45 protein-coding genes (1 of these 45 running past the window's edge) are annotated in these 57,671 nt (G+C 45.3%); 20 read left to right on the top strand and 25 right to left on the bottom strand.

What is annotated here, in order from left to right:
* On the top strand, nt 1-830 hold the 3' portion of the coding sequence (locus tag QVA83_RS02585; protein WP_039226763.1) for a hydroxymethylglutaryl-CoA reductase. 715 nt of this gene lie to the left of the window's left edge; the window shows 830 of its 1,545 coding nt (coding positions 716-1,545); its start codon lies beyond the left edge, outside the window; its stop codon occupies nt 828-830.
* A gap of 38 nt (nt 831-868) precedes the next feature.
* Here the strand turns inward: QVA83_RS02585 and QVA83_RS02580 are convergent, their stop codons facing one another.
* The 8 genes from QVA83_RS02580 to QVA83_RS02545 form a co-directional block, all read right to left on the bottom strand.
* Nucleotides 869-1,819: a VWA domain-containing protein gene (locus tag QVA83_RS02580; RefSeq protein ID WP_014950959.1), complete on the bottom strand. Its 951-nt coding sequence runs from the start codon at nt 1,817-1,819 to the stop codon at nt 869-871.
* On the bottom strand, nt 1,819-2,877 hold the full coding sequence (locus QVA83_RS02575; RefSeq protein WP_069945065.1) for a VWA domain-containing protein: 1,059 nt from the start codon (nt 2,875-2,877) through the stop codon (nt 1,819-1,821). The genes QVA83_RS02580 and QVA83_RS02575 overlap by 1 nt, the downstream gene beginning before the upstream one ends.
* A 15-nt stretch (nt 2,878-2,892) precedes the next feature.
* A complete protein-coding gene (locus QVA83_RS02570; protein WP_014950957.1) occupies nt 2,893-3,663 on the bottom strand; it encodes a MotA/TolQ/ExbB proton channel family protein in 771 nt (256 codons plus the stop codon).
* Nucleotides 3,664-3,788: 125 nt separating this feature from the next.
* The gene (locus QVA83_RS02565; RefSeq protein ID WP_014950956.1) at nt 3,789-5,771 is read right to left on the bottom strand and encodes an SUMF1/EgtB/PvdO family nonheme iron enzyme; all 1,983 of its coding nucleotides are present in this window, start codon (nt 5,769-5,771) and stop codon (nt 3,789-3,791) included.
* Nucleotides 5,772-5,782: 11 nt separating this feature from the next.
* A complete protein-coding gene (locus tag QVA83_RS02560; protein WP_287498111.1) occupies nt 5,783-7,231 on the bottom strand; it encodes a tetratricopeptide repeat protein in 1,449 nt (482 codons plus the stop codon).
* Between the two features lie 77 nt (nt 7,232-7,308).
* Nucleotides 7,309-8,565: a hypothetical protein gene (locus QVA83_RS02555; protein ID WP_156078913.1), complete on the bottom strand. Its 1,257-nt coding sequence runs from the start codon at nt 8,563-8,565 to the stop codon at nt 7,309-7,311.
* A gap of 22 nt (nt 8,566-8,587) precedes the next feature.
* The gene (locus tag QVA83_RS02550) at nt 8,588-9,133 is read right to left on the bottom strand and encodes a hypothetical protein (RefSeq protein ID WP_014950953.1); all 546 of its coding nucleotides are present in this window, start codon (nt 9,131-9,133) and stop codon (nt 8,588-8,590) included.
* Between the two features lie 237 nt (nt 9,134-9,370).
* The gene (locus QVA83_RS02545; protein WP_287498110.1) at nt 9,371-12,706 is read right to left on the bottom strand and encodes an amidohydrolase family protein; all 3,336 of its coding nucleotides are present in this window, start codon (nt 12,704-12,706) and stop codon (nt 9,371-9,373) included.
* Nucleotides 12,707-12,876: 170 nt separating this feature from the next.
* Between QVA83_RS02545 and QVA83_RS02540 the strand changes: the two genes are divergently transcribed.
* The 3 genes from QVA83_RS02540 (at nt 12,877) to QVA83_RS02530 (ending at nt 18,606) form a co-directional block, all read left to right on the top strand.
* A complete protein-coding gene (locus tag QVA83_RS02540; protein ID WP_287498109.1) occupies nt 12,877-14,007 on the top strand; it encodes a PepSY-associated TM helix domain-containing protein in 1,131 nt (376 codons plus the stop codon).
* A gap of 89 nt (nt 14,008-14,096) precedes the next feature.
* Nucleotides 14,097-16,214: a TonB-dependent receptor gene (locus QVA83_RS02535; RefSeq protein WP_287498108.1), complete on the top strand. Its 2,118-nt coding sequence runs from the start codon at nt 14,097-14,099 to the stop codon at nt 16,212-16,214.
* A 130-nt stretch (nt 16,215-16,344) separates the two neighbouring features.
* Nucleotides 16,345-18,606 (top strand): molybdopterin oxidoreductase family protein, encoded by a 2,262-nt coding sequence (locus QVA83_RS02530; RefSeq protein WP_287498107.1) that lies wholly within the window; start codon nt 16,345-16,347, stop codon nt 18,604-18,606.
* 76 nt (nt 18,607-18,682) lie between these two features.
* Here QVA83_RS02530 and gorA read toward each other — a convergent pair whose 3' ends face one another.
* The 5 genes from gorA to QVA83_RS02505 form a co-directional block, all read right to left on the bottom strand.
* Nucleotides 18,683-20,032 (bottom strand): glutathione-disulfide reductase, encoded by a 1,350-nt coding sequence (gene gorA / locus QVA83_RS02525; protein ID WP_039226736.1) that lies wholly within the window; start codon nt 20,030-20,032, stop codon nt 18,683-18,685.
* A gap of 244 nt (nt 20,033-20,276) precedes the next feature.
* Nucleotides 20,277-21,584 (bottom strand): response regulator c-di-GMP phosphodiesterase, NosR family, encoded by a 1,308-nt coding sequence (nosR, locus tag QVA83_RS02520; RefSeq protein ID WP_014977555.1) that lies wholly within the window; start codon nt 21,582-21,584, stop codon nt 20,277-20,279.
* Between the two features lie 70 nt (nt 21,585-21,654).
* A complete protein-coding gene (locus tag QVA83_RS02515; protein ID WP_287498106.1) occupies nt 21,655-23,322 on the bottom strand; it encodes a HAMP domain-containing sensor histidine kinase in 1,668 nt (555 codons plus the stop codon).
* Between the two features lie 10 nt (nt 23,323-23,332).
* Nucleotides 23,333-24,157, bottom strand: a complete 825-nt coding sequence (locus QVA83_RS02510; RefSeq protein ID WP_039226733.1) for a phosphate/phosphite/phosphonate ABC transporter substrate-binding protein — start codon at nt 24,155-24,157, stop codon at nt 23,333-23,335.
* Between the two features lie 23 nt (nt 24,158-24,180).
* On the bottom strand, nt 24,181-24,741 hold the full coding sequence (locus QVA83_RS02505) for a response regulator (protein WP_014977552.1): 561 nt from the start codon (nt 24,739-24,741) through the stop codon (nt 24,181-24,183).
* A gap of 316 nt (nt 24,742-25,057) precedes the next feature.
* Between QVA83_RS02505 and prlC the strand changes: the two genes are divergently transcribed.
* The 9 genes from prlC (at nt 25,058) to QVA83_RS02460 (ending at nt 35,004) form a co-directional block, all read left to right on the top strand.
* Nucleotides 25,058-27,094 (top strand): oligopeptidase A, encoded by a 2,037-nt coding sequence (prlC, locus tag QVA83_RS02500; protein ID WP_287498105.1) that lies wholly within the window; start codon nt 25,058-25,060, stop codon nt 27,092-27,094.
* A gap of 6 nt (nt 27,095-27,100) precedes the next feature.
* Nucleotides 27,101-27,802, top strand: coding sequence for a DNA-3-methyladenine glycosylase I (locus tag QVA83_RS02495; RefSeq protein WP_287498104.1), 702 nt, complete (start codon nt 27,101-27,103; stop codon nt 27,800-27,802).
* A 172-nt stretch (nt 27,803-27,974) separates the two neighbouring features.
* The gene (ubiE, locus tag QVA83_RS02490; protein ID WP_014950941.1) at nt 27,975-28,772 is read left to right on the top strand and encodes a bifunctional demethylmenaquinone methyltransferase/2-methoxy-6-polyprenyl-1,4-benzoquinol methylase UbiE; all 798 of its coding nucleotides are present in this window, start codon (nt 27,975-27,977) and stop codon (nt 28,770-28,772) included.
* On the top strand, nt 28,772-29,407 hold the full coding sequence (locus tag QVA83_RS02485; RefSeq protein WP_131137904.1) for a ubiquinone biosynthesis accessory factor UbiJ: 636 nt from the start codon (nt 28,772-28,774) through the stop codon (nt 29,405-29,407). The genes ubiE and QVA83_RS02485 overlap by 1 nt, the downstream gene beginning before the upstream one ends.
* Nucleotides 29,408-29,430: 23 nt before the next feature.
* Entirely contained in the window at nt 29,431-31,059 is a 1,629-nt protein-coding gene (ubiB, locus tag QVA83_RS02480; RefSeq protein ID WP_014950939.1) for a ubiquinone biosynthesis regulatory protein kinase UbiB, read from the top strand.
* 293 nt (nt 31,060-31,352) lie between these two features.
* The gene (cspE, locus tag QVA83_RS02475; RefSeq protein WP_012519905.1) at nt 31,353-31,562 is read left to right on the top strand and encodes a transcription antiterminator/RNA stability regulator CspE; all 210 of its coding nucleotides are present in this window, start codon (nt 31,353-31,355) and stop codon (nt 31,560-31,562) included.
* A gap of 402 nt (nt 31,563-31,964) precedes the next feature.
* Nucleotides 31,965-32,603 carry a hypothetical protein gene (locus tag QVA83_RS02470; protein WP_287498103.1) on the top strand — a complete coding sequence of 213 codons (639 nt, stop codon included), beginning with the start codon at nt 31,965-31,967 and terminating at the stop codon, nt 32,601-32,603.
* 79 nt (nt 32,604-32,682) lie between these two features.
* Complete coding sequence (locus QVA83_RS02465) at nt 32,683-33,165, top strand: Lrp/AsnC family transcriptional regulator (RefSeq protein WP_081106118.1); 483 nt, start codon at nt 32,683-32,685, stop codon at nt 33,163-33,165.
* Nucleotides 33,166-33,408: 243 nt separating this feature from the next.
* Nucleotides 33,409-35,004, top strand: a complete 1,596-nt coding sequence (locus QVA83_RS02460; RefSeq protein WP_014950936.1) for a methyl-accepting chemotaxis protein — start codon at nt 33,409-33,411, stop codon at nt 35,002-35,004.
* Nucleotides 35,005-35,038: 34 nt separating this feature from the next.
* On the opposite strand, the gene QVA83_RS02455 is transcribed toward QVA83_RS02460, so the two are convergent.
* From QVA83_RS02455 to QVA83_RS02440, 4 genes are all read right to left on the bottom strand, one after another.
* A complete protein-coding gene (locus tag QVA83_RS02455) occupies nt 35,039-35,203 on the bottom strand; it encodes a hypothetical protein (protein WP_014950935.1) in 165 nt (54 codons plus the stop codon).
* Nucleotides 35,204-35,595: 392 nt separating this feature from the next.
* Nucleotides 35,596-36,603, bottom strand: a complete 1,008-nt coding sequence (locus tag QVA83_RS02450; RefSeq protein ID WP_014950934.1) for a cytochrome d ubiquinol oxidase subunit II — start codon at nt 36,601-36,603, stop codon at nt 35,596-35,598.
* A gap of 11 nt (nt 36,604-36,614) precedes the next feature.
* A complete protein-coding gene (locus QVA83_RS02445; protein WP_069945052.1) occupies nt 36,615-37,988 on the bottom strand; it encodes a cytochrome ubiquinol oxidase subunit I in 1,374 nt (457 codons plus the stop codon).
* 11 nt (nt 37,989-37,999) lie between these two features.
* Nucleotides 38,000-38,557: a GbsR/MarR family transcriptional regulator gene (locus QVA83_RS02440; RefSeq protein ID WP_014999724.1), complete on the bottom strand. Its 558-nt coding sequence runs from the start codon at nt 38,555-38,557 to the stop codon at nt 38,000-38,002.
* Between the two features lie 225 nt (nt 38,558-38,782).
* Here QVA83_RS02440 and QVA83_RS02435 point away from each other — a divergent pair, with 225 nt between their 5' ends.
* A complete protein-coding gene (locus tag QVA83_RS02435) occupies nt 38,783-41,506 on the top strand; it encodes an ATP-binding protein (protein WP_069945051.1) in 2,724 nt (907 codons plus the stop codon).
* A gap of 224 nt (nt 41,507-41,730) precedes the next feature.
* Here the strand turns inward: QVA83_RS02435 and QVA83_RS02430 are convergent, their stop codons facing one another.
* From QVA83_RS02430 to ubiD, 5 genes are all read right to left on the bottom strand, one after another.
* Nucleotides 41,731-42,756: a substrate-binding periplasmic protein gene (locus tag QVA83_RS02430; protein WP_069945050.1), complete on the bottom strand. Its 1,026-nt coding sequence runs from the start codon at nt 42,754-42,756 to the stop codon at nt 41,731-41,733.
* A gap of 285 nt (nt 42,757-43,041) precedes the next feature.
* Complete coding sequence (locus tag QVA83_RS02425) at nt 43,042-44,436, bottom strand: M28 family metallopeptidase (RefSeq protein ID WP_069945049.1); 1,395 nt, start codon at nt 44,434-44,436, stop codon at nt 43,042-43,044.
* 153 nt (nt 44,437-44,589) lie between these two features.
* Nucleotides 44,590-45,936: a hypothetical protein gene (locus QVA83_RS02420; RefSeq protein ID WP_069945048.1), complete on the bottom strand. Its 1,347-nt coding sequence runs from the start codon at nt 45,934-45,936 to the stop codon at nt 44,590-44,592.
* Between the two features lie 318 nt (nt 45,937-46,254).
* The gene (gene fre, locus QVA83_RS02415) at nt 46,255-46,950 is read right to left on the bottom strand and encodes an NAD(P)H-flavin reductase (protein WP_069945047.1); all 696 of its coding nucleotides are present in this window, start codon (nt 46,948-46,950) and stop codon (nt 46,255-46,257) included.
* A gap of 98 nt (nt 46,951-47,048) precedes the next feature.
* Nucleotides 47,049-48,515 (bottom strand): 4-hydroxy-3-polyprenylbenzoate decarboxylase, encoded by a 1,467-nt coding sequence (gene ubiD / locus QVA83_RS02410; protein WP_014950926.1) that lies wholly within the window; start codon nt 48,513-48,515, stop codon nt 47,049-47,051.
* Nucleotides 48,516-48,866: 351 nt separating this feature from the next.
* Here ubiD and QVA83_RS02405 point away from each other — a divergent pair, with 351 nt between their 5' ends.
* Both QVA83_RS02405 and QVA83_RS02400 read left to right on the top strand, forming a co-directional pair.
* Nucleotides 48,867-49,118, top strand: coding sequence for a TIGR02647 family protein (locus QVA83_RS02405; RefSeq protein ID WP_014999717.1), 252 nt, complete (start codon nt 48,867-48,869; stop codon nt 49,116-49,118).
* 177 nt (nt 49,119-49,295) lie between these two features.
* Complete coding sequence (locus QVA83_RS02400) at nt 49,296-49,940, top strand: tetratricopeptide repeat protein (protein WP_287498102.1); 645 nt, start codon at nt 49,296-49,298, stop codon at nt 49,938-49,940.
* Between the two features lie 137 nt (nt 49,941-50,077).
* Here the strand turns inward: QVA83_RS02400 and QVA83_RS02395 are convergent, their stop codons facing one another.
* Both QVA83_RS02395 and QVA83_RS02390 read right to left on the bottom strand, forming a co-directional pair.
* Nucleotides 50,078-50,641, bottom strand: a complete 564-nt coding sequence (locus QVA83_RS02395; RefSeq protein ID WP_014980447.1) for a cytochrome b/b6 domain-containing protein — start codon at nt 50,639-50,641, stop codon at nt 50,078-50,080.
* A 101-nt stretch (nt 50,642-50,742) separates the two neighbouring features.
* Nucleotides 50,743-51,024 carry a PepSY domain-containing protein gene (locus tag QVA83_RS02390; protein WP_014950922.1) on the bottom strand — a complete coding sequence of 94 codons (282 nt, stop codon included), beginning with the start codon at nt 51,022-51,024 and terminating at the stop codon, nt 50,743-50,745.
* Between the two features lie 318 nt (nt 51,025-51,342).
* Between QVA83_RS02390 and QVA83_RS02385 the strand changes: the two genes are divergently transcribed.
* From QVA83_RS02385 to QVA83_RS02375, 3 genes are all read left to right on the top strand, one after another.
* Complete coding sequence (locus QVA83_RS02385; RefSeq protein ID WP_287498101.1) at nt 51,343-53,706, top strand: TonB-dependent receptor; 2,364 nt, start codon at nt 51,343-51,345, stop codon at nt 53,704-53,706.
* A gap of 232 nt (nt 53,707-53,938) precedes the next feature.
* Nucleotides 53,939-54,187, top strand: a complete 249-nt coding sequence (locus tag QVA83_RS02380) for a CopG family ribbon-helix-helix protein (protein WP_014950920.1) — start codon at nt 53,939-53,941, stop codon at nt 54,185-54,187.
* Nucleotides 54,168-54,464, top strand: coding sequence for a type II toxin-antitoxin system RelE/ParE family toxin (locus tag QVA83_RS02375; RefSeq protein WP_014950919.1), 297 nt, complete (start codon nt 54,168-54,170; stop codon nt 54,462-54,464). The genes QVA83_RS02380 and QVA83_RS02375 overlap by 20 nt, the downstream gene beginning before the upstream one ends.
* A gap of 125 nt (nt 54,465-54,589) precedes the next feature.
* Here QVA83_RS02375 and QVA83_RS02370 read toward each other — a convergent pair whose 3' ends face one another.
* On the bottom strand, nt 54,590-56,308 hold the full coding sequence (locus QVA83_RS02370) for an alkaline phosphatase D family protein (RefSeq protein ID WP_287498100.1): 1,719 nt from the start codon (nt 56,306-56,308) through the stop codon (nt 54,590-54,592).
* A gap of 307 nt (nt 56,309-56,615) precedes the next feature.
* Here QVA83_RS02370 and QVA83_RS02365 point away from each other — a divergent pair.
* Nucleotides 56,616-57,671 (top strand): ribonuclease R family protein (locus tag QVA83_RS02365; protein ID WP_287498099.1); only part of this gene is annotated, 1,056 nt, incomplete at its 3' end.

Genomic DNA, 57,671 nt, shown 5'->3' with positions numbered 1-57,671 from the left:
ATGCTATGCAGCGAGCCCCTGTATTTATTTTTGAAAATGCACGGGGTGCTAGAGATTTCGTTAAATGGATTAAAGCAAACTTTGAAAAGATTAAGGAAGAAGCAGAAGCGACCTCAAGTATTGCTAAGCTGACGTATATCGACCATTTCCTATCGAATAAATTTGCGTTTTTGCGTTTTAACTTTAAGACCGGTGACGCAGCGGGTCAAAACATGGTTGGCCGTGCTACCTTCGCAGCATGTGGGTGGATACTTGATCATTATGAGGGGATAGAGAATTTCTACCTTGAGTCTAACTTTGCTACAGACAAAAAGGCCTCTCAAATAAACATTATGCGTACCCGTGGTAAACGGGTGACAGCTGAAGCCACTATTAAACGCGAACATTTATTAGAAGTAATGCGCGTAGACCCCAAACAGATAGATTATCACGGCCGTGTAGCTGGCGTAGGATCTTTCTTGTCTGGTGTGAATAACACGGGTCTGCATTCACCAAACGGTATTACTGCTATGTTTATCGCCACAGGGCAGGATGTTGCAAACGTATCTGAATCGTCGGCGGCAATGATGTATTCAGAATTAACAGACGACGGTGACCTGTACGTGTCTATTACCATTCCATCGCTCATCGTAGCGACGTATGGCGGTGGTACAGGAATAGGTACACAGCGCGAGTGCTTAGAGTTGCTGGATTGCTACGGGCGAGATCGCGTGTATAAATTTGCAGAAATTGTGGCGTCTGTGGTGTTGGCTGGAGAGATATCACTAGCATCAGCCATTAGTTCGTCAGACTGGGTGTCGTCACACGAACAGTATGGCCGAAACAGATAAAACCTTGGCCAACGAGGCGATTCATCGGCCAATAGAGACTAAAAATATTGGCCGATGAAAGCGCCTCGGTTTCGCTTCGCCACCGCCTGCATAAATGCACTAAAGCGCTGTGCGTTTCCATTACTTCGGCTAAAGCCTACGCCGTGTATACGAATAACAGGCTGTCCATTGGCACCTTGGTTAGCTTGGGTAATCTGACTTACAATCTGATCTAAATTCGGCCTTTGATAATCATCACCAAACACATAAAGACTCACGCGCCCTTTGGTGTTTTTATACAGCTTGATGGCTTTAAGGATCCCCGCTTCAGGCTGACTCGCCCCTCCTTTAAAGCTCTTCATTTGGCTCATCGCGGTGTCTCTCATTGTTTGTCTGTCATCTAGCCATTGCCCAGCTCTACTGGAAAACATAAAGCTTCCGTCAGCAGACATAATCTGAAAACCTTTCATTTTAGGATGGTTTTTTAAAATGTCGTTTACGACGGTGATCACGCGATTCCAACCACTGCCAGAGGACATGGAACCCGAGTTATCGATAGCGAAAATAACGTACTCAGCATCGGTGGGAATTCCACCAACATCGTCGTCAGGCGTATCTGTCGGATTCGGCGTATTTAACATAGCGGTTGCTTGGCGTATTTCGTTACGCAGCGACGAAGCTTTGTCCTTCAGTTGATTAATGGTTTGTTGTGCGCGTGGTATCGATGAGTCTAAATTGTCTTTCTGTTCCGTGACGGAAGCGGTTTTGCTTTGTGCTGCTTTCAGTTCTTGTAGCTTATCTGACAGTGCGCCTTTGAGCGTTTCCACATCAACTTGAGCCTGTAATACCTGGTCAATAAGAACACTTACGTTACTAGGGCCGCGCTCGGTGTCTTCAGTGCCGTTTTTCGCCAGAAGCACCAGCATGACTACGGCGCCGAAAGCACAGGAAATTATGTCGAGAAAGGCAATGTTAAATACCTCAACGGGGGCTCGTTGAATTTTTCGCATTAAGGCCACTCCGGAGCAGGTGATAGGAAAGTGCCGCTTGTTGCGCGGGTCCATTCCCAGTACATAGGTGAAGCAAAAGGATCGCCCTCAATGGGCAGCAAAATCACACTGTAATGCACGCCTTTCTTAGCGCGCTTAACGGTTTCAACAAATAAGGTCTTACGGCAATCTGATGAAATTGACTTTTTACTACTAATGAAGCTTTTGCAGCTCATGGGTAGTCCGTCACCCAAGGTAGGAAGGCCATCGGTGACAATATACACATCGGTGATGTTTGGGTTAGCCTTAAATAAAATGCTTAAGCCTTCTTGAAGGTTTGTTCCTCCATTGGGGACGACAGCACCGAGGTCTTTAACTATGGCATTCATCGAGCCGCTGACTTTGGCACTATTTACATCACGAAGGCCTAGTGTGGTAGCGGTGTCTGAAAAAGTCACTACGGTGACTCTTGATTCTAAAGGGACACGCGCGAGCATCCATTGAGCTACCCGTTTCGTGCGTATCCACTTTGGCGTAGAGACCTTCTGGCTATCACTTAACGCTAACTTGCCTAAAATATCCACCAAGTTGTCGCCCATCATTGACGCACTTTTGTCAATTAGCAGACCTATTTCCGGGCCTTCTATTTTCATGCCAGTGATGTAGTTCTGTTCGCCGGTACCTTGCATTTGAATGTTGGCTGACTTTTCTACTTCTTTAGACAATGCGGCTAGCTGGTTTTCAAGATCAGCCACTACTGCCATTTCAGTAGACATATCTTGCAGTAGTTTTGACTGGTCTTGCGTTGTATCTGCTTGCGCTTGCTGAGCATCGTCTTGCTTCGCTGACTCAAGGGCAATTTTATCGTTTAACTCGTCAATCGACTTTTTGAGTTTTTGTTGTTCTTGCTCTGCGGCGGCGAGTTCCTGCTCTAATTTTTCTTTCTCTTCAGTTGGTGTAGGTGTAAACGCTTTAAAGTCGACCAGAATGAAAATAAGAATAACCGCGCCAAGGCCACAGGCCATAACGTCTAAAAACGCCAGGTTAAATCCGTCTTCGGCTTTACGCACTTTAGGCATTACTGTCTCGCCTAATTAGTTGTGAAGGTGTGACAGAAGGTGGTGTTCACAAGACTCTTGTGTGCGAATTACCATAGTGTCTTGGCGACCATTTAACAGGTGCATTAACAACATTAGAATAAGCGATATAAAAAGCGCGACGAGCGTAGAGTTGAACGCAACGCCTAGCGAAGCCGTCATTCCCGCGATATCACCATCTAGGGCTGCGTCTGCTTGCGCAAGGGCTGCGCCAATACCGCGAACAGTGCCAACGAAACCAATCGAAGGAATAGCCCAAATAATGTAGCGAATCACGTTATTACCACTTTCAAGCTGGGCAGCAATATTTTCTACCGAAGCGTGGATTGCATCGGCAGCATGCTGCACGTTCTGTGTGTTTTTAAAGCGTCTAATGCAGTTTATCCACGTGCTGTATGCGGGGGTGTCGCTATAAGATGAAGACGAAAGCTCATCTAACGCTTTATCTACATTTAGTGGCGTATCTTTGTTGTGCTCAGGCAGTAAGTCTCGTGAGTAAATCTCTTCTTCATCCAGCAGCTTCCAAAGTTTGTAAACCATTAGGAAAATGCAAAACAGCATCAGCGAGATACAAACCTGTTGCTCGATATCTTTAAGAATAACCCAGAAAGAGGATAGGGACGCTGTGCCAGCTGTTGCCATGACTTTTTCGGCTGCGGGGCGAATAAAACCGGCAAATAGAAAATGTACCAAGGCAAATATAAATAGAAAGACCCCGCCACTTACAAGAAAGCTGGGGTTCATTGACAACGTATTCTCTTTATTCATCATCATTCCTTGATAGTTAAATGTTAGTTGGAAAGTCTTGCGGCGAATCTAACGATACAAAGTACGCACTTGCGGTGCCCGCAATGGCCAACAATACTGCAGCAATGATCAGTTTCTTTTTCATATTAATTCTCGTATCTCGCTATGCGAAAGCCTATATCGTCAGCAGGTTCAGTCTCACCGCTGCGCACGCTTGCGCGAATATTTTTAAGCCGACCCGTTTGAAACGACGCGCCTTTTACTACGTGTTTACCTTGTCCAACAGGGCCTAGGTAGTCGGCAAAAGTACCAGACTGGTTTGATGGTGAATTCTGGTAAACATCGTGGACCCACTCACGCACATTGCCATCTAAATCGTAGAATCCACCGCGTTCAGCTTTGAACGAACCAACAGGAGCTTTGTCGGCAAATCCGTCATCGTAGTCTTTTAAAATAAAGGTCTGTTTCCCACTTAGCGACGCATCAGCGAAGTTGCCTTGCTTATCGCGAAGCCTAAACTGATTACCCCAAACAAAGATTGTTGGTGATGCTCGGCGATTCATTTTTGCAACGAATTCCCACTCGGCTTCCGTAGGTAAACGATAGCCTTTCGAGGTTTTATCAATACCGGTTACTCTGCCATTTTGAACAACATAAAACGGTGTTAAACCTTCCTTCTCGCTTAGCCAATTTGTAAACGCAACCGCATCACTCCACGAAACATTCGTGATCGGTAGCTTGCTGCTAGGCCCTTTCCCTGCGAACGCGGCGAACTGCGCCTGAGTAACCTCGTGATTAGACATCCAGAATTTACGCGAAAAAGATACGTCTCTTTGCGTTTCATTGCGCTGGCGATCCTTTTCGTTTGCAGGAGAGCCCATAGTGAAGGCTTTGGGTGTAACAAGCGAAAGTTGAATACCCAGTGTATTTGCAAAAAGCGGCTTACCTTCACGCCGTCTTGCTTCAAACTCTGTAAGCATATCAGCGTGTACTTTCACCGGCTTGTTTGCACTAGGTGTAATAGTCTTGGTAACACTGCGATATCCTTCACGTTCGAATGTTACTGTGTGCGGTAAAGCTTGAAGCGTTAAATTAAGCGGCGTTTGACCTTTAGGTGAACCGTCGATGAAAACTTTTGCACTTAACGACGCGCTTATATTCACTTGTCCTCGCTCTTCTTGAAGGTTGAAGGTAAGCGCTTTGTTCTCGCCGGGAGCTAGCGTGATCCGCTGGCTTTGTGAAATGAATCCGGTTTTTTCATACTTGACGATATGTGGCGTATTCGCATCCACACGAGATCTTGTATCAGTCGGTTTATTATTTACTGTAAGTACGCCGCCTTGAGGGTCTGTCGAAACTGTTATCTGTGCTTGAAGGGGTTGAAGGTTATAGTTTCTTGTCGGGTTAGGGCGTTGGCTAGTGACTTCAATGGTGTCTTCCAATGGCTCTAGCCCTGACTTCGTCACGACAATTTCGTACTTACCGCCATTCATATTAATAGAAAGTGGCGTGACACCCATATCTTTACCGTCAAGGGAGACATTGGCACCAGAAGGGCTTGAGTTTATGCTAATTGCGCCCTTAACTGGAGAAAGTGAAATAACTTGTTCAATTTCCTGCGCGATATCTGCATCAAATTGGATCTCACCCGTTTCATAATGCGGATGACTGGCGCTCGCTCTGTAGCTGCCCTTTTTTAATTCCGTTACGTAGGTTCTCGATACCGCTACTTTCTCAGCGTTTAAATGCCAGGTTATTTCACTCAATGAAGGGGAGGTTGATAGGGTGACTTTTGCCGGTAAAGGAACGAGCGTAACATTAATAGTGCTTGGCGAATTGTCGTTAATAACAACCGTGGCATCTTGATATTTTGGGGCCGAAACCTGGACTTCAGCATGGCTACCAAACACGTAAAGCTTGTCACTAATGAACATCGCACTACCACTTAAAACAGCAAATTGCGGATTTTGTGCTGCACGTTCTGGAGAAACTGCAAAGGCATAACCTTTGGTAAGAAACAGCCAGCCAAAATAAACAACGAGAACGGCGGCCAGTCCTATTAATGAAGCTATAGCAACGCCCTTTCTTCGCTTCTTTCCTTTGGCAATGGCGTCATCAATACTGCTCACTGGATAGGTCCTTATACTTTTTCAGTACATACAATATGTACTGATAGGTTGGTGTCTGACGGTGAAACTACAATCTCTTGAATGGTTGAGCGATAACCCTCGCGGCTCCCTTCAATGCGATATGTACCAGGTTTCAGCTGAATGGTTTTTGTTTTTACTTCCCCCACGAGGCCTACTCCAAGTACCTTAATATAGGTATCGTTATCCGACGTTATTGTTACGGATCGGGGCTGATTGATATTGTCGATCACTTGCTCAAGCGAAGATATTTGGGCACGCAGTTTTGCGCTTTTTTCTGCATGTGAACCTGCTCGCGCAATGTCTTTAAGGGCTAGATTTCTGACGTTGTTATCCGATAAACGTTCTGGCCGCCTTTGGTAAGCGCTCAAGCTTTTTTCTGCATCGAGTATGGCTTCGGCATTTTGCTTTGCCTCAAGTAAAGCAGGGCTGACTGGAAAGCTAGCGAGGCCTTTATTTGCTAGCAGCTTTACGGTTTGCCATTCATCTGCGCTGACAAACAAGGCGACTTGATTTTCAATTTTCTGCTGCTCTTGTGAAGCAACTAAAGACGCGAGCTTTTTACTAATGGTGGCAAGCTCATTGCTTGAAGCTTTTAGACTTTTGGCGTCATTGAGGAATTCTGCGGCAGCAGGGTAGTCACCTTGCTCGATAGCTCGATTTGCCTGAGCTAGCAGCGTATCAAATCGGCTGTCTTGCAATTGCCGGTTAATAGCATCAAGTGCTTGCTGTGCGTCCTTACGGGCAGGATCTAACTGTACTATTTTTGCGTACGCTTCGCGCTGTTTGCTGATGTTGTTTTCGACCTTACCAATGCGTGCCTGCTCGTAGGCGTCTTGCACCTCATCAAATACATCAATGCGTTGCTGCAAAATGTTAGCTTTTTCGAAATCAGGGTTTATCGTTAACGACGTTTTATTTAGGTTAAACGCGCTTGAAACATTCCCATTATTGAAGGCAAGGAGGGCGTCTTCATAAGGTTGAGTGTAGGCGTTTTCGTAGTCAGTATTTATTGTGTCAACTGAGCTCTTTATATCATCCAGTGCATTTATAACTGCGCCGTAGTTGGATGCGCCATACTCATTAAACGCAGTATTCAACTTGCGCTCAACTTCACTCGCTTTTTCTAGGAACATCTGGGAGTGTGAAACGCGACTAACCAAGTCGTTTACACTTTGTTTTGACTCGCTAAGCGCCATTTGAAGGGCTTTTCGTTCTTCTTCATTAACTTCCACAACGGGTGTGGATTTTGCGGTTTGGGGTACTGCTGTTGTGTCATCCGTGGCGTCCGTAACGTTCGATGTGACAGTAGGCATATATGAGATAAGGAGTACGCCTGCAACGCCTATCAACATGACCAGTGAAAAACCGAGCAGTGACTTTTTTATGAGTGCCTTTTTCTTTGCTCTGCTTTGCTCTATTTGTTGCTCAACGCTTGGCATGCGTAACCCTTTACTCTCTAACTTAACAATAGAATAGATATCTTATTTAATGGTTTTGATAACACCAACGACTGGGCTTATAGCGCAGTCATTGGTGTGGATTCCATGTCATAGATATCTTTAAGGCGAGCGCGAAGCTGGTAGTATTGTTCGCTTGCTGTGCCTTGAAGCTCAATTCGTTGATTGTCTATTTCAACAATTTGATCGGCTACCTGAATATCAAGGTTTTGCCCCATTTCATCGAATAGATCCCGTTGGGCGTGAAGCTCTTTGTTAGTTTTGATTGCTTCACTCAGTGTGCCAATTGCGGCAATACCAGCACCTGCCGCGGCTACTTGACCAGCCGTTGAGCTAGAGTTAGAGCCTAAAAGCACTGAGGCGACTGCGAATAACCCTGCCGTGACTTGTTGTGTGGTGCGTTCTGCTTCAAGTTCTCTGATTTTCTTGGCTTCAGGAAGTGTCTCTTTCTGGTACTTACGGTATGGCTCTTCAGTGGTTACCCAAAAAGAATCATAGGTTTCTTGAAGGCTATCTATAAATTGTTCATCTTTCGCCTGTATGGCGCGCACGCGACGAAGCATTGGATCGCTATCTGAAGGCGCACTTACTAGCTTAATCTCACCTCTTCTGCCTTGAGTAAGGTATTGGCTAAACGACTCAGGGCTATACATTTGTGCGTAGCGCAGGTCTGACACCATTTGCACTTCTTGCTTGTAGGCATCGGATTTCTTTATAAGCAAATCATAAACGAATTTTGCAATTTGCTCGAAAACTGGGCCGTTAGGGTTTTCGCCGCGAGACATGGCATCGCGATACCAGCCTTCACTTACGCGGTATTCAAATTCTTCTTCACCCCATACTGTGTTTTTAGCGTCCATCACTTTCACGCCAATTTCTACAGTTTCAGTATCTGAGTAATTAATTTTGCCCAGCACGTAAACATCGGCAAGTGCAGAAGCATCTGGCGTTACGTTAATGCTGCCGAAAGATTTGGTTTCACCTAGGGCTTCTTTGGTTGCGATTGCAAAGCGGTTAGCTTCTAAGCGACGCACTTGAGGCCAAATCCCTTCCTCTTCTATTTCATCGTAATCGATAGTGCCATCACGTTCTGTTGGAAAGCCCGGGTCAAATACAGGTATAGCAACATCCATATAAATTTCGGAGTTGTAGTTGTAGGTATTTTTTTGCGCGCCTAACGCCTGACCGCCCCCTGGGCCTACCATAGATGGTCCTACACTGGTGACATTAGTCTGCGTTGAGCCACATCCGCTCAAGAGTATAAACGATGCTGTTGCGACCACGGTAAACAGGGCCTTGGGTTTAAATGAAGACATATCCTTTCCTTCCTCTGATTTTTTATTTACAACCGTATTGCTCTTTTAATGCTTGGAAATGCGCCTTTTCAGACTCAGTTGTTGCTCCTTGCAAGCCGGCAATTACGGCGTCACATACCGCTGAACTTCCACCTTTCGCTTGCCCTCCAATAGACTGTTTTGAAGGATCTGAACTTGAAGTGGTTGTTTGTGTATTCGTCGATGATTCTTGAGACTCAGTGCTGCTTTGTGAGCTAGACTGCCCAGCGCCTGCCCCCGAAGATGATGTGCTCGAGGTATTACCCGCACCAGCGCCTTGCCCGGCACCTTGACCCGCCGCGCTAGCTACGCTTTGTGCGCTCGATTGCGCCGCTGCGTTCATGCATTCTTCGCTTTGGTTTAGCGCGCCAAATAAGGAGTCGTCTAACGCTTGTATTTTCTCCGCTTCTGTCATCGTAGATAGATCTTGTTCGCCAAAATCGAGAACGGCGCAATCTTGATAATAGGTAGGGGCTTCGCTCGTTTGAGCGCCAGCTGAAGCAAAAATGAGTGCATTAAGCAGTAATGCTAGTGGCAAATAATACTGCATGGCGAATAAGTCCTTTTAATCTGATTTGAGGTGGTTCATATATTACCCTCCATCCTTACAGCAGTTATACCACTCTTTTACTTAAGACTAAACTCAGTTTTAAACATGCACAGGTAAGTTTTCATATTCAGAAAATAAAAAGCCGACGAAACAGGAAGCTTTCGTCGGCTTTAGCGTTGGGTTAATTAAGGCCTACTAGTTTATGTTATTTATTACTACAGGCCTTTGGACGCAGAATTAATGCTCCCAATGATAGTGGTGCGCTTTCGCTTCTACATCATCTGCCGTTTGTTGCGGCATAAAGGTGGCATTGTCTTGCTCAAAGAAAAACGGTTTACGTTTTTTCTTACTGCCCACTTCGTTCATGGTGGCCGACTCATATACGCGTCCATTTAGTACAGTGTATTCTACGAATTCACTCTTTCTAATGTCGCTTAATACGTCGCCATCAATCACCACTAGGTCAGCAAGTTTACCTTTTTCGATACTGCCAAGATCTTTGCCCATACCTAGGTGTTTCGCGCCATCAATAGTACCGCCGCGTAGCGCTTCCCAAGGCGTGAAGCCGCCTTGTTCCATGATCCACAGCTCCCAGTGAGCAGCTAAGCCTTCACGCTGTCCGTGAGCGCCAATATGTACACTGACCCCATTATCTCGGAGCTCTTTGGCGTAGCTTGCTACGTTTTGGTGGTTGTACTGATTTTCTGGCGCAGTAGGTCTGCGGATCGCACGGCTATCTAGAATAGTCGACGGCGTATAACGAAGAAGACGCGGGTTCTTCCACACTTCAGTTTTGTCGTACCAGTACTCTTCACCCATCATGCCGCCGTACGACACAACAAAGGTCGGGGTGTAGCCAAACTCTGTGGCTTTCCATAGTTGAGTGACGTCGCTGTAGCCTTTTTCCACAGGAATGCTGTGCTCAAGACCGGTATGGCCATCTACCAACATAGTCAGATTCTGCTGAAGCTTACCGCCCCCTTCAGGCACAACCATCATCTCTTGATTTTTTGCTGCCCACAGCACTTGCTGACGCTGGTCACGACGTGGCTGGTTGTAGCTTTTCACTGAAATAGCACCGGCTTCTTTCAAGCGCTCTACGTGGAAATAGGCATCTTCATAATTGTTGATAATCGCTTTGTAACCTAGCCCTTCTGCACCGTATAAAATCGTGCCAGTGGAGTAGATACGCGGCGCAACAATATCGCCTTTACGCTGTAATTCTGCCGCAGCAAAAATTTCTGTCGTGTCGTTTGAAGGATCATGAATGGTCGTAACACCGAACGATACATTCGAGTACTGACTCCAGTTTTGCTGAGGAATAATCTCATTGCGGCCCTGCGAGCCGTGAGCGTGCGCATCAACAAGCCCTGGAATAATGGTTTTCCCCGTGGTGTCTATTTGCATTGCATCATCAGGAATGGTCACATCACCACGTTTACCCACTGCTTCAATGCGGTTGTCTTTAATCAGCACAACGCCATCTTCAATCACCTCTTGGGTATTGTCGGCATCGCGCATGGTTACCACTTTACCGCCAACCAAGGCTTTGTAGCCAGAAGGCTTGTCAGCTTTAGTGGTAAACGACAAGTTCATACCTTCAGCTACCGGCTCAGGCAAGGTTTCCTCAGCGCCATCAACAAAGGCAAAGGCTTCATCAAGTGAACGGCTAAATAGCGTAGGACCGTTAAACCAGCTAAGGGTTTTGTTGTCAGGCGACCACGTTAAGTATTCACCTGCACGGCTTGAAAGCTGCGTTACCGGCAGTGAGGTCATGTTCGGGCCTATAGTGATGCGCTTGCCATTTTCGACAAACGGCGCCACGTACGTTTTGAACTGGTAAACAAACGCAACCCATTTCTTATCGTGTGAAAGTTTGTACTCACTTACCTTATCTGCACCGTAAAGGTGAGTTCGCTTGTCGTTACCCTTAAGGTTAACGCTTGAAAGCTGGGTTTCGTAGTAAGCTTCGCCGCCCGCTGATTCGGTGAAATACACTCGGTCGTCGTTACCCGCGAAATGCGCGTTGTAGCCGCCCTCAGAGACTTTTTCTACGGTGTCTTCTTCAAGATCTGCTACGTAAATTCCTGGCTCAACCGAGTATTTGGGGTCTAATAAGTAGCCGCCCGTAAACTTGCGGAAGACGACTTTCTCGCCATCGGCAGAGAACGACGGCTCAATGTAGTGACCTGGCTGCTGGGTAATAACCTTTCCTTTCCCGCCACGAGCAGAAACCACGCGAACGGTGCCTAGGTCTTGGTCATTCCATGTCGTATAAACAATCGACTTTCCGTCGTTAGAGAAGCGCGGATAGTATTCGTCATGGTCGTTTTGTTTCGTTAAACGCTTAATTTTGCCAGATTTAACGTCGCGCACATAAAGTTTACCTAACGCTTGGAAGAGTACGGATTTACCGTTGGGCGACATTTGAGACCAGCGGATCATGCGAACGTCAAATTCATCAGGTGCGACATCTACGTCAAAACGTAACGCATCGGCAAATTTCACCGTGCCTTCAACGGTCACGTCCATGGTGCTGGTGGTTTTATCTTTCACGTTGATAATGTGGAACTTACCGCCTGTCCAATATACGATTTCGCTGCTGTCTGGCATCCAGTCGAAGTAGGCAAAGTAACCTTCCGAACCAAAGCCTTCCTGCATATCTCGCTCTAGTTCTAACGTCAGTGGTGTTTCTACACCTGTCTTGATGTCTTTAATGAAAAGCGCGGTTCTATCTTTAACACGACGCACAAAAGCGATGTATTTACCGTCAGGTGAAGGCGTAGGAACCACAGCGCCGCCCGTACCGCTAATATAGCGGCTCTCTTCGCCGGTTTCGCGGTCGTAACGAGTGATAGCAAAAATGCCTTCTAACGGGTCGCGGTTATATTCAAAGCGGGCGCCCGGAACCGTATTTTCGGTAAAGTAAATATACTTGCCGTCATGAGAGAATACAGGGTCAGCAATGTTTTGTTGGTCGCGCTTTCCGCTGTTACGAGCTTTAATTTGTAGGCCGTCACCACCTGATTTGTGGTACATCCAAATCTCGCCCGCAGGAATACTACGGCTAGACATGATGCCTTTGGTTACCACTAGGTATTCGCCGTCTGGGCTCCATTTAGGAGAGTGGATAAGATTGCTTTTCTCTTTGGTTACCTGACGAAGATTACTGCCGTCAATGTCCATAACCCATACGTTACTTAACCCATCTTTATCCGAGATAAATGCGATCTGTTTACCGTCTGGAGAAATTGAAGGGTGAATATTCCATGCGAAGTCTTGGGTCAGCGGGGTCGCATCGCCACCACTCATGCTCACTTTGTACAAGTCGCCCAGCATGTCAAAAACCATAAACTCGCCGTTTGGTGCAACATCTAAGCTAGACCACGTGGTTTCGTTTGTTTTGATAGTGACTTCGTTTAACGCATAAGGTGGGTTGCTGACTTCCCACGTTTCAAGCTCGGATTCTGTTTTTTCTTCACTGTCGTTTTGGGCGTATAAAGTAGGTGCGACGCCCAAGCCCAGGGCGCTTACTAGCGTGATGGCCAGTAAACTTTTCTTTGTCGTTATCATAATTGTGTTTCCAACCGCTTGTTATTTATTTTCTGTCTACATCAGAGTACATGACTTAACATGAAGATACGTACTCTTGAATTGTAAAACTAAGGTTAATCTTACTGCAAAGTAGGATAGATTCATTTAGCTTATGCGATTGTAAGCACGATTTTAGCGTTTAACTTTCATTGACCAATTTTCGAGAATCGTTACTATTCGCGTTTATTTCGCAATTTGTGAGCGCTGTTTTGAAACTTTGGGTACGACGACTGCACCTTCTATTAGCGCTGGTATGTGGGTTATTTATTATTTGCCTTAGCATCACCGGTGCATTGCTAATTTATGCAAAAGATATCCAAACCTTTGTCCAACCAGAGAAGTGGACCATAGAATCTCACGAATCGCCCTTACCCCTTTCTTACATAGTGAATGCGCTGGAAGACGAGACGGGTCAGAAAGTCGAGCTTTTAATGCCCGAGTCAGACCCTGAACTCGCTTGGCAAGGGAAGCTCAACAATGGCGAATACGTAAGCGTAAACCCCAACTCTGCCGAAATACTTCATAGATACGATTATTACAGCACGTTTTATGGGTTCACCATGGCTATCCATCGATGGCTGTTGTATCAAGATGGTGACAACGAAAGGCCACTTAGAAATTGGGTGTCTGTTAGTGCCTTAGTTCTACTTCTTGAAGTAATTGTGGGTTTTTACCTTTGGGTAAAGCCAAAAAATAGAATAAAACGCCTTGCGATTAAACGCCGCGCCAAGTTTCGAATTCTCATGTATCAACTTCATACAGTGTTGGGCGTTTATTTGGCTATACCACTAATACTCATCGCTTTTAGTGGCATGGCGTTTAATTGGAAAAGCGCTACGCAGCAGGTGGTGGAAACCGTTACTTTTTCAAAAGTTGAGAAAAGGCCAGTACCTGAACCGTTATCCCACGATGCTAGCAGTGCTTCAGTGGCTATCGATACATCTTATCAAAACGCCTTAGCGGTGTTTCCCAATGCGTCACTATTTCGCATTTACTTCCCAAAAAATTCAGGCGAACACATAGGTTTCAGAATGCAAAACCCCGGCGAGTCTCACGCCTACAGCTGGGTTTGGACAAACCCTCAAAATGGAGAAATAACGGGTTATTACGATGCATCAAAAGCGAACGTAGCGACGCAGGTTTGGAACTTCAAATACAAGTTTCACATTGGTGATTTCGCGGGCCCATTGCTTGAATTTATCTGGTTATTTATCGCATTACTCCCAGCGTTTTTTACGATAACAGGGTTTTACTTTTGGTATAAACGCCATTTTAGATAATGAGAATAATTTTCATTATCTTTACATTGCTCTTCTACATCTTTAGTATAACGCGCCTTTCGTAACCTTATTTTCTTAAAAGAGTTTTCATGTTTAGACCATCGCTCACGCTCATTGCCTTAGCCGTTAGTGCGCCTTCTTTTGCTAATGATGCCCAAAAGGATATGGAACGTATTATCGTTTCTGGAAGCCGTGTTATTGAAAGTATTGATGAAGTACCAGCGTCAATCACCGTTATTTCAAGAAAGCAGATTGAAGATCACCTGAAGGTAAATCCCGAGTTACAGAGCTTGTTAGCGCAGATGGTGCCGGGCTTAGCTCCAGATACAGGTAGTTCGAGCAATACTGGCCAGTCGTTGCGTGGACGAGCTCCGCTTGTGATGATTGATGGCGTGCCTCAGTCCACGCCGCTTAGAAATGGCTCGTTAGGTGTGAAAACGATTGACCCTAGCGCGCTTGCTAGAATTGAGGTAATTAAGGGCGCTACGTCTGTTTATGGCAATGGAGCGTCAGGCGGTATTATCAACTACATTACCAAACAAGCAACAGCGCAAGACACGCATGAGGGCCAAGTAAGTTTGTCTTCACGTTTCAGCGCAGTGAAGCTTGAAGAGTCAGCCGGTGCGCGTATTTCAGCTGCGATTAACGGCAAGGTGGAGAATTTTGATTACCTTGTTACCGCCAGCTACGAGGAAAACGGCGTTCAGCGCGATGCTGAAGGCGATATTCTAGGTTTGCAGTACGGTTTGTCAGATGCTGAAACACAGAATTACTTTACCAAATTAGGTTACGACTTCGACAAAGAAAAACGCCTTCAGTTCAGCTACAATTACTTCAGCTCTCAACAAAAAACTGACTTGGCGGATGTTCCCGGAGACATCAACGAAGGTGTTAAAACCTACGCTATTCACGTACCTGAAGCTCTGCAAAAACGCGGGAAACCACAGGGGCCTGACGGTAATGAGAACATCACTCTGAAATACACAGACAGCAATATCTTTGCAAACAGCGAAATGACGCTTGATGTGTACACACAGGATATTGAGAACGTATTCTTCTTTTCGCCTAACTTAGCTAACCCCGATGAAGGCTACGACGGCGGCCAGTCTATTATTCGCTCTGAAAAGCTCGGCGCTCGCGCGACGTTTAATACTGCCATTGATTTCGATGGCGTAGAAGCCACGTTTATCTATGGTATCGACGCGCTAAAAGACACTACCTCACAGCCGCTGGTTGATGGGCGAGTGTGGGTACCTGAAATGGAAATGGACAGCTTAGCTGGCTTTTTACAAACGAAATGGGTAATTAGCGACGACGTTATCATAAAGGCTGGTGTGAGAAGGGAGAGTATCGACTTATCGGTTGATGACTACGAAACATTGAAGCTGTGTCGCTCAGAAACCCAATGTTCTGTTCCTCTTCAGGTTACGGGTGACACCATAGATTACGACGCCACTACTTATAACATTGCGATAAAGTACAACTGGAGCGACAGCTTTAGCCCGTTTTTCAATTACTCGCAGGGTTCAGACATCGCTGACATTGGCCGCCTACTGCGCGCTGCAACGGTAGATGATATTGGTCTTATTCAAACGGAAGCTTCTATCATCGATAACTACGAAGTGGGTTTCACTTCTCTTTTCGACCAGGTACGCCTTGAAGTTGCGGCTTACAGAAGTACATCTGAACTCGGTACGACCAATAGTTTCAACGAGGTGACAGGTGTATATGAGCCTGTACGCGCACCACAGGAAATTTGGGGTTACGAAGGCTTAGTAGACTATCGAATCTCTGAAACGCTCAACGTGGTAGCCACATATAGTTACGTTGAAGGGAAAAATACCGAAGCTGACGTGTATCTTGGCTCTCGCCAAATTAGCCCACCCAAAGCAACAGCAAACGTAAATTGGAAACCATCAGACACTTTATCGCTAACAGTTAGCTATCTGTATGTGGGTGATCGTAAACGCTTCTCGCCAAATGCTGACGGCGACTATGTGGGCGATCAAGGACCTATATCGAGCTACAATATTGTTAACCTAAGTGGACAATACCAGTTCGCTGAAAACTGGAATGCGTTTATGGGTGTCGAGAACCTGTTTAACAGCGACTACTATCCTGCGCGCGCTCAGTCGTATACCTACGGTGGCTACAATATTAAAGGGTTAGGCACCACGGCAACCCTTGGTGTGACTTACTCCTTCTAACTAATACCACCTCGCCTAATACGGGCGGGGTGTCTTTTCCTTCCCATCACTTTCAGTGATGCTTGTCTATTACAGCAATAATCGCTAATTTCGTAACAAGTCATTAACAGTGAATTGTGTAGGAATTACCGTGAGCAACGCTGAACAACAATTGCATTATTCTACTTGTACGCTTTGTGAAGCAATGTGTGGTATTGAGGTAGCGACGAAAGGCCGTCAGATACTGTCAATAAAAGGGGATAAAGATAATCCCTTTAGCCAAGGCCATATTTGCCCGAAAGCGAGTGCGTTAAAAGACTTGTACGATGATCCTGACCGTTTGAAGCGCCCTGTAAAAAGGGTAAGACTTGACCGCGAGTCGAGTGCATCGGAAGACAGCGCCTGGGAAGACTACACCTGGGAAGACAGCGCATGGGAAGAGATAGGGTGGGATGAAGCCTTTGATTTGGTCGCAAGCAAATTACACCACATCCAGCAGGCACACGGCAATAATGCGGTTGGTGTGTATTTAGGTAATCCCAATGCGCACAATATGGGCTCAATATTATTCGGACCGTATTTCTATCGCGCCCTTGAGTCGCACAACCGCTATTCCGCTACCTCCGTTGACCAGTTGCCACATCACATTGTTAGTCGACGACTGTTTGGTCATATCTCCCAAATTCCCATTCCTGACATTGATCACACGCAGCACTTTATGATTATCGGCGGAAATCCACTGGCCTCTAATGGCAGTATTATGACCGTGCCAAATGTGAAAAAGCGTTTAAAGGGTATTCAAAAACGCGGTGGGAAAGTCGTCGTTATCGACCCTAAACGCAGTGAAACCGCCGATATCAGCTGTGAACATCACTTTATTCGTCCAGGCAGTGACGCGCTGTTACTGCTGGCTATGCTGCATGTATTGTTTGAAAAGCAGCTATACAAGGTGGATGAAATTTTACCGTATGCAGAGGACATAAAAGCGGTCGAAAAATACGTTCGCGACTATTCACCACAAAAGGTGAGCGAGTTTACCGGTATTTCGGCTTCACAAATCACTCAGCTTGTTTTGGACTTCTGCAACGCTGAGTCTGCAGTTTGTTATGGAAGGATGGGGGCTAGTGTACAAGCGTTTGGTACGCTCACCCAGTACCTCATCATGCTGTTTAACATGCTTACCGGAAACTTAGATAAGCGAGGGGGCATGATGTTCACGCAGCCAGCCGCTGACGTACTACCTGTATCAGGCAAGGGCAGCATGGGCGGATTTACCTCTCGCGTAAGAGGGCTCCCTGCGTTTGCTGGTGAGTATCCGGTAGCGTGTTTAGCCGAGGAAATCTTAACCCCGGGAGAAGGACAAATTAAGGCCATGGTAATTGGTGCAGGTAATCCCGTGGTCACTACGCCAAATGCAGAACAGCTTGATAAAGCATTTTCTGAACTCGATTTTATGGTTGCGGTGGATTTTTACGTTACCGAAACCTCCCGACATGCAGATGTAATCCTTCCTCCGGTAACCGCGCTAGAACGCGACCACTACGACATTGTTTTTCACAACTTTGCCGTGCGAAATTTCGCTAAGTATTCGGAAGCGGTGGTGGACATTGACGAAGACCAGCTTAGCGACTGGCAAATATACCTTTCGTTAGCCGAAAGGCTCGATGCGCTAAACGGAAAAAACACCGCGCACTATGCTGCGCTTTGGGACAAGCAGCCTAAAGGTGTGGTCGATGTTTTGTTGCAAGCAGGTCTTTATGGTCGAGCAGCAAGTAAAAAAGAAGGCGCTGATGCTAACTTAAGCGAAACTCCAACCGCTATTCCGGAAGGCGGGTTGTCGATTGATACGCTTAAAGCACACCCACACGGTATCGACTTAGGGCCACTACAGCCGTCTTTGCCTCACGCCTTGTTCCATGAAGATAAGAAGATTCACTTAGATTTTGATTACTTCATGGCTGATTTAGAAAGGGTTAACAAGCATTTTTTTGGAAAAGCGAACCATGTTGCGCCGCAAAATCAGTCCGTTGTTTTAATAGGGCGCCGGCATATTAAAACTAATAATTCGTGGCTGCATAACAGCCCTCGTATGGTGAAAGGCAACAACCGCTGTACGCTGCAGCTTCATCCTGATGACGGGGCTAAATACGGCATTACAGATGGCAATGAGGTAAGTGTGAAATCGCGGGTTGGCCGGCTAACCATAGAGGCTGAAATCACAGATGCAATTATGCCCGGCGTGGTGTCAATTCCCCATGGATGGGGGCACAACAAAAAAGGTATAAAGCTGTCTGTGGCAAGTCAGCACCCTGGGGTAAACACCAATATTCTTACTGACGATTTACAGGTAGACGAGCTATCGGGAAATGCGGTGCTAAATGGTGTGCCCGTCGAGCTAGAAAAGGTAAGTTAAACACATAAAAAAGCCGGCATTAACTAGTAAGCTAATGCCGGCTTTTGTGAGAAAGCGCTCAATTGAGCGCGTCACTCTAGGTCATAGTAACAAACTCTTCTGCACTGGTAGGGTGAATAGCTACACACGCATCAAAGTCAGCTTTGGTCGCCCCCATTTTTATGGCAACGGCGAAGCCTTGAAGAATTTCGTCCATGCCGTGCCCAATACCGTGAAGGCCTACCACTTTTTCGTCTTTACCCGTACATACAAGCTTCATCTTTGTCATTTGACGATGGCGGGTTACCGCGGTGTACATAGACGCAAAACTAGAGGTGTACACTTTAACGTTGTCTTCACCGTATTCTTCAATAGCTTCTGGCTCTGTAAGGCCAATAGTGCCAATGGGTGGATGACTAAACACAACGGTTGGAATAAGCGAGTAATCCATGTGAGCATCTTTTTGGCCGTTGAATAAGCGTTCGCTTAGCAAGCGACCCGCTTTAACTGCCACCGGAGTAAGCTCTGCTTCACCAGTAATATCACCAACTGCGTAGACATTCTTTGCCGTGGTGTTTTGATATTTATCTACCTTAACCGTGCCGTTGTCGTTCAGTTCAACGTCGGTATTTTCAATATCAATTTTGTCGGTAGAGGGTTTACGGCCAATCGCCCAAATCAAGCAGTCAGCTTTTAACACTTCGCCATTGGTTAAGTGTACTGATAGCTCGCCATCGTCAGCTTTTTCCACTTTCTCTACGCTAGCATGGTCGTGTAATTTGCAACCTTCAGCGTGGATCATATCCACTAAGGTTTCGTGAATAATAGGGTCGAAATTTCTAAGCGGAGCGTGTTTGCGAACTACCAAATGCGATTCTGTACCAAGGGCGTGAAGAACGCCGGCTAATTCCACTCCAATGTAGCCTGCGCCAACCACGACAGCGCGTTTCGGCTGCTCTTTTAAGGCAAAGAAACCATCAGAATCAATACCGTACTCAGCACCTTCAATATCTGGGATGATTGGGCGGCCGCCTACAGCAATCGTAATATGATCAGCCGTGTACTTTTCGCCGTTGACTTCTACCGTGTTGTTATCGATAAACTTCGCGAAACCGCGAATTAAGGTAACGTCATTTGCGGTAAGAGCGCGGTCGTAAGAAGCATGAATACGCTCAATATAAGCCTGGCGGCTGGCAATTAGGCTGTCCCAGCTAAAGTGATTTACCGACAAATCGAACCCGTATTCAGGTGCATAGCGATGTATCGCTTCAGCCACCTGTGCTCCGTACCACATGGCTTTCTTAGGCACGCAGCCTACGTTCACGCAAGTACCGCCAATATCTTTCGCTTCAATGATGGCGGCCTTCTTTCCGTGTTTAGCTGCACGGTTTGCAGATGCGATACCACCGCTGCCACCGCCAATACATATATAATCAAAATGTGTCATTCAAAAAGCCTTCTTTGTCGGTTAGGCGAACATAAACGATAAGCATAGATGCCTTCGGTAGGTTCGCACAGCAAATCATTCTCTATCGGTCTTGTCATAAAGAGTGATTAAAAGACCGAGATTTGCTTTAGGGAATTTCATTTAGTTTATCAATGGGGACAGTGCAGCCTAATTAAAAGGCTAAGACAAAGCGAAGCATATTCATGCATCGCTCATCCTGTTTTCAGCACGTAACCTGTAGAACTTATTCACTTATAGTAGCAGAAAGCTCTTCTGGTTCTATTTGAATACTAAACGCTTTTCCACGTTCTTCTTCAAAGTGTACGAGTTTTTGAATGGTGGCATCACTAAACACATGTCCCTCGGGAAGGATAAGGATGTGACTATCGTTATACAAATTTTGGGCTAGTACCATGCCTGCTTTGAGCTGCGAGGCTTTCAATGATGTAGAAAGCAGTTTAGATGTCGTTACATCTTCTGCTTCGAGCAACAGGTCCAAAAATTCACCGTCATAGCGGGTGTTTCTGTGCTTTTTCATTTCTAGTTTGGCATCGCGAGGGCTCATTTCGATACCGCTCATTCTGCCGGTTACTAAGCGCCAGTAATCTCGGGCTATGGCCAAGATACGCGCGCCAGCAGGAATTTCTTTTGCAACTTTGTTATACAACCCTGAGCCATTATAGTGCTCGAACTGAAATTCAATAATGTCAGAAACTTGATGTAGTTCGTGAGCCGGAGCAAGTATTAACGCAGCCTGCTTGGTTTGCGATAGATAGTTTTGCTGCTGTTGATATTTAAGCTTTGAAAATGGCGCCTTAAAATCTTCGCTTTCAAGCCCTAGTAACCCAAGCTCGCAGATAAGGCCCGCATAACGCACCTGTTTGATTTCTTCTTTCTCCAACCGAGCGATACGCGCCAGTTTTGATGCCAACTCGCTAACCTCAATGGCAAACTTACCATTAATGTCAGGGTTAATGCTTATCACGTTGAACAGCACCTGCTCCATTGCAAGGTTGTGTTTTTCGATTTTATTTAGCGCCGCTTTTATCTGGCGCGTGCGCTTTTGAACCACTTGTTCTAGTGAGGCATTTACGTCGCGTAGCTTTTTATTTTGCAGTCGTGTTAGTTTTTGTAGACGAAGGTTTTCCGCCTTCAACTTAACGCGTTCTAAGCCTTCTTCTACAACAGCGATAAGCTCTTGGTTGTCCCATGGCTTTTGCAGGTAACGGTGTATCTTGCCTTGGTTTACGGCTTTAATTGTGGACTCAATGTCGGCATAGCCAGTGAGCACAACTCTAAATGTCTCGGGATAATTGATAGCGACCTGTTCGAGTAATTCCGCACCTGACATCTGCGGCATTTTCATGTCAGAAATAACTACATGAACATCGTGTTTACTCATTAGATCTAACGCTTTGGCACCACTATCAGCAAGCAGTAAGGTGATGTCCATAGTGAACAGCGCACGCTTAATAGCGCGAAGGATATTCGGCTCGTCGTCGACAAATAGAACCGTGTAGGTCGTGGCTTGTTCTGTAGTAGGCTCTGTCATAAATTATTGTCCTTATAAGCGACGTTACAACTATTACACGCAATGCTGCTTGATAACACTATTAGTTGCTTCATCCTTCGCTCTCTAATGTTTTGTCTGAGTGTGAAACAAGGGGGAGCGCTAATGTAAATATGCTTCCTTCTCCCTCTTTACTGGTGGCTGAGAGCGTGCCGCCATGCTCCTGAGCAATGCCAAACGAAATTGAAAGACCTAAGCCAGTGCCTTGCCCTTCAGGTTTAGTTGTAAAAAATGGATTGAAGAGTTTGTCTAAATGACTTGATGGAATACCGCAGCCAGTGTCTTCTACACGAAGCTCGACAAACTTGCCCGCAGTACAGGTGGTAATAGTTATCTTACCGTTCTTACCCGTGCTCTCTATCGCTTGTCCCGCGTTAATGAGTAAGTTGGTAACAACTTGAGAAACCTTGCCTACATTCATGGCAACGTCAGGGACTTTGCCTAAATGCGTTTCAACAGTGCAAATATACTTTAATTGGTTGTTCACCATGGCAAGGGTAGTGCGTACACAATCATTAATGTTGTGCTGCTGCATGTGGTCACTGTCTACACGAGAGAATAGCTTTAACCCTTTTACAATTTCAGCAACCCGACTTAAACCGTCTCTCGAATCGCTGAGGAGCTCGGTGATATCTTCATTGATAAACGCCATATCCTGATTAGCTAACATTTTTTCTAGTTCTGATAAGGCAGAAGCACGCTTACCCTCGTCTTGCTCATTAAGCACCGCGTTAATTTGTGAGAATATCATTTGGTAGGTAGCAACGTACTCGCTTAAGGTGGATATGTTGCTGCTGACAAAACCCACAGGATTGTTAATTTCATGGGCGACCCCCGCTGCTAGCTGGCCAACTGACGCCATTTTCTCAGCTTGAAGTAGTTGTACCTGGGTCTCTTTTAGATCTTTATTGGCCTCTTGGAGTTGATAGTTTTTCTGATGCAGCAATGCGGTTCTATCCTGAACCTTTTCTTCAAGTAGCGTGTTAAGCTCTTTAAGTTCATCTTGCGCGTATTGACGCTGCGCATGTTCTTCTTTTAAACGCTCAACCAGTTGATTAAATGCCTCTGCCAGTTCGCTTAACTCATCAGTGCCGCGCACGGGAACAAAAACATCTTGATAGCTGTTGTTTTTCACTGCATCACCTAAACATTTAGCGCCTTCGTGTAATTGATGAAGTTGCGACATCAGGTAAGAGCCAAGTAAGTAAGAGCACAATCCGACCAAAATAAATTCTAGAAAAGCCAGTGTAACTGTCCAGTTTCTCACCCTTGATACAGATTCAGTTACTGAAGCAATGTTAAGCCCAATCTCTACATAGCCGTACAAAGTCCTGTTCACCATGATGGGGGCTCGGGTGTCGTAAATACCATCATCAGCGTCCGAAACACTTGTGTCGGCAGTAAAAGGGCGGTTTAGTGCGTTGGTGTTACCCTTTTCTACGAAAACTCTGCCTAATTTGTCTTTAACTTTGACGTAAGCAATATTGGGGTTGGTAAGAATTTCTGAGACGTCGGCATCTAGAGCTGCAAGGTCATAACTTAAAAAGGCATTTTTTGTCGTCGAAACAAAAAGGGCAACTGTGGTGTCGGCTGACTTCTTTATATTACTGTCGACAAGGTCATTAAGTAGCTGAAACACCGTCACAATGAGCACTAGCAGCAAAAGCGCTGCTATTGATGCGATGCCTGTTATTGTTTTTATACGCAACGACAGTTTCATACGAGTCTACTCATAAATGCGGCCTCGATAGGGATGCTATTCCCAATGCTCTCACGTCGTCCCAATCACTGTCGTTTGACGCTATAAAGCCGTTAAACCCAATACCTTTTAAAATCCAAGACTTACTTGTGTCATTCGACAAAGCAAGTAATGCATTAAGAATAGCTTGTCTGTCAGCGAGCGCCATATTTGGATGGGTTGCGATAGCATGAGGCGTATAACCCTTGCTCTTCCATAGGATGCGTAATTCTTGTTTAACGTCATCAGGTGAACTGTTGAGCGTACGGACAATGCCACCCCCAGCATTGAAAAAGCCCCGTTGTACTGCGAGGTACACAGAGTCATGAGAATTGACGTAGCGCGGTACAAAAGCAATGCTTTTCATCCGCAAGTGAGCGCTTGTGATAATTGTGGCAGCAAACGCAGCTGGCGCTGGGAAGGCTACTTCAGTACCGCTTAAGTCATCCAGAGAGCGTATGGGGCTGTCTTTATGTACAACAAGTAAGCCGCGAATTTCTTTATCGCGTTGGCGCGCAAGCGCGCGGTATCCCGCAGATTCATTAAAGACCACAAAGTGGTAGGGGTTCATGTAGGCAATATCATATTTGCCGTCGGCGAGATTCGCCTCAAAAGTGGGAATGTCTTTTGCAGTTTTAAAATCAATCTTAAAACCGGTGTAATTGCTCACATAGTCGATTAAGGGTTGCCATGTTTCAGCCATTTTCTTGGCAGACTGCTGAGGTACAACAGCAAAAGTAAGGGGTTTAGCATTTGTCGGTAATGCGCAAACACCTACAAGCAAACTTAAAAGAGCGAATCGCGATAACCAAGCCATAATGTCACTCCCTTTAAATCGATTTACATCGACATAAACTGCTCAAGGACCATTGTTAAGTCATGATTTGAGAACGGCTTTTGTAAGGTGGCATCAGCCCCTATCTCAAGCGCGCGCTCCAGGCTAATTTCATCGAGTGCCGATATGACCACAATTTTGAGATCTTTATATTTACTTTGATCTCGCGTGAATTCGATAACGCTGTAACCGTCCATGCCTGGCATACTTAAATCGAGGGTCATGACTTTGGGCTCGTATTGGCTCAGCATAATCCCCGCTTGGAAGCCGCCTGTAGCGATATACGACTCATAACCCGCCCGTCTGGCCACGCGCTGAATAGACTTGGCAACTGGCATTTCATCGTCAACAATTAATATTGAGGGCGTGGCAATGCCTTTCAATGAATCGGGAATTGGCATGTCGTGTCGTTCAAGAAAGGCGACAAAATCTTCTACTAATACTCTGTTGTTTCCACGCCCAGGAAGTTTGAAGCCTTTCAGCTTGCCGCTTTCGATCCATCGAATTACGGTGCGCAGATTTACATCGCAATACGAGGCTATTTCGCCTGAGGTCAACGTTTTCATATCTATGCCTTGTAGATTTATTAATCGAAATTATAGACGCTGAACAGCGAAGGGACAAAGTAGACAAAAGGATGAAATGTGACATTTGTGACAGCGCTTAGTAGAGGTGGCTGTGTTGTTGAGTTTTTATGAGGGGCATCAAGAAAAACGGTGCAGCGGCATTCATTGAATTCGTAAATATAGGCAATAATCATGATCCATGCACGTTAACGGCAAGTAAGTTCAAAATAGGTCAACAGTGGCTAAAACAATAGCTTGCTTTTAATCAGCGAAGCCCCATCATTATTCTATCAACGTGTTAAGAGTGAAAAAGATTATGACAACCCCTGCAATTGAAATGGTAGATGGTCTACCAATTTTTTCTGCTATTGAACCTGCCTCTATTAAGCCTGCCATTGAAAAAGCCATTGCGGCGTGCAAAAGCGAAATAGATGAGGTCGTGGCGTCGAAAGATTACTCTTACAAAAATCTAGTGCTGCGCCTTGAAGAGGTCGATGATCGTTTAAGTAAAATATTTTCACCCGTTTCTCATATGAATAGCGTGGTGAGCAGCGATGAATTGCGTGAAGCCCACGATGCGTGTTTACCATTATTATCTGAATACGGAACTTGGGTAGGCCAGCACGAAGGCCTTTACAATGCTTACGCTTCCCTCAAAGCGTCTGACGAATTTGCGACCTTAAGCGAAGAGCAGCAGAAAGTGATTGAAAACGCCGTTCGCGATTTCACATTGTCAGGTGTAGCGCTTCCCGCAGAGCAAAAGAAGCGTTTTGCAGAGATTCAGGCAAAGCTTAGCGAGCTATCATCAACCTTTTCCAATAATGTGATGGACGCCACTATGGGCTGGACTAAACACATTACCGATGAAGCTGAACTTGCCGGTATGCCAGAGTCAGCCCTTGAAGCAGCGGCGCAAGCTGCGCACCAAAAAGACTTACAAGGCTGGTTGTTTACGTTAGACATTCCGTCTTATTTGCCAGTCATGCTTTACGCCGATAATCGCGAACTTCGCGAAGAAATGTATCGCGCCTATGCAACAAAAGCGTCTGATCAAGGCCCTAATGCGGGTAAGTGGGATAACACCGATATAATCAAAGAAACCTTAACGCTGCGTACTGAACTGGCTGAATTGTTAGGTTTTTCAAGTTATGCAGAGCGTTCACTGGCGACTAAAATGGCGGATTCTACCGATCAGGTCATCGGTTTCTTGCGTGATTTGGCGGCTAAGTCTAAGCCTCAGGCAGAGAAAGAGCTTGAAGAAGTACGAGCGTACGCGAAAGACAAGCATGGTGTCAGCGAGCTAGCGGCATGGGATTTACCGTATTACAGCGAGAAACTGAAACAGGAAAAGTACACGATTTCTGATGAAATGCTTCGGCCTTATTTCCCCGAAGATAAAGTGCTGTCTGGTTTATTCGAAGTTGTACATCGCCTGTACGGCTTAAAAATTATTGAGCAGCCTGGCATTGATACGTGGCATAAAGATGTACGTTACTTCACCATTACTGACGATGCCGATGTGATGCGCGGCAGCTTTTACCTAGACTTGTACGCACGAGCTAAAAAGCGTGGCGGCGCGTGGATGGATGAATGTCGAGTTCGTCGTGAAAAAATGAATGGCGAATTGCAGCTACCCGTTGCGTACCTTACCTGTAATTTCAACGCACCTGTAGGGGATAAGCCAGCGCTATTCACCCACGATGAAGTGGTGACCATGTTCCATGAGTTTGGTCATGGGATCCATCACATGCTTACTAAAATGCGCGTAGCGGGTGTATCCGGTATTAACGGTGTGCCATGGGATGCGGTTGAACTGCCAAGTCAGTTTTTAGAAAACTGGTGCTGGGAAGAAGACGCACTTAACTTTATCTCTGGTCACTATGAAACTGGCGAACCGCTTCCTGCTGATTTACTGGAGCGTATGCTTGCTGCACGGGATTACCAGTCAGCGATGCAGATGGTACGCCAGCTTGAATTCAGTCTTTTCGATTTCTTACTGCATAGCGAAAAGGGCAGTGAGGTAGACGTACAGGGCACATTGGATAAAGTGCGTGAAGAGGTGGCCGTGGTCATCCCTCCATCGTTTAACCGTTTCCAAAACGGCTTTGGTCACATATTTGCTGGTGGATACGCAGCGGGCTATTACAGCTATAAGTGGGCCGAGGTGCTTTCTGCCGACGCGTACAGCAAGTTTGAAGAGGATGGCATTTTTAACCGCGATACGGGCAAAGCATTCTTAGAAAACATTTTAGAAATGGGCGGCAGTAAGCCTCCTATGGACTTGTTTGTTGCTTTTAGAGGGCGCGAGCCGCAAGTTGACGCTTTGCTTCGTCACAGCGGTATTAAAGGCTAGGCACACATGAAAGAGTCTAAGTTAGAGTCTTTTCAATCTATCTACCGCCGAGCGTGCGAGCGCAAAGGCGGTGAAAGGGTGCTTGAAGCCATGCTCCAAGCACCACTTTCTAAAGCGCAAATTGAAGCCATTCCTGACGACCGTTTTTTAGCGGCGATGACCAAAAAAGTGTTCCAGTCGGGCTTCGTGTGGCGAGTTATTGAGCAAAAGTGGCCCGACTTTGAAACCGTATTTTTCGGGTTCGACATTGATAAAGTGTTGTTGATGCCCGATGAAATGCTAGAGCAAAAAGCGTCAGATAAGCGCATTGTTCGCAACTATAAAAAAGTGATGACAGTGCGTGACAATGCCATGATGATCAAAGACGTAGCCCTGGAGCACGGTAGCTTTGCTAAGTTCGTAGCAGGCTTTGAAAAAGACAATATCACAGAGCTTTGGGCGTTTTTGAAAAAACGCGGTGCGCGATTAGGTGGCAACACCGGCCCCTACATGCTTCGTGCACTAGGCATAGACACGTTTTTATTCTCTCGTGACGTGGAAGATTACTTGCGAAAGAATGAAATTATCGACGGTGGCTTAACCTCGAAAAAGTCGCTGTCGGCGGCCAATGCGGCATTTGCGCAATGGCATGAGGAAAGCGGCCGTTCTTTGCAAGAGATCAGTGCCATTGTTGCCTATAGTTGGGGCACAAACAATCAGGTAGCGTAGAGCAAGCTGCTCTAGTCTTCTATACAAGCGAGCTTGTGCCTTGCAGGCTCCGCTTTGGTAAAGGTCAAAGGCTTGATTTACATCAGGAGACAGTCAGGCATAAAGCTTTTGCTTGAGCACACAATCCTATACACTTCGGCATTAATAAAAATATTCAAATTACAGGACTGTCATGAGCGACAATCAAACTCCCGCTACGCAAGCAGACTCTGCAATCGACAATGCTACTGAGCATACAACGCACTTTGGTTTCAAACAGGTGGATAAAGGGCAAAAAGCCTCTTTAGTTGCTAATGTTTTTGACTCTGTTGCAGCAAAGTACGACGTAATGAACGACCTTATGTCGATGGGAGTGCATCGTTTATGGAAGCGTTTCACAATAGACTGCAGCGGTGTTCGCGCTGGCAATAAAGTATTGGATATTGCCGGTGGTACTGGCGATCTAACCGCTAAGTTCTCTCGCTTGGTAGGTCCTACAGGGCGCGTAACCCTTGCTGATATCAACTTGTCTATGCTGAAAGTAGGCCGTGATAAGCTTCGCGATCGCGGCTTGGTAAGCAACATCGATTATGTGCAAGCTGACGCGGAAGCACTGCCTTTCCCCGACAACCATTTTGATGTGGTGACCATGGCATTCGGCCTTCGCAACGTAACGGAAAAGCAAAACGCGCTTAATTCTATTTTTCGCGTGTTAAAACCAGGCGGCCGTTTACTGGTATTAGAATTTTCTAAGCCTACGTCAGAGCAGCTCAGCAAACTTTACGATATGTACTCGTTTCACATTTTGCCAAAAATGGGTCAGCTAGTGGCGAACGATGCAGAAAGCTACCAATACCTTGCGGAAAGCATACGTATGCACCCAGATCAAGAAACCTTGAAGGGGATGTTCGAGCAGGCTGGCTTTGAGCAATGTGATTACCAAAACCTGACTGGCGGTATTGTAGCGCTACATAGAGGTTATAAGTTTTAATGCCTACTTCTGCGCTGGTTACCGCAACGGCTGAATTGGTTTTAAACAAGTTGCTGTCTTTAGACGAAGACAGCGAAGTAAGGCTAAAAGCGCTTGCTGGCGCCAGGCTTACCGCGTTCATTTCGCCGCTTCCTCATGGTATTACGCTGTCGTTTTCTGACCGTATTGACGTACTCAGCGAACAAGGCTCGTTTGAAGACGCCGTCGCGTCCCTTGGGCCGAAAGACTGTTGTATTAAAACGTCGCTACAAACCTTGCCAGAGTTAAAAGAAACCAGCCAGTTGACTCGTCTTATTCAGCAAAAGGCCCTCTTTTTGGAAGGAGAGCTCAATGTTGCTCAGCAGGTCAGTGCCTTGTTTCAGCAGCTCGATATCGACATTGAAGAGTTGCTGGCACAAAAGACCAACGATGTTATTGCCCATCAGACCGTGAAAACGGTGAAAACCGTGCATGAGAAGTCGATGTCAGCGCTAGCGTCCATGGCGAAGGTATTCGGCAACGCCGTAGTAGAAGAAAAGCAGCTTGCTGCACACAAGCTGGCGGTTATGCACTTTAGTGACGAAGTTAATGCGCTTCGCGATCGAGCAGAAAGTGCTGATGCGAGACTGCGCCGCCTAGAAGAAAAATTTAAGTAAGATTGAGAGAAACAGGCTCATAAATGCGTATTGTTAGGTTATACCGAATTAACAAGGTATTGTTGGAACACGGCTTAGACGAACTTATTCCAGCAAAGTGGTTACCCTGGTACGCGCGGGCTATGCGTCATACCATTTTTTGGGTGCGAAACAAGCACAAGGGCAAGTCAGCCGGCGAGCGTATTACCCTTGCACTACAAAACCTTGGGCCTGTTTTTATTAAATTCGGCCAGATGCTCTCTACCCGCCGAGACTTGCTTCCTCCTGCCATTGCTAACGAACTTGCTCGTTTGCAAGACAAAGTTCCGCCGTTTTCATCTGACGCTGCACAAGACATTATCAAGCAAGCGCTAGGGCTTTCTGATTTAAGCGAATTATTCAGTGAATTTGAAAAAGCGCCACTGGCGTCTGCCTCTATCGCCCAAGTTCATGCGGCAAAGTTAAAGCATAACAATGAAGACGTTGTGGTAAAGGTGTTGCGCCCAGATATTCGCGATACCATTGTGGCGGACATGGAGCTGTTATTTAGCTTGGCTAACGTGCTTCAACGCTGGCTTCCTGATGGCAAACGGCTGCGTCCTGTCGAAGTGGTTGTAGAATACCGCAAGACCATTGTTGATGAACTTGATTTACTGCGTGAATCTGCAAACGGTATTCAGTTAGGGCGTAATTTTGAAGGTTCAGACGCGCTTTATGTACCTAAAATTTACAGTGACTATTGCCGCAGTAATGTGTTGGTTATGGAGCGTATTTACGGTCTGCCAATCTCAAATATAGACGCATTACTTACCCAAAATACCAATATGAAAAAATTGGCCGAGCGCGGTGTGGAAGTATTCTTCACTCAGGTATTTCGCGACAGTTTTTTCCATGCAGACATGCACCCGGGCAATATCTTTGTATCTACCGAACACCCTGAAAACCCCAAATATATCGCCATCGATTTTGGCATTGTGGGTACGCTCAACCGTGAAGACAAGCGCTATTTGGCTGAGAACTTTATTGCCTTCTTCAACCGCGACTATCGCAAAGTCGCGCAGCTTCACGCCGACTCAGGCTGGGTACCGCAGGATACCAATATCGATGAGTTCGAGATGGCCATCCGCACGGTATGTGAACCTATATTCCAAAAGCCACTAGCTGAAATATCCTTTGGTAACGTGCTGCTGCAGCTATTTAATACGGCACGACGTTTCAATATGGTTGTGCAGCCACAGCTTGTGCTACTGCAAAAAACATTGCTGTATATAGAAGGCTTAGGCCGTCAGCTCTATCCTCAGCTTGATTTATGGAAAACCGCCAAGCCGTTTCTTGAAAACTGGATGAAAGAGCAGATTGGCTTTACCGCCATGATGGGGAAGGTGAAAGACAACTTACCTTTCTGGTCTGAAAAACTACCTGAAATGCCAGACCTGCTGTACGACAGTTTACAGCAAATGAAGCGCTTGCCATTGCAACAACAAAGGGCACATTTGGCACTGCTTCAAGAGCAAAAGAAAACAACTCAGACCACTCATTTAAGCGTAGTGGGCGCCACCTTTGTGTTAATGACAGCAATATTGCCAATGTACGATTTATCTTGGTATTTCCCTGCAAGTACAGGCGTAATTGGCGCAATTTGCTGGTATTTAGCCTGGCGGAAAGGGCATTAATTTTTGTTACGCTGCGGTGAAATATTTATGAAATCCGTAGTTTATCAATTAATTTGTATATTAATCGTCCCGAAGAGTGTTATAGTGGCTTTGGCTTTTAGCCAAAGTCTTTAAAGAGACGCGATTTTGTATTATTTGCTATATGTTAAACCACTCGAGTTACCCGGTAATTTGTTGTAAGTTGTTTGTCCATTCGTAAGTAAGACCCAATACTCCGCCAATTTAAAGACTCTAAAGAACTTAGTTACACGCGCTTATGCGCAATTTAATACGATATTTGAGGTCTATACGACATGTCTAAAGTTACAGGCACAGTTAAGTGGTTCAACGCTGATAAAGGTTACGGTTTTCTAACTCAAGATAACGGCGGTAAGGACGTATTCGTTCATTTCCGTGCGATCATCTCTGACGGTTACAAAACGCTTCCAGAAGGTCAGCGAGTAGAATTTGAAGTTGAAGAAGGTCAAAAAGGTCTTCAAGCTGCTAACGTGCAAGCTATCTAAGAATTCAAAAACGGCGGTCATTTGACCGCCGTTTTTCTTTCTAATGTCTGTATTTCCACACCCACGCTAAACGCGCGACAAAGCTTTTAGTCCATACCGCTTTTGGTATATATCATTTTTAACGAATAACGCTTTCATCAATAGCTAGTCTACTGCGTCGCTATTGCTCTCCTCTCTCGGCTACACCACATAAGCACTCGTTCACCCCAATAAATTTGAAGCTCGCAGCATATTCCTAATATCAGTACGCCACGGTATTGCGTAGTCATAGCGTTTAATGCTTTACTCATTACAACGCCCATTTGGGTAATACCAGTCCGCACAGTTAATTACCCATTCAGCGAGACTCAGAGTGTTCATAATCGCGGCGATAAATACGTCTACAGGGAGTGCTTAATGCGCATGACATCAACTATTCGAGCTTCATTGGCCACCGCGCTACTTATTCTCAGTTCAAACCTTGCTTATGCTGCTCAAGCAAATGGACAAGTCGATGAACAGGGTGTTTTAGCAATGGTGCTCAATACCGAAATCCGTATGGCAGACGTCGTGCCTAGTGAAGAAGAACGTAAAAACTTGAAGCAGCAAGCGAAAGACAATTACGCAGGTATGCTTGATTATGTGGTCCGTGTAAATGCGTCTAACAGAATTTATGAGCTTGTTTTAGAGGACTATGCAAAACAAAAAGGCATAACGGTTAATCAAACACTGGTAAGCAAGTTTATCGAGAAGTTTGAAGGTCAGGTTTCAAGTGAAACGGCCGCGAAACCCATTAAAGAGATAGCGGCCAAGCAGGTTATACAGTTTCAAACAGAAAAAGCGATGTATGAAGAGTTTGGAGGGCGTGTTATCTTTCGCCAGTCTAACCCGCAAATGCCGATTGACGCTTACAATACACTGCTATCTCGCTATCGCGATGCAGGTAAACTTAGCATAATAGACGAGGACTTGCGGGATGCATTTTGGGATGTATTCACGCCTCCCTTTCAGTACGAAATTGCACCAGAAAATGTCGACTTTAATCAGCCTTGGTGGCTTTAAATAGCCTCTATAAAAGTAAAGCGCCTGACGTAATTCGCTGAAAAACTGAGAACATGGAAATAAAGGGCAACATCTCACTATGCGTAGTGAAAAAATAAGCGGTATAGACACAATAGATAAAGCTATTTTGGCCATGCTACAAAATAACGCTGACACGCCTGTCGCAGAAATCGCTGAGCAAATTGGGCTTACGGTAACGCCCTGCTGGCGGCGTATTCAAAAGCTAGAAGAGAAGGGCATAATCTCTAGGCGAGTAGCGCTGTTGCAAGCAAAACACCTGGGGCTGGCCATGACCGTTTTCGTTCAAGTAAAAGCGGGCAGACATGATGGAAAGTGGCTGGCAAGTTTCGCTAAACACGCCGCATCATTTGATGAAGTTGTTGAATGTTATCGTATGTCTGGCGAATACGATTACCTGCTAAAAGTCCTCGTTACCGATATGGATTGCTTTGATCATTTTTATAAGCGATTGGTTAACGGTATAGAGTTTTCCGACGTCACTTCAAGCTTTGCAATGGAGCAGATTAAGTACACAACCTCGGTACCGCTTAACCATATTTAACCCCTCATAATTAGCATTGGTTTTCTCAATACCTTCGGTGATAGATGAGGCAATTTGCAGTTGAAGACTCTAACTTACATAAATTCGATAACTTCCCGATTAAAAATCTGAAAGAAAAAAGCAACCGTAGCGGTCTATTTTTGTTCAATTGTAGGAGAAGTAAATTTTGTCCTACTACGAATAGAAAAGGGTGCAGAGACGTGCGACAAGTATAGGCGTGCCCCTAAATAATATGGGGGTTATATGTTTAAAACCATCAAGCAAAGAATATTGCTCGGTTATCTTCTCGTTGTAATTGTGTCGCTCATCGCGGCAATTGTATTGACAAAGAACAACGCCAATGTCGAAAACTTAGTAGAAGCCTACGTGGCTGAAACATTACCCTCGTTAAGCGCTATCGATGATATACAAACTCAAAGTAAAGAGCTGGTGCTTATCGCGTATTCCTTATACGGAACCACAATAAGTAGTCGCGAATATAACGGGCAGAAAGACCGGCTCGTCGACGAGACCAACGCCAAATTTTCCCAATTCAGCTATATGGGAAGCGATGCCGCTCAAGAAAAATTTGATGTACTGGTTGCGTCAGCTGCGTCTTTACAGCAAACGATGTCAGCAACATCTATAGATTGGGATATTGCACGGGAAAATCTTCAAGTCATTACCCAAGCAGCATCTGAACTAAATGCACTTTTGACTGGGGTACGCTCGGGTGTTGAGCGTGCTGCGAACTCTCGAACCATGGCTATTTCTGCTGAACTCAGTGTGAGCCAGTTCACTATCTACAGCCTAATCATATTGCTACTGGCTGTATCCATAATGGGCTACATACTTGCTAAGCGGAATATCGCAAATCCTATCGAAGAGATGGCTAAGAGGCTTGACGATATTGCAAAAACACGCAATTTACAGTCACGTCTACCTACTCAAAATTTACAAGAACTCCACGCGATAACGCATAGCGTTCAAGGTCTACTAGCCGTATTTCACAAGGGAATGACTGACCTTCAACATGCAGTGAATGACCTGAACCACTCATCACAAACACTTAACAGTGCAACATCACACTCTTCAACCGCTATCTTAAGCTTTCAAGGAGACATTAAGCAGCTAGTGTCAGTCATGGATAATCTGTCTGATGAAATGGAACAAAGTCTTACTCTATCTATAAAAGCTGCGGAACAAGCGAAAGGTAGTGCCCACCAGATAGCGCAAGGTAAGGTGGATGTGGAAACCACAGCGCGCGCCATCTCTGATTTAACCCTTAACATTGATAAAACTGCTACTACGTTAGATAAGCTGCAAAGCGATGGAAAAAACGTATCGAGTGTGGTGAAAACCATTGCTGAGATTGCTGATCAAACTAACTTATTGGCACTTAATGCTGCAATAGAAGCGGCAAGAGCAGGAGAGTCGGGTAGAGGTTTCGCGGTGGTGGCGGATGAAGTGCGTACGCTAGCATCAAGAACTCATCAATCGACAGTTGAAATTAATGCCATGTTAGAAAAAATAGTGCAGTCAATTCGTGATTCTGTACAAACTATGACTTCGAATAAAGACAAGGCACACAACGCATTGGGGCTTGCCAATGAGCTGGTGATTACGTTGGAAGACGGACGCAAAAGCGTTTTATCGTTAGTTGAGGTGAGCAATGAGGCTTCGGCTCTTGTACAACACGCTAAAGATCAGGTGCAAGTTGCACGCGAAGGGGCACTAGATTTTCAAATGCTGGGCGATCAAGTAAAAGCCGCGAATACCAATGTGAATAGTGAAGCGAAAAGCTTATTCAGCCTGGCTGAGAACCTTCAGGAAAACGTTAATAGATTTAAATTGAGCTAAAAAAATGGGGCCGGTTTGACGGGCCCCATATAAATTAATGATTTTGGTCTTCAACGTGCTGGTCGGCGAATATCTTGGATTTCTTTTTGATTTTACATCCTAAGATACGCTGCGCATTTTTACGGCCGATATAGTGAGCGACTGTGTAGGGGTGCGCGCGCTTGAAGAACCGTGAGAACGAATGGAATACATTTTCCATGGTATTGGCTCCTTCTATTAAAAATTGCCCCAAATAAAATATAGTAATATTACAGTTTGATGTCAACAAAATATTTAACGGTAAGTAACGTTTAAATTTTGATCACACCTTAAGGGTAGACTAGCTAACGCTAAACATCCTCTAGTCATTGGTATACATTGTTCGAGGGAAAGGATCATATTTTGATCGCAGGTTTTCAGATCGAGTTCGTGGATTGGGGATACTGGTCGCCGCAAATGCCCCAAGCACAGGAAAGGCGTCGGGAACCGCAAGAAACTCGCAATGTACAGCGTTTAGTATAGCGCTGAATAGAAAGTGAACACCATTGAATTTCAATGATGTTCACTATTGTTTCAAGTAATTGGGATCTGCTGCGATCCCATTAACAAAGGCTAGTAGTAAGAAAGCTTCTCTGATTTACCGGAGAATATCTTATATACCATGGCCGTATAAGCCAAAATAATAGGTACTACAATAACTACGCCAACAAGCAAGAAGCGCAGAGAGCTTGCATCACTAAGCGCATCCATCACCGTCATCTGTCCAGGGATGATAAACGGATAGTAGCTTATGCCAAATGCGGTGAAACAAAGTAAAAATACTAGAAGGGCAATAAAGAACGGAAGCCATTCGCCTTTCCCTTGTGCATCAGGCAGTTTTTTAAGCAACACACCACATAGTGCTAGAAGCGCAAAACACGCTACTGGAATAGCGAAAAGCACATAGCCCCAAGGAGCAGACAACCATAAGTCTCGTACGTCATCGTGTAAGGTTAGATTCGCGATACTTACCGCGACAATTCCTACCGCCAGTACCCCTAAACCTCTTCTGGCCCAGTAATACGCCTTTTGTTGAAGCTCACCTTCGCCTTTAAGTATTAACCAGCACGAGCCAATAAACGCATAGGCAGCCGTAACACCAAATGCAGCGAGAAGTGCAAAGCCTTGCGCCCAAATATCTGTGCGAAGACCCGTCACGTATATACCTAACATATACCCTTGAGCTAATGTGGTTAAAAGCGAACCGTATTTGAATACCATGTCCCACTTACGCTTTTTCACCTGCACAACCTTGGCGCGAAAATCGAACGCTACGCCGCGCAAAATAAGCCCTAATAACATGAAGGTTGCAGGCAAGTACAAGGTTTGTAAAAACTCACTATGGGCTTCAGGGAAAGCAATAAGCAGTAGTCCTATGGCGAGCACAAGCCACGTCTCATTGGCATCCCAGTAAGGCCCTATAGAGGCTATCATGTCATCGCGAAACGCTTCTGTTCTTGGCGGGATAAGTACACCCACACCCAAGTCGTAGCCATCTAAAATGGCGTACAGCAATACAGATAGACCAAGTAAACCCACATAAATATTTCCGAGCATTTCTGCTGATACATTTTCAAACATGTTTGCTCTCCTTAAACCGTGCTTGGGTCTGGGTCAGTAGGTTGCATTTTTGCCTTGGCAACTTCGCGCTCTTCCGTCGTTATCTCTTCAATTTCAACGGCTCTTCTGCACATCAACATAAGTGTTCCCATGTATGCGATTAGAAGCACCGTATAGATAACAAGATAAAGCGTGAACGACAGAGCAATATTCGCCGGTGGTAACTGGGTAACGGCATCAGCGGTTCTTAATACACCACTTACCAAATAGGGCTGACGGCCTATTTCCGTTACGTACCAGCCTGCTAACGTAGCAATCCAGCCGCTAAACGCCATGCCTGCAAACGTGCGTTTAAGCCAAATTGGGAAGTCTTTGTTACGCATAAGATAAAGACTGCCAAGCCATGACACAGCAAGCATCAACATGCCCATACCCACCATAACCCTAAAACCGAAGAAAACAGGAGCAACGGGCGGATGCTCTCCTTCGAACTCATTTAACCCCTTAATCTCGCCCTTAAGTTCGTGAGTAAGAATTAAACTTGCACCATAGGGAATGGGAATTTCAAAATAATTCTCTTTGCTTTCTTCGTCAGGAATTGCAAAAAGTAACAAAGGTGCACCTTCAGTGGTCTCCCAAAGTCCTTCCATCGCCGCTACTTTCTGAGGCTGATGCTCAAGCGTATTTAAACCATGCATGTCGCCAGCAAAAATTTGTAGCGGGATTAACACTGCCGCCGTATAGGTGGCGGTTTTAAGCGCGAGCTTAGGCGCAAGCTTGTCGTCGCCTTTAAGCATGCGGTAGGCCGAAAGCCCAGCTATCAGGAAGCTGGCCGTCAGTCCAGACGCTAACATCATATGTACAAAGCGGTAAGGGAAAGATGGGTTAAAGATAATTTCTTTCCAGTTTGTGGCATACACTACACCGTCGACCACTTCAAAACCTTGCGGTGTTTGCATCCAGCTATTTAAGGCTAATATCCAGAACGCAGAAGTAGTGGTGCCAAGTGCAACAATAAGGGTTGAAGCCGTATGCAGCCAGTTCGGAACACGGCGTATGCCAAACAGCATGATGCCTAAAAACGTGGCTTCTAAGAAAAAGGCGGTAAGTACCTCATAACCGAGTAGTGGCCCCGCCACATTACCTACTTTCTCCATAAATCCAGGCCAGTTAGTACCAAACTGAAATGACATGGTGACGCCGCTTACTACACCCAAGGCGAAGCTTAGGGCAAAGACACGTACCCAAAAGCGATACATACGCATCCACACAGGGTGACCTGAAATATTAGAGCGCAGCTTGAAGTAAAATAGAAACCAGCCCATCGCCATGGTGATGGTTGGAAACAAAATATGAAAACTAATATTTAACGCAAATTGTAAACGAGACAGCAAGAATGCATCCACAGAAGGCCCCCTTAGTTAACGCTGTTTTTCCCCGGAAGTAGCTTGTCCTTAAGCTCAAGCATACGGCCCACGCCAGAACCCAACTTCATCAACGTGTTTAACTTTTCAGGCCCAAGATTTTGAAGCTCTTCAGACCATGCCGTAATTGATTCGAGTAAATCGTGAATTTCGTTCAGTTTATGTTGTGCATTTGCCTCTTTTTCATTGGCAGGTGCGTCAAGCAACAAATCACGCAGTAGACTCATGGTTGGGTCTATCTCGCGCTTTCTTCGTTCTTCAAATACTCTATTGGCCAATGTCCAAATATCGCCAGCCGGAATAAAAAACTCTTTTCTCTCACCAGGAACAAGATGCTGTTTAACTAAGCGCCATGACTGAAGCTCTTTTAAACCCATGCTGGTATTGCCTCTGGATATGTTGAGCGCATCTGCAATTTCCTGCGCCGAAATGGGCTCTTCGTTTAAAACAATAAGCGCAAGAATTTGCCCAACTGTTCTGTTGAAGCCCCAACGACTTCCCATTTCGCCAAAGTGCATAACCGCAGATGTAATTAAAGGCGTCATTTTCATTTTTACCTTCCAGAAGCTTCAGAAATTACTGAAAGTTTATTGCGTAGGATCAAGAAACACAAGTTTTATTCGTGATATCACGTACGAATTTTTGAAAATTTAATATTCTTCTTATTAAGTGCTGCAGTGATTTGACATGCCTCTTTAATAGAAAGTTGGTATCTTGTAGAGTAAGTCTAGGAACACACTGCGAAAATTCGCTTTATTGATATTTGGCGCAAAGTAATGCAAACAACTAATAATACCCCTACAACGCTTCAAAACTGTGAAGATGAAGCTATCCACTTGATTGAAAGCGTGCAGAGTTTTGGGTATGTCATTGCCATCAATCCAAGTACCAAAAAAATTCAGGTTGTAAGCGAGAACATCAATGACATGTTCAACGTAGACGTCGTTCCCGGTGAAACACTTATCACTGAACTGATTGACATTCCCTCTCCTGAAGCGCGCACATTCCAGACTATTCACGATGCTGTAAAAGGCGGAAATGTACGCCACGCCTACCAGTGGAAGTTTGCTGAAAATGCGCTCCATCTCAAAGATTGGGAGAAAGAGGGCAGTGGTGTTGCCTTCGATTCTAATGGCCTGTTGGTTATAGAGCTTGAGCCAACCCCTCAACTAAGCTTTGATGCGGCGCAGCAATGGGTGCCAATGGATGTAGATATTCGCGCACTGTTACCCAATGTTGATGATCGCGACTCCATAGGCGATGTTGCCGATGCTATCGCTCAGGTATTTAAGCAATACATAGGTTTCGACTCGGTCATGGTTTATCAGTTTGACAAAACCTACTGTGGTGAAGTGATTGGTGAAGCCGCAAGTGCAGATTCTCGCTCATTCAAAGGGTTGAAGTTTCCCGCTTCGGATATCCCTAGTCAGGCCCGTGAACTGTATCTAAAAAATCGAGTGCGCTGTGTCTACGATGTAGAAGAGCAAGTTATAGGCCTTAAGCCTTCGGTTAAAGAGGCTGAACGTCCACCATTGGATTTATCAATGTCGATGGTTCGCTCTGTCTCGCCTATGCACATTGCCTACCTTAAAAATATGGGGATCCGCTCATCATTTTCAGTTTCGCTTGTTTTTGAGGGTAAGCTGTGGGGATTGTTAGCATGCCACAACAGTGAACCTGCTTACATCGACCAGAAGAAACGTTTAGTTTGCGAATCATTAGGTCACCTTTATGCCTGGCAGCTTCACACGAAAGCACTACATAAAAAGAAAGAGCAATTTCAAATTCGCCAACGCAAGCTGAACTATATTGTTCACCAGCTTACTTCATTCACGAACCCGCTTGAGGCCATCACGCAGAAAGAAGGAGACTTACTGGATGTTGCTGATTCGTGCGGTATGGCGGTGGTTACCCCTACGGGCAACTATCTGGTTGGTAAGACTCCCACAGAGAAAACCTTGGCAAAATTACTCGAAAAATTTGCCATTAGCGGCTCTGAGCAGTCCATTGCTATAAACCGATTAACAAACGAAATTTTAGATAGTGGCGACCTAAACGGCATTCGAGGCATGTATATTTCCTGCGTGTCTTCAAAACTGGGCTACTACACGGTTTGGTTTAGAGAGCAGAAAGACAAGACCATTCGTTGGGCGGGGCGCGATGCAGCCAGAAAAGATATTGGAAAGTCGCTTACTCCTCGTAATTCGTTTGATATGTATTTGCAAAGTGTCGCTGATGAGTCGGTAGAGTGGACCGAAGATGATCAACTAATCATTGAAGGTTTTGACCATCTGTTTATACCTTACGCGCTAAGCTTAAAAGCGTCGCTTGATAAGCAAATTAGTAAATTAGAAGAGCTGGATAAAGCGAAAGATCAGTTTCTTGCCAGCATTTCTCACGAGCTACGTTCACCACTTAACTCCATTGTGGGGTGGACCGATTTAGCGCTTATGGATATTGGCAATGTGGACAGAATGACTGATGCCCTTGGCGTGATAAAGCGCGCGGCATCAACTCAGGCAGCACTGATCAACGATATTCTCGATTTATCCCGTATTATTTCAGGTACGATGAAGCTCAGTACCCATTCGCTTAATATTGCTGGTTCTATATCTGAAGTTGCCAAATCTTTCGAGGCTGGATTTGCGAGCAAGAATATTCAGCTATCGATAAATTGCGAAGACGATCACACGCAAATTCTGGGTGACAATCTCCGTATAAAACAGGTTATCAATAACCTTTTGAGCAATGCACTTAAGTTCACCTCGAAAGGCGGTACTGTGCATGTAAGAGGTCGAAGAGAGCATTCGAACTACCTTTTCCGCGTTAAAGACAATGGCAAAGGTATGACGCGCGAGCAGCTATCTCATGTTTTCGAACGTTTTTATCAAGGCAAAAACGAGCACAACAAACATGGGTTGGGCTTAGGCCTGTCTATTGTGAAAAGTTTAGTAGAGATGCACGGTGGTGAAATTTATGCTGAAAGCGACGGACCTAATACAGGAACAACGTTTTACGTAACGCTGCCTATTGCGCCGCTTAATTTGCACGACGACATTATTGAAACTAAGAACTCTGAAATTAGCGACCTGACTGAGTCTTTGCGTTTGAACGGCTTACGGATTTTAGTCGCAGAAGATGAGCAAGACGCCCGTGATTTTATAAAGCTGTTTCTAGAATCTAACGGCGCGCGAGTTAATGTTGTGAAGAACGGCCTGTTAGCATGGAAAGAAATTAACGATATGCCAGAAGCCTTCGATCTTCTGCTATCGGATATTGGTATGCCGGAAATGGACGGGCTGGGTTTAGTTTTAAAAATAAGAGCCAGTGAAATACCAGAAATTGCAAAGCTTAATGCCGTAGCACTGACCGCTTATGCCTATACATCTGATCGCGTTAAAGCACTTAAAGCTGGCTTTAACAACTATGTGTCAAAGCCAGTCGATGGCGAAGAATTGCTGACAATTCTGGAAATGTACTTACCAGAAACGTCACACTAACGCTGACGACTCCCCGTCTTCTTTGCAACCTCTGATCAGCAGTATTGCGAAGATAGAGCGCGAAGATAGATCGTTAACAAGGCTCACACATATCTTTGAATAGGCTGTTTAGTTTAAGCAACGACAGGTATGCTTTGTAGTGTAGAAGTCGCGTAGTCGACTTCGTGCTTCTCTACCTAATTTAATGCCTTTCAAAGTTAAAGTTCACCGAAGTCAAAATTCATCTACCAGCGGCGGAGTAATAGCTGGTAGGTGGTTTTATCTAACAGCGACTCGCGGGGCGACGAACTTTCTTTATCGGGAAGCGCAGCACGCGCTTCCTCAAGCGATGCATATCTATCCCCGTCAATATAAAACGCGCTGGCTTCAGATGTAGGTTTACCGTCAAGGGAATAGGCGGTGTTTAACAAGTCTGACGTGGTAGTTATGTTGCTGTGCCCGATAAAGTCGGCAACGCCATCGCCATTCACATCTTTGGTGAGCCAAGCTAACTCAAGTGGCTGATTCAATTCCCCCGAATTCTGCATTGTCGACACAGCCTGGTTGAATTGCGCAATAATCCTTTCAGCGTTAGCAGCATTTTTGCTGATAGCTATTTGAAATCCGGTTTTTGCTAATGGTTTTGCTGAAAAGTGCAGGGTTTCTTCATTATCGTTAGCCAGCAGTATGTTTAGCTCGCGCGCAAGCAGCTGGGTGGTAATTAAGTAAGGCGCTCTATCGTCGGCAAGTTGGCGAAATGCATCAAAAGTAGTGGGGTTGCGTGACCACTTTATATCTTTCAGCAGTCTGAATGATGGCGTATTCGCAAAGCGATTTTCAATAGCGACCCGGTTGTCTTTTAAATGAGGAAAAAGCTTTATTGCCTCAACGTCCGCCTCTTTACTTACCGCGTAAAGGTAAATGGGTAAGTAGACATCGGAAAGTACATAGTTGCTAGTGTCCTCACCTAAGTTGATGTAGGCAAATTCACCGTCTAATTTGCCCGTTAAGACAGAGCTGCCCAGAAAAGCTTGTCGCATCACCTGAAGCTGAATATCCAACTCTGCTTTTTTAAACACCTTTTCAAGTAATGCGTTAATCCGAGCAGGCTCCCCATCATCGCTGATATAGGTCTCGAAGGAAGCTGCACCCAACTTAGTAGGGGCGGCATGTAATTGCGAAACGCTAAAGCAACAAAGGGCTAGACTTATACTTAATAAAGAAAGGCGTTGAGTGAAAATAGAGAGCGAGAACGCGCTTAATCTTACCAAAGGTGAACTCCGAACAGCCGTCATGCATTTACTACACTGTAATGCAGTTAGTCACTTAATTCCAATAAACACGTACAGGCTTAAATTAACAAAATGTAAACGACATCAATATATTGAGTGTAGTTTCTCAGTTTAAACTAGCTTTTGTTGAGCAAAGTCATTCATGACGATAAGCCGGTTTCACTAACAGCTTAACATCATGAACGTGACTTGGTACGTAATTGGGTGCCTACTTGGATAAGTATGCGTACAAATGTGCTTAATTTAAGTGCTCAATTTAAACGCTTATTCTCCAAAGCTTCCCGCAGGACCTGGATAAACCACTACGCTTTCAACACCGTCCTTGTTAACGCTGGCAACGCCAAAGAAGTAGTTGTCGATAACGACGTTCTCAAGCATGGCCTCGGTGACGTTACCCACATATTTACTGTATTCCCATTGCGGAGCATCAGTATGACGCCAGTATACTTTGTACCCTTTAAGTTGAGGGTTCTCTTCAGCGTCTAGTGCATCCCACTTTAAAAATGTTGAAGGTTGAACTGCACCGGCAATTTCTACATTTGCAGGTGGATTCGGTGCCCACGCCATTGCAGCAAGAGAAACAGCATTAAGGCCAGTAAGTTTGGCAGCGTAATCAAAGTCGACGCCATCCAAGGTGTCACCATAGGCAATACCGTCTTCTACGCGAAGGTCTTGGTGCTGGCGGGTGTAGTTTTCGTTAGTTTCCATAATACGAATACCCGGGTAGCCCAAGTCGTTGAACGGGCGGTGATGGCCGCCACGACCAAAACGGTCCAAACGATAAATCACCATCGTGTCTAGGTTCTCAACATACTGATCGGCAATTTTATCGATGTAGCGGGCAAGGTTACGGCTTGGTGAGTCAACTTCACCCCCGGTGAAACGTCGCATGCGTGCTTCTTTATCCGTTTCGGTTACGCGTGTACCTTCAGCAAACAAGCGAGCGGTGGTGTTGTTAATCACACCGTTAACCCCTTCGATATTGCCTATCATGTCATTATTGAGCACGGCTTTAATTCGCCAGCCGTCTTTCTTAGCTTGGTTTGCCATAATACGCCCGCCGAAAAGTCCTTGCTCTTCGCCAGATAAAGCAGCATACACTATACTGCCGTTAAACTTGTATTTGGATAGTACTCGCGCAGCTTCAAGGGTGCCGGCAACACCAGAGGCGTTGTCGTTTGCCCCTGGTGAGTCAGAGGTGAAGTCCATTACATCAGACACCCGTGAATCGATGTCGCCTGACATGATGACGTAACGGTCTGGATCGGTGGTACCTCGTTGTATCGCAATAACGCTAACCACTTCTACTGGGTCGGGAATACGTTTTTCTCCGCTAATGACTTCCGACTGGTAGTACACTTCTAAGCAGCCACCACACTCGGCTGAAATTTTATCAAATTCAGATTTAATCCAGCGACGCGCAGCGCCTATACCGCGGGTATCAGACTCGGTTTCAGAGAGAGTATGGCGTGTACCAAAGTTCACCAACTTGGTAATGTCTTTTTCAATGTTTTCAGCGGAAACATTTTTGGCAATATCATAAAGTGCTTGCTGCTGCTCGGTATCAGCAAAGGCTGTAGTAGATAGTGTTAGTGCAATTGCGGGGGCAATTTTTCTTAATACTAGGTTCGTAAGATAACAGGGCTGTGATTTATTCATTATTTTCTCCATGTTCTGCAAAGACCATACTGAATGCGTCGAAAATGGACAATGAATATCGATGTAATTAACTTTATTTAAGAGGAATACAATATATCGGCACGTAACACTCCGTGCCGATATACATTTACAATTTAAAAGATCTAAGCCTATTTAAAAGTCGAAGTAAACCATACCGTAGGCGGTAACATCATCATTTTTAAGCGACTCAAGATAATCATTCGTGCTTTGCACATCATAAGCTTCCAATCCTATATAACCCGACGCTGGCTCTTCATCGAAGTTAAAGTTTGCCGATAGGGGAAAGTCGACACCCTCTATGTCTAAGTTATCTAAAATAGCAAGAGAACCCTGACTTGGTGTGGTTAGTTGGAAGTAATAGAGACGATCACCAGAAGAATCATTCCCAGACAAGGTAACGGTTACAGAGTCCGCTCCCACTGAAGACAGGTCATAACTTTCATCATTAAAGAATGTTAAAACTTGTTGGGAAAATAAGTCGTAAGACATCAATGCTAAGTCTAATGATTCAGTGTGGGTGGATGGAAGTGTTACCTGAGCGCCCGTATAAATGGATACTTGAACATCTGTGCCTTCGGAGCTGAAGCTGTCGAACTCGAAATTGTAAGCATCGATATACGTTTCAGGGGTGTCAAAGATAGGAACTGAAGGTGAAAGTTCTGCAACATCCCAAACCTGCACATTATCAGCATAATGCATCCAGCCATCTTTTCGGCCGCGTAGTGAAACGCGCAGACTTGAGTCACTGTTGACGTTATTATTGAGCAGCGAAAAAGGTACTTTTCTGACAAGCTCTGCATTACTTACTACATATGTTTCATCGAAACTGTAATCACTAAGAACAGCAGTGTAATAGGTTTCAGCAGGGTATTCCTGTGCACTGGTTAGCGTGAGAGCAATGTCTGGCCACTCTCCGCCAATGGGTCGACAAACATTAGCTTCAGCCAACCAGTCTGTGTCATTGACATCGAAAATATTAGACGATGTTGTGGTAGAGACAACGACGCTGGCCATAGGCGAGGCAACAGGAACTTGACTAATATCGAATGTTACGTTGTTACATTCGCACGAGTCTTCATTGGCGAAGCCTTCAGCGATAATGCGTGTGTTTTTGATTTTATCGGCGGTAATGTCTACGTAGGTATGAACGCGAGGATAGGCAGTTTCTCCCCAATAACCTACACTTAGCATCGTATACGTTGCTACACCGGAGTAATCGATAGCGATATTTCCGTCATCATCAGCTTCATAGACAGCAGCTACTGCACCGCTGTTGTCATGGCGAACAACCATAGCTTCAGTTTGAGGTATTATCTCACCGCATGAACTAAAGTAACTTGCACTAACTACATGCTCATAGTTTGAAGTAGGCGGTGTACTTCCATTGTCGTTAGTAGGAGGTTGTGAAGAGCTACCACCGCCACATCCGGCAATAGCGGCCGCTAAGCCTGTTATTAGCAGTTGTTTGTTGTACTTCATATATTTTTCTGAAAGACATAATAGTAGGCTGACGCATGTCCAAGCAGCGCGGAGTGCCGAAATCAAACTGGTTACTCTACCAATGCTTCCAATTCCTTTTGTTTTACTATTTGATTTGTTGGTTGAGTGTTGATGTTAGCAGTTTTTTAGAAATGAAAATAGACGGCGCTTATCAGATTTAATTTATGTAAGAAGATAGGGTTAGTGTGTGAAATGCCATGTTGACCATATATAGTTTTGTATGGTCAACATGACGGGCTAGAGGTAGATTTAATGCTCACGACATGAGCATCTTTTGCTACTACTTACCTTGCACGCTTAAATAAACGCAAACGCGTCGCCAAACAGGTTCTCAACTTTTAAGCCGCGTTGTGTAAAATCATCGCGTACAACTTTGGCCATTTCAAAACGACCTGCAACGTAAACCTGAATATTGGCAAAGTCAGCGTGGTCTGCCATTACCGCATGGTGTACCCAGCCCGTTCTGCCTTTCCATTCGTCACATGCAAACTCTACAACCGGCACAAAAGTGAAGTGATCGTTAGTTTCAGCGAGCTCAGTTAGCTTGTCAGCTAAATACAAATCAGCCGCGTGTTTTCCACCCCAATAAAGGGTAAGTGGTGTCTTATCACCGCTGTTAAGATGCTCTTGCAGAATAGAGTAGGTATATGAGAAGCCAGTACCACCAGCAATAAGCACCATAGGCATGCCATTACTTTGCAAAAAGGCATTGCCATTACCTACGTTTACGGTAATTTCGCCATCCGCACGCATGCGCTCTAGCACTTCACCAGCGTAGCTGTTGCCAGGCTCTGCGCCAATGTGTAATTCAATGCGGCTATTATCAAATGCGGCATTGGCAATAGAAAATGGACGCATATCTTTTTCGCCCATTACCACCATGGCGTACTGACCCGCTTTAAACTCAACAGGGCTTTCTGGCGTTAATTCAACTTTTTGAACCACTTCGGTTAAAGGCGTGATGCTTGCAACCTTACACTTAATTTCTGACATGTATTCTCTTCTAACCTTCTTGCTTAGCGTGTCGCCTTTTCATGCGCTTAAGAAAAGCGCATGCTTCAATACAAAATAAATAGCGTTAAAAATAGCCGCTACATAATACCAAGACTGTCCCAAATATCATCAACGCGTTTTTTAACGTCTTCGTCCATCACAATAGGTACGCCCCATTCTCGGTCGGTCTCGCCCGGCATTTTATTGGTGGCGTCCATTCCCATTTTAGAACCTAGCCCTGAAACGGGGGACGCAAAATCCAAGTAGTCGATAGGCGTATTTTCTATCATTACCGTGTCGCGGGCTGGGTCCATACGGGTAGTGATGGCCCAAATAACATCGTTCCAGTCACGCGCGTTGACGTCGTCATCGCACACTATCACAAATTTGGTGTACATGAACTGGCGCAAGAACGACCATACACCCATCATCACCCGTTTCGCATGCCCAGGATACTGTTTCTTCATCGTCACCACTGCCATACGATAAGAGCATCCTTCAGGCGGTAAGTAGAAGTCGACAATTTCAGGGAACTGCTTTTGCAAAATAGGCACAAACACTTCGTTTAGCGCAACACCTAAAATAGCTGGCTCATCGGGTGGACGGCCTGTATAGGTTGAATGATAGATAGGATCTTTACGGTGGGTAATATGCGTTACCGTAAACACTGGGAAGTCATCGACTTCATTGTAATACCCGGTGTGATCGCCGTATGGACCTTCAGGTGCTGTTTCATCTTGTGCGATATAGCCTTCAAGCACAATCTCGGCACTGGCAGGTACTTGTAAGTCGTTACTAATAGACTTAACCACTTCGGTTTTATCGCCGCGAAGTAAGCCTGCAAAAGCATATTCAGAAAGGGTGTCTGGAACAGGAGTAACCGCGCCTAAAATGGTAGCGGGGTCTGCGCCCAATGCCACAGATACAGGGTAAGGTTCGCCCGGATGCGTTTGACACCACTCACGGAAATCAAGTGCGCCACCACGGTGTGACAGCCAGCGCATAATAAGTTTATTTTTGCCAATAACCTGCTGACGGTAAATGCCCAGATTCTGACGCTTCTTATGCGGCCCTTTAGTAACACTTAACCCCCACGTTACCAAAGGCGCAGCGTCTCCCGGCCAACAGCGCTGTACCGGAATTTTAGATAAATCTACGTCGTCACCGGTAAGCACCACTTCCTGACAAGGGGCTTTTTTAAGGACTTTGGCTGGCATATTAAGCACCTGCTTAAATACTGGCAGCTTCTCCCAAAGATCTTTCAGCCCTTTTGGGGGCTCTGGCTCTTTTAAGTATGCCAGTAGCTTACCTACTTCGCGAAGTGCTTCAACAGACTCTTGACCCATGCCCATAGCTACGCGCTCTGGCGTACCAAACAAGTTAGCTAATACGGGCATGTCGTGATTTTTAGGGTTTTCAAATAACAGCGCAGGGCCGCCAGCACGCAACGTCCTGTCGGCAATTTCTGTCATTTCAAGGTCGGTATCAATGGGCTGGGTAATGCGTACCAATTCACCTTTAGCTTCTAGCTGGCGAATAAAGTCGCGTAAATCTTTGTACTTCATCAGTGCAGGTGTATCCACAAACTCAATTTATGGCAAGAATATACTATTTAGCGCCAAAGTCCGATCAGTAAGCGCCGTGTTTACACGATTAAACGTTTTACAGATAAATTACGCTTTACAGAGGTGGCATTTGGGTGTGATATAAGAAAGCGTTAACAATATTAATAAATCTAGGGCGAATAGCGCGTTGGTGTTTGCACTTCGATATACGCGCTTTGGTATAGGTTTTCAGTTTAAGCACTGTTACATTAAGTGTTTGGGTGTAAAATTCTTTTCCAAAGTTCGATGGGATAGAGCTATCAACTGGCACCGTGCTAAACCCCTAATAACCCTTTTGCCTAAGGTGGTTACATGAGTTCATTCGATCAGGACATGCTAGACGAATTAAATTTGTTACTGAAGTTTCCAACAGACAGTCTGCTTCAAGGTCTGAAAATTCATCACGATGCAAGCCAAAGCATGGTGAACGCAGCATCCAGGCTGTACTCCAAAGGCCTAATCACTTTGCCTGACGGCGGTTACCTTACTGACCTAGGTATTGACCTTGCTGACCACGCTCGCCATATTCAATCGGCCATGTGCCCACGAAAAAGTAGCCATTAACCGCCAGATAGAAAAGTAAAGTGGCGTGCTAGTAACGATGTTAAGGTTTTGAAAAACTGCCACTTCCTTAGCACGCTGGCGCCTCATTTCGTAAAGATAGGCATGTCTTAGTTAAGATAATCTATAATTAGTCGATACCTTAACTAAGACACTGCAATCAACACATACTCTTTTGCTATGAAACGTATTCTAACCACAGCCTTACTTATGTGCGCTTCTGTCACTGGCTTTTCCGCTCATGCTCTTGAAGGGGAAACCATCGAAGAGCTTCGCGCAGTTCAGCTTTACAGCCAAGACGCCTTAATCGACATGATTAATGCCAATACGCATTTAGATAAGGTTGTGGCTGACCGATGCCAATTAGTACAAGACATTGAAGCGCGTGCGAACGTGCTTAAAGTGCCGGCCTACCAATTTTTATGGGGGGATATGCTGGCATGGGGTGTTTGTGTAGATGCTGAACCTGCCCGTGGTATTGGCTATATGGAAGATGCTGCGAATCAAGGTTTGCCTGCAGCACTTGAGCAGCTTGGGCGTTATTACGCAAAAGGCACACTCGTACAGCAGGATAAATCTCGCGCCGTGGTGTATTTACGAGAAGCCGCTGCGCTTAAAAACCTAAAAGCGCAAATTCACTTGGTTGAGTTGTTTTTGGACGGTTATGGCAGTCCTTACGATTATGAAGACGCATACCACTGGCTTTATAACTCGGTGACCAACGATAAAAAGCAGCATCAGCAAATTGCGTCTTACCTCGCTCGCTTAGAAAAATTAATGCACCCGAAAGCCGTGCGAGAGGCAAAGCGGCCTTTGGATAGTTAAAAGCCACAAGTGGCGAGGTGATAACGAACACCTGCAGGCAACTAAAATCTTAAGGGCAGAAAGGCTGGCAAACACAACAAGCCAGCTTCGGCAAAAGTGTATTTATGTCCGTAGCACATCTATGTCTTTACGTAGGCTTAACGCTTACGCCAGCCAGTAAGCATAGGGCGAACTAACTGAATATTACCCATACGTTGTACAGCAAACACGGAAGCAATATGCACCAACACACAGCCGTACAATACATCAGCCATAATACTGTGTATCCATTCCAGCGTGCTATTTCCAAACAGTGCGTCTATTTCTTCCATCATAAAACCGGTAATACCTAACCCAAGCAAAAGGGCAATAACTGCCATCACCATAAGCCAGCCAAAAGGATTGTGGCCATGAGTACGTGGGATTTGTTTATGCTTTAAGTGCTGAAGATGTTCTCTAAAGGCCTGCTTGCTTAGCGAAATAGTGGAGAAGCTAGCGTAATCTGCGGAGCCCTTCTTGTTGGGATTAGCTGAACGTAAGCCCCAAGCAACGCGTATAGATATAAGCGCTACGCCCACATAGCCCGCGATTTCATGAAAAAGCCGGCCTGGCTCTACAATAAAGTAGTTGGTGATAAAACTTGCAACAATGCCCCAGTGGCATACGCGCACTACCCAATCCCAAACATAAATATCTGAACCCGTGTCTTTAGCTTTGTGCATTACGTGACTTTCTCAGGGTAAAACAAAAACGCTGCAATAGTTTGCAGCGTTTTTATCAAGTTTTAAAGCAAGCGTTCGATGAACCGTTTGCTAAACAGAATTTAGTGCATTTCTTTTTTAACAATGCTGCCATCAACAGGGTTAAAGTAAATCTCTACTTTGTTCTCTTCTTTATCGAAGCCGTAGATTTCGTAGCAGTTACCGCCTGTCACTTTAAATTCGTTGATTTTGTAGCCTTGCGCTAACAGCTGAGCCTGAAACGCATCTTGGTTTTGCCATTCAGCTTCCGGCGCAGTAGTACACTGAGTGGTGCCGTGCTCTGCACTACATGCGCTTAATAAGGTAGCGGCGCCAATAGCAGTAGCCATCATTAGTTTTTTCATTGCAGTCTCCGTTTCGCTTTTTATTTAAAAGTTCTTTCTATCCTACTTAAATATTGTACTGACATTGTTCTTTTGTGCATAGAGGTTGCACTACTTTGTTGTACAGAATTGAGTTCTGTTTGGTTTTATAACGGGGCACAGAATACTTGTCATAAAATTGCCTCCGACATGTCACGGATAGTTCATCGAACCGTCTCAAAAGCGTTCTACATTTTTGGGCTTTGATATTTCTAAACACTAGGCAATGTCGCCAATCTGTCGGCGAAATGTTTAAAAAATACATAAAACACCCAATAAGCACACAAAAGGAATGATTTGATGCGTCCTCTGTACCCACGAACGGTTTATCCACGCTCTCTGCTTGCCACAACAATTGCATTTGCGCTATCAAGCGCCGCAATTGCACAAGAAGTAGCGCCCGACACAGAAAACGAACATAACTATATAGAAGAGATTACGGTAACCGCACAAATGCGTGAGCAGTCCGTTATGGATGTGCCTGTTACTATGGATGTAATAGGTAGCGAGTTCTTAGAGCGCACCAATATCATGGAACTTGATGAGCTTTCTCGTATTTTACCTAACGTTCAAATTCAAGAGCAGGCTGTAAGCTTACCGTCCTTTAATATTCGAGGCGTGACTGACGACGTATCTTCGGTGTCGGCAACGCCTCGCATCTCTGTATATCAAGATGGCTTTGATATCAGTAAAAAGACGGTAGCCAGCGTCGCGCTTTTTGATATTGCGCGCGTGGAGGTTTTAAAAGGCCCCCAGCCAACCTTGTTTGGTGTGGCGGCAGCCAATGGTGCGGTAAGTATTCATTCTAATCTTCCCACCTTCGAACAAGAAGGCAAGGTACAGGTTGGCTATAACTCAGAGCAAGGGCAAGAACTTGAATTCATGTATAACCAGCCTATTAACGACAACCACAGTTTTCGTATAGCAGGTCTTTATCGCGAAATGGACGGCATTGTAGAAAACAATGCCTGTAGCGCTGACTCCTATTACGGAAATGCAAATATGTACAACCATCTTGGTGAAGAAGTGCCGTGCAACAGCGAAGATCTTCAGGGTGTTTCAGTACAAGCACTACGTGCAACATGGCGAGCGAATTACGATCAGCTTGAAATCATTGCGCGCGCAGCCATGGAGTATAACGACCAGCCGGGCATTGCCTTCAAATCAGGCTCTATCGCCCCCAATGGCGGAGATACTAGCCCTTTTACTGATGCCGAATTTAGTTTAGGCAGTGAACTAGGCATTGAACGAACGCTTCAAGCTTATGATTTAACCGTAAACTACGATTTCAACCAAATGCTTAGCCTACACGCCGACGCATACTATAAAGATGTAGAAGTAAGCGAGGGATTTGACGCCGACGGTTCAGCCTTGCGTATTCAAGATGCTTATTTCGATAACGACGCCACGCTTCAGGGCGCATCAATGCGCTTAGTATATGATTCTGGTGATAAATTGGCCGCATTTGTTGGTGCGTCGATCACCCAAGACGATTCTATTTTGCCCTACTATGTGATGGTCGACCCATTTGTACGTGGTACCTTCGATGCGGTTAAAGCACAGCTTGAGGCCACCTCAAACATTCCGCTAAATCAGAATATCGCTACTGACGCATCGTTAGAAGAAATAGAAACACTGCGTGCGATGTTAGTGTCGCAACTGTTTAATGAAGATGGCTCTCCTATTTCTAACCCTGCATTGCCGCCTATTCTGATACAAGGGCCGTTTATATTTGAAGCTGAACTTGATATAGCGTCTTATGTTGCTGAGGTGTCGTATTTTGTAACCGACGACATCAACATTACTGCTGGCATTCGCTATATCGACGAAACACGTTATACCCGTAATACTTATACTACTGCAGATGGTGCATTTACGTTCGATGCCGAGCGCGACTTTGACGATACCCTGCCGCGATTTGCCGTAAGCTATGATGTTAATAACAACTGGAACGTATACGCGAACTACGCCAGGGGACGACGTTCACCAGTTGTGGATGCTAACGCGGGTGGTGTTAATGTGACTAAACCTGAAATAGTAGACAGTTACGATTTAGGTATTAAATACCAAAGCTCGAACTTCCTGTTCTCAGGTGCCATATTCACCTACGAATACAGCGATTATCAGCAAAGCTTTACCGACGCAGAAACCTTACAGTCTATTACTGTAACGGTAGGCGACTCGACCATGTCGGGTATTGAAGGCATGACGACCTATAACTACAGCGAGACGCTGACGCTAACAGCAAGCCTTGGTTTCCTTGATGCTGAATTTGCAGACAATACTGCTGATGGATCTGAGTTCCAATACGGTGGCAATAAGTTCCGCTTAGCGCCAGAAGTTAGCGGCGCGATAAACATCAACAAAGTATTCAATATGGACAGTTTTGACATTGATGTTAACTGGCTTACCAGTTTCCAGTCAGAAGTGTTTTTTGAAAGCAGCAATTACCCTGGTCTTTCTCAAGATACTTACTCACTGACTGATGTATCGGTGAAGCTGCTTCAAGACAACAGCAAGTTTGCCTACGAGTTTTACGTGAACAACCTGTTTGATAAAGAGTTCTTAATTGATGCAGGTAATACAGGCGGCGGTTTAGGTATTCCTACCTTCGTACGCGGGATGCCACGCATTGCTGGTGTGCGTGTTTATTATGAGTTTTAGAAGTAAAGAATAAGAGAGTACCTATTCCCGTCAATATGCCCCTATCTTGATGGGAGTAGGACGTAACTTAAATTGTATGGGTCACAAGAAGGAGTATCAGAGACTCTGATTTTATTCGGTGCGATTTAACTATAACGTCTTGCACTCTGTCTTTGGTGATGAAAAGTAAAAGAAGACATTTAATGCTAGTGCAGCTACAATAAAGATTCTCAAAGAACCTCGGAGAATCTACATGCCTTTAAAAGCTACCTCAGTAAGATTAGATGACGAAACACTTGCACGTGTAGGCGAAATGGCTAAGGCGATGGATAGACCTAGGGCGTGGCTGATGGCCGAAGCCATCAAGCAGTATGTTGCTCGCGAAGAGTGGTTTATCCAAGAGGTGGAAAAAGGAGTGAAAGCCGCTGATGAGGGACGTTTGACCGACCATACTGATGTCAAAACTAAGTGGGAGGCTAAGCGTGCAGCTCAAATGGACTGATCTTGCAGGTACCGATTTAGAGAAAATTGAAGCTCATATTGCTCAAGAAAATAGCCCCTCTGTAGCTATTGACGTTGTCATGAACATTATTGATAGTTCGCACCTAGTCCTATCAGAACATCCTAGAGCAGGCCGTCATGGCCGATTGAAGAATACGCGTGAACTTGTAATTAATGGCCTGCCGTTTATCGTTATATATCGAGAAAACATCACTACAAATTGCATCGAAATACTACGTGTTCTTCATGATGCTCAGCAATGGCCCAACGCAGATTAAAAACAAACTATTTGTGGAAAGCACTAAGCTCGTTGTCAGACTTGTAAGGTAGCGTTTGTAGCCTTTAACTTTATAAATAACGTGCATAGGCTCAAGCCTATACACGCTTAAAAACTTGTAGAACGCTATGCCTTAATCTCATAGCTATGCGTATTAACCACTTTGCCTGCTTTGGTCAAAATCGCATCTACATAGTGCCACGTTGCTTTTGCGCTATCTTGGCTAACGGTTAAAGTCATGAACCCGCGCTGGTGGAGGTTACAGTACTGCAAATCTTCTATAAGAAGCGGTAGGTCGTCTGCAAGGGTTTTAGCTTTTTCATCCCCCATGCTTAGGTAATGTTCCATACCGGGTGACGTCACGCCTGGTGTGGCAAGTTCAACCCCTACCTCTGTACCATCTTTAAGAGTTAATTTGTTGTGCCAAGCATTATGTGTATCACCTGCAAGGGCAATAACTGGCTTGCCGATGGACTTAAGCTGCATCAGCACCTGTTCCCGCTCAACAGGGTAGCCATCCCATGCGTCTAAGTTGTAAGGCATTACGGTATTGATAAGCGCAAGCTCTTGCTCACTAAGTGCACCACCTTGCTTTTGTTTGCGTTTGATATTCGCGAGCCTATGTACATGATCAGGTATTGCTTTGCGTTCAACGCCATTAAAAATCGATACAGGGAAAAGCATACGGCCTATTAATAACTGTTGCCCTAACACCTGCCATTTAGCCTGGCTTTGCCGCATAGACGAATGTAGCCAGTTGCGTTGGGTTTCACCGAGTAAACCGCGGTTCGGGTTGCTGATGTCTTTCATAAAGCGTGCTTGGTCAAACGCTTTAGTTTCAGCATCGCGATAGTTGGCGTATTCAAGCTGTTTGTCGCGGGCAAGAACGCGGGTGTCGAGCATGTATAAGTCAAGAAGTTTACCAAAAGTAAACTGACGATAAATTTCTAAGCGCTCGGTGCCAAACGGCGGGCGTATAGGTAGCCATTCATAATAAGCTTGTACGGCCGCTGCACGACGTTCATAAAAATCACCTTCATCCTCTTGGTGATTTTCGGCACCATCTTTATAGGTGTCATTAGTAATTTCATGGTCATCCCACACAACTATAAAAGGCTTATTTTGATGTAGCGACAATAAGCCACTGTCTGTGCGGTATAGCGCATAGCGATTGCGATAGTCAGTGAGAGTATAAAGCTCGGTGTCGTTATCTGGCGCATAGGTTCTGCCAATTTCCTTGGCGTGCTCAGTTGCGTAACCTTCACCATCGTACTCATAAATGTAGTCACCAAGGTGCAATACATAGTCGATGTTGTCGTCTTTCGCTGCTTCCATATAAGGCGTGAAAAAGCCAGCGGGGTAGTTGGAACAAGAAAATATGCCGAACGTGACATTAGACACTTCGACTTCAGGTAGCGTACGGGTTTCTCCCACAGGACTTGTATTATTAGCGCTTTTGAAGCGGTAAAAATAACGACGAGCTGGACTAAGTCCTGCTACATCGACTTTTACGGTAAAATCATGGATTGCTTTGGCTTCAACAATACCGCTACTTATCACATTGGCAAAATCAGCATCGCTTGCCATTTCCCATAAAATATCGGCCTTGGCTAAACCTGACTTTGAGCCCGTACTTGAGCCCAAATTTGCAGTGGGCACGGCGCGCGTCCAAATAATCACGGCGTCTTTTAATGGGTCTCCACTCGCCACACCATGGGTAAAGGTAGCGTTGGTTTGCGGTTGGCTGTTTGCTGAAGGGCTAACAGTACAGCCTGCTAGCCCTGTAGACACTGCTACGCTCGCGCCTGCGAGTGACGACAGCTTTATAAACGATCTTCTATCCATATGCCTGCTCTTTATAAGGTTTGTAAGGTATCCGGTGATGTCATTGTTTTGTTGAACGCTCATGCAACAAAAACGAAAACCCATTTTTATACTGAGTGTTTGTGACATAGAGATGTCAGGCTGAGAATCCATAATAACAGTCAATGTTTTACTGCAAATACTGTTATACTGTGCAGCAAATAACCACATGAACCAAAAATGGTTTGTGTGTCTAAACAATCATACTTATGTTTTCTACAGAGCTTTGAAGAACTAAGCCACAAACGAAAACACGTTGAACAAAATACGAAAGGTAAATTTAAAATACATGAGTGATGATCCGCATTATCAGCGCGAGAAAGAGAAGTACGAAAATCCGGTAGCCAGCCGCGAATATTTAATGAGTTTATTAAAAGAGCACGACAAGCCGTTGTCGTTTCTTGATATCTGTAACTTGGTGAACGCCTTCGACGAAGAAGCGCGAATTGGAATTCAGCGCCGACTACGTGCCATGGAGCGCGAAGGTCAGGTGCAATTTACCAAGCAGAAAAAATACATTCTCCAAAACCGTGATGAACTCATTAAAGGCAGAATTATTGGTCACCGTGATGGCTACGGCTTTTTGCGTCCTGAAGATAAAAGCGGTGATTTATTTATCAGTGCTGGGCAAATGAACCTGTTCCTTCACGACGATGTGGTAGAAGCGCGCATTAGTGGTACCGATCGCCGTGGAAGAAAAGAAGCGTTTGTTACGCAAGTCATTGAGCCGCGCAGCGAGCCAATTGTTGGCCGCTACTTTGTTGAACAAGGTTTTGGCATGGTTGTGCCAGATGACAGCCGGTTGCAGCACGAAATTGTTATTCCACCAGAGAGCACACACGGTGCGCGAATGGGGCAGGTGGTTGTGGTAGAGCTTACCCAGCGTCCACGCCGTAAAATGAGTCCGGTGGGCAAAATTGTTGAAGTACTTGGTGAACATATGGCGCCAGGTATGGAAATAGAAATGGCACTTCGCACGTTTGATATTCCGCACCAGTGGCCAAATGGCGTAACCAAACAAGTGGAAAAGCTAACCGATCAGGTGCCCGATGAAGCCAAAGAAGGTCGCATAGACTTGCGCCAGCTTCCGCTTGTTACCATTGACGGTGAAGACGCCCGCGACTTCGATGACGCGGTATATTGTGAACCGCTCGACGATGGTGGCTGGCAGCTATGGGTAGCTATTGCCGATGTAAGTCACTATGTAAGAACAGGCTCAGCTCTTGATGATGAAGCGCAGCAGCGCGGTATCTCGGTCTATTTCCCTGACCAAGTAATTCCAATGTTGCCAGAAGTACTGTCAAACGGCTTGTGTTCACTAAACCCTGAAGTCGATCGCCTATGT

The organism is Alteromonas sp. AO-Serp, assembly GCF_017849675.1.
GTDB lineage: Bacteria > Pseudomonadota > Gammaproteobacteria > Enterobacterales > Alteromonadaceae > Alteromonas > Alteromonas macleodii.
This window is presented reverse-complemented; position numbering and strand designations above follow the sequence as displayed.

What these genes read in the sequence shown, in the direction of transcription:
- nosR (WP_014977555.1), bottom strand. Translation starts at nt 21,584, where the DNA reads ATGACAGAGCCTACTACAGAACAAGCCACGACCTACACGGTTCTATTT.
- QVA83_RS02580 (WP_014950959.1), bottom strand. Translation starts at nt 1,819, where the DNA reads ATGCGAAAAATTCAACGAGCCCCCGTTGAGGTATTTAACATTGCCTTT.
- QVA83_RS02505 (WP_014977552.1), bottom strand. Translation starts at nt 24,741, where the DNA reads ATGAAAACGTTGACCTCAGGCGAAATAGCCTCGTATTGCGATGTAAAT.
- QVA83_RS02495 (WP_287498104.1), top strand. Translation starts at nt 27,101, where the DNA reads ATGAAAGAGTCTAAGTTAGAGTCTTTTCAATCTATCTACCGCCGAGCG.
- QVA83_RS02425 (WP_069945049.1), bottom strand. Translation starts at nt 44,436, where the DNA reads ATGAATAAATCACAGCCCTGTTATCTTACGAACCTAGTATTAAGAAAA.
- QVA83_RS02400 (WP_287498102.1), top strand. Translation starts at nt 49,296, where the DNA reads ATGAAACGTATTCTAACCACAGCCTTACTTATGTGCGCTTCTGTCACT.
- QVA83_RS02370 (WP_287498100.1), bottom strand. Translation starts at nt 56,308, where the DNA reads ATGGATAGAAGATCGTTTATAAAGCTGTCGTCACTCGCAGGCGCGAGC.
- QVA83_RS02395 (WP_014980447.1), bottom strand. Translation starts at nt 50,641, where the DNA reads ATGCACAAAGCTAAAGACACGGGTTCAGATATTTATGTTTGGGATTGG.
- QVA83_RS02420 (WP_069945048.1), bottom strand. Translation starts at nt 45,936, where the DNA reads ATGAAGTACAACAAACAACTGCTAATAACAGGCTTAGCGGCCGCTATT.
- QVA83_RS02405 (WP_014999717.1), top strand. Translation starts at nt 48,867, where the DNA reads ATGAGTTCATTCGATCAGGACATGCTAGACGAATTAAATTTGTTACTG.
- fre (WP_069945047.1), bottom strand. Translation starts at nt 46,950, where the DNA reads ATGTCAGAAATTAAGTGTAAGGTTGCAAGCATCACGCCTTTAACCGAA.
- QVA83_RS02510 (WP_039226733.1), bottom strand. Translation starts at nt 24,157, where the DNA reads ATGGCTTGGTTATCGCGATTCGCTCTTTTAAGTTTGCTTGTAGGTGTT.
- QVA83_RS02570 (WP_014950957.1), bottom strand. Translation starts at nt 3,663, where the DNA reads ATGAATAAAGAGAATACGTTGTCAATGAACCCCAGCTTTCTTGTAAGT.
- ubiB (WP_014950939.1), top strand. Translation starts at nt 29,431, where the DNA reads ATGCGTATTGTTAGGTTATACCGAATTAACAAGGTATTGTTGGAACAC.
- QVA83_RS02535 (WP_287498108.1), top strand. Translation starts at nt 14,097, where the DNA reads ATGTTTAGACCATCGCTCACGCTCATTGCCTTAGCCGTTAGTGCGCCT.
- QVA83_RS02515 (WP_287498106.1), bottom strand. Translation starts at nt 23,322, where the DNA reads ATGAAACTGTCGTTGCGTATAAAAACAATAACAGGCATCGCATCAATA.
- QVA83_RS02550 (WP_014950953.1), bottom strand. Translation starts at nt 9,133, where the DNA reads ATGCAGTATTATTTGCCACTAGCATTACTGCTTAATGCACTCATTTTT.
- QVA83_RS02465 (WP_081106118.1), top strand. Translation starts at nt 32,683, where the DNA reads ATGCGTAGTGAAAAAATAAGCGGTATAGACACAATAGATAAAGCTATT.
- ubiD (WP_014950926.1), bottom strand. Translation starts at nt 48,515, where the DNA reads ATGAAGTACAAAGATTTACGCGACTTTATTCGCCAGCTAGAAGCTAAA.
- QVA83_RS02555 (WP_156078913.1), bottom strand. Translation starts at nt 8,565, where the DNA reads ATGTCTTCATTTAAACCCAAGGCCCTGTTTACCGTGGTCGCAACAGCA.
- QVA83_RS02455 (WP_014950935.1), bottom strand. Translation starts at nt 35,203, where the DNA reads ATGGAAAATGTATTCCATTCGTTCTCACGGTTCTTCAAGCGCGCGCAC.
- QVA83_RS02560 (WP_287498111.1), bottom strand. Translation starts at nt 7,231, where the DNA reads ATGCCAAGCGTTGAGCAACAAATAGAGCAAAGCAGAGCAAAGAAAAAG.
- QVA83_RS02485 (WP_131137904.1), top strand. Translation starts at nt 28,772, where the DNA reads ATGCCTACTTCTGCGCTGGTTACCGCAACGGCTGAATTGGTTTTAAAC.
- QVA83_RS02385 (WP_287498101.1), top strand. Translation starts at nt 51,343, where the DNA reads ATGCGTCCTCTGTACCCACGAACGGTTTATCCACGCTCTCTGCTTGCC.
- QVA83_RS02450 (WP_014950934.1), bottom strand. Translation starts at nt 36,603, where the DNA reads ATGTTTGAAAATGTATCAGCAGAAATGCTCGGAAATATTTATGTGGGT.
- QVA83_RS02575 (WP_069945065.1), bottom strand. Translation starts at nt 2,877, where the DNA reads ATGCCTAAAGTGCGTAAAGCCGAAGACGGATTTAACCTGGCGTTTTTA.
- QVA83_RS02460 (WP_014950936.1), top strand. Translation starts at nt 33,409, where the DNA reads ATGTTTAAAACCATCAAGCAAAGAATATTGCTCGGTTATCTTCTCGTT.
- QVA83_RS02390 (WP_014950922.1), bottom strand. Translation starts at nt 51,024, where the DNA reads ATGAAAAAACTAATGATGGCTACTGCTATTGGCGCCGCTACCTTATTA.
- QVA83_RS02545 (WP_287498110.1), bottom strand. Translation starts at nt 12,706, where the DNA reads ATGATAACGACAAAGAAAAGTTTACTGGCCATCACGCTAGTAAGCGCC.
- QVA83_RS02380 (WP_014950920.1), top strand. Translation starts at nt 53,939, where the DNA reads ATGCCTTTAAAAGCTACCTCAGTAAGATTAGATGACGAAACACTTGCA.
- QVA83_RS02470 (WP_287498103.1), top strand. Translation starts at nt 31,965, where the DNA reads ATGACATCAACTATTCGAGCTTCATTGGCCACCGCGCTACTTATTCTC.
- gorA (WP_039226736.1), bottom strand. Translation starts at nt 20,032, where the DNA reads ATGACACATTTTGATTATATATGTATTGGCGGTGGCAGCGGTGGTATC.
- prlC (WP_287498105.1), top strand. Translation starts at nt 25,058, where the DNA reads ATGACAACCCCTGCAATTGAAATGGTAGATGGTCTACCAATTTTTTCT.
- QVA83_RS02435 (WP_069945051.1), top strand. Translation starts at nt 38,783, where the DNA reads ATGCAAACAACTAATAATACCCCTACAACGCTTCAAAACTGTGAAGAT.
- cspE (WP_012519905.1), top strand. Translation starts at nt 31,353, where the DNA reads ATGTCTAAAGTTACAGGCACAGTTAAGTGGTTCAACGCTGATAAAGGT.
- QVA83_RS02440 (WP_014999724.1), bottom strand. Translation starts at nt 38,557, where the DNA reads ATGAAAATGACGCCTTTAATTACATCTGCGGTTATGCACTTTGGCGAA.
- ubiE (WP_014950941.1), top strand. Translation starts at nt 27,975, where the DNA reads ATGAGCGACAATCAAACTCCCGCTACGCAAGCAGACTCTGCAATCGAC.